Source organism: Acinetobacter bouvetii DSM 14964 = CIP 107468, from assembly GCF_000368865.1.
In the GTDB taxonomy this organism is placed as follows: Bacteria; Pseudomonadota; Gammaproteobacteria; order Pseudomonadales; family Moraxellaceae; genus Acinetobacter; species Acinetobacter bouvetii.
In genome coordinates this window covers 151079-208749 of the sequence record NZ_KB849726.1, presented here as the reverse complement: position 1 = coordinate 208749, position 57671 = coordinate 151079, and the positions used below count along the sequence as shown (strand labels likewise).

Here is a 57671-nt window from a genome sequence, read left to right as displayed (position 1 = left end):
CTGGAATAATATTGCCCATTTTGCGTGAGCCATAGCCCAAATGCGCAGGCACAATCAGTTTGCGCTTGCCGCCGACTTTCATGCCCATAATCCCCTGATCCCAGCCCTTAATGACACGGCCAGTGCCAATGACCGTTTCAAAATAATTGCCGCGGTCAATCGATGAATCGAATTTGGTGCCGTCTTCCAGCCAGCCGGTGTAATGCGTTGTAATTAACGCGCCCTTAACGGCTTCTTTGCCTTCACCGATTTTTAAATCAATAATTTCCAATTCGTTTGACATCTTCATACACCTCAAATAAAGCTTTACCGTGCTGCATTATAAACCGCTGCCGGCGAAAGTCTGCGGTTTTCTGCGCCGTTTGGCTAAAAGCCCCACCTCGTTAAAAGCTGAGTTCCATAATGCTGGCATCATCCAGCAAGTACTCGGTCAGCTTGCGGTGATTTTCTGCGGTGCCGATCAGCACCCAGCGCCCTGTGATTTTATGTTCTGTTTTATGCTGCGTATTGCGGATCACGTGCATATCAAAGGTTTTGAATAATTCTTCGTATTTATCCAGTGTTTCCTGACGGTATGGACAGACTATGCGGTATGTCCGCGCCTGATGCAGCTGCTCTATGCGCTCCTGCACGTAAATCAGCATCACCAGCACAATCATCACAATAAATGCGGCAAACAGGCTCAGCACAATATAGCCGGCGCCTACCGCCATGCCAAGGGCCGCTGTCATCCAAATCGTGGTCGCGGTGGTAATGCCTGAAATGCGGTTTTCGTCTTTAAAAATAACCCCAGCCCCTAGAAAGCCGAGGCCCGTTAAAATATTGGCGGCTAAGCGGTCAGGGTTTTCAACGCCGATTTTCAGCGACAATATCGTAAATAAGCATGAGCTGAGGCTGACCATAATCATAGTGCGAAGGCCCGCTGATTTGCTGCGGTATTCCCGCTCTGCGCCTATTACCGCGCCTATCCCTAACGCAATCAGCAGATGGATGAGATCCAGATAATCCGCGTACATGCCGCTGCACCCTTATAATGATGTTCTGATCCAGATATACCCAGCTTTAGGGCAAAGATGCAAGCCTTGCCTGCATCTTTTTGGGGATCTCATTTTGTTCTCATGCACAGTGGCAGCAGCAAAATTACTGCAGCTGCTCCCACTCAATGACGGCCTGAGCATTATCGCCAATCAGCGTCCACTCACCGTCCATGACATTCAGCTGCAGCTGCATGGTGCGTTCGCATAACGCCTGAATCGCTTCTGTCGTCGCCAGAGACAGTTTCCAAATTTCAAGATTCTTTAACGTTTTCAGCTTGCTGTTGCGCTTATACCATTCATCGACAGCAGTGCCATAAGTCACAATCGCCACTTGGCTACAGCGCGCGCAGGCTTTTTTCACTTTGTCTTCATCTGGGCTGCCGACTTCAATCCACTTCACCAGCTGACCCGTCAGGTCTTTTTCCCACAATGCCGGTTCATCGGTTTCAAATAAGTCCTTGGTAAATTCCAGCGCTTCATCCGCGTAGCGCGCGTACGCTAAAATGCGCACCATCAGGCGTTCAATGGTTTCAGATGGATGCTGCGCCATAGTCAGCTGGTAATCACCGTACTGATGCACGTCCATATTGGCAATGTTCAAATCTGCTTTATAAATTGTCGCTTTCAGCGCCATGATCAAGTCCTCGAATTTGGCGCTTAGCATACCCCATTTAAAACGCCTTGAGGCATTTTGGCGAAGTTTTGAATCAGTGGAAAAGTTAAATAATTACTCGGGATAACAATATGTGGACAACAGCCTGCATCAAAAATATAAGCGCCTCTGGGCATCAATGCGTATTCTTATTTTACTGGGTAGCTAATCCCACAAATAAATGAACAGAGATTCCTATCCCATTTGGACACTTCTATTTGAGACTTACATAGGAATTTTGTATAAGAGATTTTATGTTAAATCAGTGATCAAAAGCCCCATGAATCGGGCCTTTCGTATAACGCGTATTATGTTAATTTTAGAATAACTTAAAGTTCTGCGAGCACTAATTTCGCTTGTGAGTGCCCATTACTAGCGGCTTTTCTATACCACTCAAATGCCTTTTTATCATCTTTTTCTATACCTTGACCATTCTGATACAGTGATCCAAGATTATACTGTGCCTGAACATTACCTTGATTAGCCGCCTTGCTATACCATTCAAATGCTTTTTCATAATTTTGTACAACACCTTGGCCATTGTCATACATCAAGGCAAGGTTAGTCTGTGCTAGATCATCTCCCTGTATAGCTGATTTTTCATACCACTCAAATGCCTTTTTATTATCTTGCGCTACACCCTGGCCGCGATAGTACATAAACCCAAGGGTATTTTGTGCCATCGCAAATCCTTGATTCGCTACTAAACTGTATAGTCCAAATGCTTTTTGATCATCTTTTTTTACACCTTGACCATTCTGATACAGCAGCCCAAGATTATACTGCGCCATTGCAAACCCTTGATTAGCTGCCTTGCTATACCATTCAAATGCTTTTTCATAATTCTGTATAACACCTTCGCCATTGTCATACATCCATCCAAGGTTATATTGTGCCAACACATCACCATTTTCAGCTTCTCTTAATAAATCATCTGAGAACGTTGGATTTGCTAAGATTTCCATGGAAAAGACCAACCCAAAAGTAATAGCGATAAGTTTGAAAAATTTCATTTTCTGCCTTTGAATCGAAATAATATTTAATTCGTTAGATTATTAATAATACTTTATAAGCATGGAAATTTAGATGTATTTAACATAATGGTCGTTATACGAAATGCTTGAAATTTTCCTATAAGCATCAATATTTTAGTCAAAGCCGTTCCAGTAAACAGCGCACTGGAACGGCTTTTTTGTGATTATTCACGTTTCACGCTTATTATTTATACAATGCTCAACTACTTTATGTAGTCTCATTAAAACTCTAACGTAAAAAATTGTGCAAATGAATGATAACGCTATAGCTGCATCATAAATAACCCTTAACTGAAGGTTATTTTGTCTCTTGATCCACACGGCAGTTCATCAGCAAAGTTTCAAACTCCAGCCAAGAACGCTCCTGCTGATAAATAATTTCCAAACGGTTATCAATGCTTTCTTCAGCACTCTGATAGTTAAACTGTTCAGGATTAAAATTGAAGCTTTTCCAGCCTTGGCTGGTCTGGAAAATGCCTTTGATACGCAGCCAATCCTGCTGTTCACACAGCAAATCCAGCAAATCGTAAAAATCAAAGGTCCAGCGCTTCGGCATTTTCCAGCCCGCTACACTGTAGCCCTGCGCGCTTTCGACATAATGATACGGCAGCTGCTTAATTTCCGGCCGCGCCTCATCATCGCGCATCTGCTTTTGCACTTGCAGCAAAGGCTGTATTTTCCGTGCAGCGCCAGCATAGGGCAAATCAATATCGGACAGCGCCAGCTCACCCATTGCGGTTTTCAGCCAAATCTGCTGATAGGGCTGATATTCGGCCTGCAATGCGGCTAAAGCCTGTTCATCGGCTTCAGTCATGCCGTCTGCATGAGACACCGCGACAACTTTCGCGGCTTTCAGCTGATCTGCATACAGGTTTTGCTTGCTCCAGGCCACATCATGTAGCCGGGAACCATCCACGACAGTAACCAGCGCGCGCATCTTCAAGTGCTGCAGCCAATGCGGTTCAGTCAGCTGTTCCAGCAGCTGCGCCGGATGCCCCAGCCCTGTCGGCTCAATGAATAAACGGTCTGGCTTCGCTTCCGACAGTAAGCGCGACAGCGCAATCTGCATCGGCATCTGGCTGCTGCAGCACAGGCATCCGCCCAGCAGCTCCTTGACAGCATAGCCCTGATCCTGAGGCAGCAGCTGCTGATCAACGCCAATTTGGCCAAACTCATTCATCAGCACCGCCCATACCTCATGTTCCGGTTTTTGGCTCAGCAAATGCTTCAGCAGCGTGGTTTTACCTGCGCCTAAAAAGCCGGAAATAATATGAACGGGGATAGCCTGTGATGCTGTAACGAGCTTCAAAAGATCACCTGCAAAAGAATATGTAAGTGGGCACATTGTATAGCCGGATGCCGCCGCCCTTGCAAGTCCATTTGCTAGATTGATCTTTGTCGCATCTCTTGAGCGCCTGAGCCGTGATTGCTTGCTGTTTTTTAGCCTGAAGAGCGGCATCAAGGCCTATGGGATAAAAATCCGAATGGAGATCGGAATGAAACACCAAAACCTGTCATTAATTGACTGAAATGACATATTGCTTTGCGGTTGGGCTTAATCTGCAATGAAGTGTTACATTTATTTTGCGCTTTTTCAGCGCGCTATTTTCTGCAAATCTCCTTCTGTGTAACTGCGCTGTAACGCTAAAAGCCTCTGATGCATATTATTGAAATAATTACATACATTTTAAGCGCTTATTTCAATTTTTATTTTACATAAATCAACAATTTTTTGAGTATTACAGCGTTTTTGTAACGCATATTGCCGTCTTTTGCTGCAATCATTGCCTGCTGCGGTTTCGGCTCTTAGCATGGGCACTCGTTCAAATCGAGCGTGATGCTCAATATGAGCGGATGACTAAAATATACAATTAAGGATGCCATCATGAAATTAACGCAAATTTTACTTGCTACAACTTTCGCTGCAGTCACTGCAACTTCTTTTGCTGCTTCAAATGCTCAATCGTCACCTGTTCAAGAAGAACAAAAAGTTGTGGTCAGTACACAAGAACAGCCCGTTGCCGCTGAAGACGCTGCAGCAAGCTCGAGTGCAGCTCAACCTGCTTCTGAAGCAAATGTGGGCGCTGCGCCGGCACAGCCTGCGCAATAAAATCGCAAGGCCTTATCAATCAGCGGCTATATTTGAGCTGACCGCAGCTCAACATTGTTTTTCAATGTTTTAGCCTAAAAACAGCACCGGAGCCCTTTTCTAAGCGCTTCGGTTTTTTATACTGCAGATTAAGGCAATGATAGTTATTAATGATCGATGAATCATCAAAGCTTATTAAAAGAATTAAACTTAATAATTAATAATCAATATCTTAATAAAACAAATACCGCCCTTCGGTATAATATTCTTCTATCCCATCTACTTAGGCATAGCTTGTCTCATCCCCCTAATTCACCGTTAATAAGCTCAATGCGTAAGAATTGGATGTTTGCACATGAGCAATAAAGCGAATTACACGGCTGAAGTCGCTATTTTGGGCGCTGGCCCAGTCGGCCTAACGATTGCGAACTATTTAAGTAAGCAAGGCGTTCAAGTGACCATCATTGAACAGCTGGACAGTTTAATTGATTACCCGCGTGCAATTGGTATTGATGATGAATCATTGCGCACCATTCAGTCTTTAGGCTTGGTGGATCAGGTTTTACCGCATACCACACCCAACCACGCCATGCGCTTTTTAACCCCTAAAGGCCGCTGCTTTGCAGACATTCAGCCTTTAACCCGCGAATTCGGCTTCTCACGCCGCAACGCGTTTATTCAGCCGCAAGTCGACAATGTGCTGCTTGATGGCTTGAAGCAATACGACAAAACTGAAGTGCTGTTTTCACGCAATCTGACTGAGTTTCATCAGGATGCGTCGGGTGTCACCCTAAGCATTACCGATAAAGCGGGTGAAGCAGAAACAGTCAAAGCGCAGTACTTAATTGCCTGTGATGGCGGCAATTCTATTGTCCGCCGTACCCTAAACATTGCCTTTGACGGCGAAACAGCGCCGAACCAATGGATCGTCATTGACATCGACAATGACCCATTGGCCACACCGCATATTTACTTATGCTGTGACCCTGTGCGTCCATATGTTTCTGCTGCTTTGCCTCACGGCATCCGCCGCTTTGAATTCATGGTGATGCCGGGTGAAACTCAAGAAGAACTCAGCAAGCCGGAAAACATTGCAAAATTACTGTCTAAAGTGATGCCAACGACTGACGGCATTGATGTGATCCGTCAGCGTGTCTATACCCACAATGCGCGTATTGCGGACAAATTCCGTGTCGACCGTATTCTGCTTGCCGGTGATGCGGCCCACATCATGCCAGTATGGCAAGGCCAAGGCTACAACAGCGGCATGCGTGACGCTTTCAACTTGGCATGGAAAGTGGCTTTGGTGGTGCAAGGCAAAGCGGGTACTGAATTGCTGGATTCTTACCAAGTCGAACGTAAAGACCATGCCAAAGCCATGATTGACCTGTCTGTGATGGCTGGCCACGTGCTCGCGCCGCCTAAAAAATGGCAAGGTTTTGTGCGTGACGGTATTGCCTATGCCTTGAACTATATCAAGCCTATCAAGCAGTACCTGCTGGAAATGCGCTTCAAGCCAATGCCGAAATACCATGATGGCGCTTTAGTCACCAATAGCGCTAAAGATTCGCCAGTCGGCAAAATGTTTATTCAGCCGGAAGTAAAATTAGCTACGGGCGAAACTGTGCTTTTGGATGAAGTGATTGGCAATGACTTTGCATTGATTGCTTGGGGTGTAGACCCGCAGTGGGGCTTGTCAGATGCAGCCATCAAACAATGGAAAAAGCTGGGTGTTAAATTCATTCAAGTGATTCCAGCGGTGCAGTTCAACAATGCCAACCGCAAGCAGCCTGAAGGCGTGATCACCATTGGCGACATTGGCACGGACATCCGTACATGGTTCGGAAAAACCTCTGAATCTGTTGTCGTTCTGCGCCCTGACCGTTTTGTGGCAGCGCTCGCCATTCCGCAGACTTTAGACACTGTCAGCCAAAAACTGTTTACTAAACTTCACGTCAAGTAAGAACGTTACACCTATAAAAATTAAAATTTCTGAATATTCAGAGGCCTGACCACGCACTATGCGTGGTCTTTTTTATAGGGTCTGTTTTCCATCCCATAAAGACCAATGACTCATGATGAAAACCGCAATATTGATAAATAAATCTCACTTCGCTTTCTGATTTGGCAAGCACTAAATTCATCATTACAGCTTTTGCAGCCAGTCAACATCCTGTACTGAATCGCGCTTTTTCACCCGCTGAATGAAAGGATCAAACTCGTCCAAATACGGCAGAATTTTAAATTGCACCGCATAGGCAATCCAATAGGCCAAATACAAATCCGCAGCCGTAAATTTTTCACCCGTCAAATAAGGATTGGCCTGCTTCATGCCCTGCTTTAAAAATGCGAAAACAGCATCTTCATTGCCCATACTCAGCGCAGATCGGCATTTTTCGATTTGCGCTTCCGGCACCTGCAGATATTTGATATCCATATATTCAGTCATTGGCCCGTGACAAAAAAACAGCCACTTCAAATATTCGCCGCGCATCGGATCATTCAACGCTGGCGCTAGGCCTTTTTCATGATATTTATCCGCCAAATAGGCATAGATCGCCGCGGTTTCGCTGATGACGGCCGGCCCATCCACCAGACACGGCACTTTGCCCATTGGGTTAATTTTTAAATATTCGGCATCATGAATTTTGGCATAATCCACTTCAACCATTTCAATGTCATTTTCTATGCCCAGCTCTTTAAATAAAGGCAGCAGCGTGTTTCCGCGAGATTGTTTATTGCTGTAGTATTTCATTGAAATATTGTTCCTCTGCCGTTTCTTTTTAGAGTATAAAATGCAGAAAATTTAATCTGTATGAATTTATTATTTTGTCCAGTACAGCATCTTCAAATAAAAAAGCCAGTCTTTCGACTGGCCTCAGTTCATCAATTGCTTGTTAAAAAAATCCCATATAAAACTGCTCTTTCAGCACTTTCAAAATCAGCTCAATTGCTTCATTTTTCTTGTCTTTACGGTAGCTGGCGTACAGCCCAATCATCGGCAGCGGCTCAATAGTGCTTTTCACCACAATTTTATCGCCCAGCAGCGGAATCACATAAGACGGCACCAAACTCCAGCCCACGCCCATGCCCACCAAATTCACATTCAGCAAAATATTGGTCGAATACTGCACCACATTGACATTTAATTTAGACTGCTTGAAAAACTCCTGAATAATGCGGAACAATTCTGGCGATGAATGCTCATCACTGACAATAAACTCCTGCTGATTGAAGCTTTTAATGCTGATATGGCGCAGCGCAGCCTCAGGACAGTCTCTCGGCATAATTAAAGCCAGCGGTTCAGTAAATACCTGCACAGACTCAATATCTGGAGCATCTTCCGCATAGCGGGTAAACGCTATGTCAATTTCCCCTTTATGCAGTGATTTGAGCTGATCCGCATCCGTCAGACTATGAAAATGGATTTTCAATTCAGGAAACTGCGCACGGATATTCGGCATAATGTAAGGAAAGACTTTCATTTCCGCCACAGGCACAAAGCCGATGTTCAGCTGCTCTTTGGTCAGATGCGCAACTTGACGCGCATCCAGTATGGCTTTTTCCGCATGCTCCAGACTCAGGCGCGCCTCTTTCAAAAAGGCTTTGCCCTCTTCCGTCAGTTCAACTTTACGGTTTGAACGCAACAGCAGCTGTACACCCACTTCCTGCTCTAAATCTTTAATCTGCTGGCTTAAAGATGGCTGCACGGTGCACATGCGCTGCGCGGCTTTGGTAAAATTCAGCTCTTCAGCAACAGCTACAAAGTAACGCAAATGTCGTAATTCCACACTGCACCTCTATCAAATGGATGTCTGAACAGGCTTCTTCAATGCCGCAGACGCCTTGTAAATAAACAGCGTTACGATCACGATGACCGCGCAGCTTAAATAGGTAAATTGATAGTCAAAGTAGGCAATGAGCAAGCCCATAATGACGGAACCGATGGCCAGGCCAATATCAAACAAAGCAAAAAACGTCGAAATGGCATGCCCCATGCGCTGCTTAGACACGGACTGTATCGCCAGTGTTTGCATGCAGGGAAATAATGAGCCGTAGCCCATGCCGATAAACACCGCGGACAGCCACAGTACCCATTGATTATCCATAAAACTGACAATGACCAAGCCAAGGGCAAATGAAATAAAGGATGGATAAATAACCGAACTTGGCCCTTTTTGATCATACCATTTGCCCACCCATGGGCGCACAGCAATCATGGATACAGCAAACACAATAAAAAATAAGCTGGCGGCGCTTAATAAATGCCGGCTGTCAGCAAATGCCGTAATAAAGCTGGTGATGCTGGAATAAGCAAAAGCCACCAACAGCGCAATCAGGCTGATTGGCAGAACCTTCACTTCGACAATATCATGCCAGCTTAGTGTCGGTTTTGGCGCATCCGCGTCTTGAACTGCTTTCGGTAATTCCTGCACCTTTAAGGTTAAACAGAATATATATCCAATGCAGGTCACAATGCTCAGCAGCGCAAACAGCGCGGTGAAGCTGGCAAACTGAATGACGGTTAATGCAATGAGCGGCCCAAAGACCACGCCCAAATTGGTCGACATGACAAAATAGCCCATGCCCTCGCCTTTACGATGTTCTGGAATAAAATCATTCACTACGGGCACATTGACTGTAGTCAAAATACTGAACCAGAAGCCATGCAAAAAACGCGCAAGCAGCAAAGACCCTAAACTGTCTATCAGCAAATAGCTGAAAGCAAACAATACAAACAGCAGCCCAGCGCCGCGCAGCGCATTTTTTTTCCCCAGCCGTTCTACAATCAGTCCTGAAAAGGGGCGAATGGCAATAGAAGACACTAAAAACAGCGTCAATGCTAAGCCGGCTTCTTTTACAGTACCGCCTAAGTCCTGCATGATGTAAATCGGCAGTACCGTGAGCATGGCAAAATAATAAATAAACAGAAACAGGTTATTGCACAGGCACAGTATGAATGCACGGTTCCACAGCTGTTCAGCAGGCGTTGGAAATTCAGGCATCCGGCTCATGCGCTGCCGCCTGCCAGTGAAGGCGTAATAAGAATTGGCTGCAGCGCCAGATGCACCAGCTGCTGAATATAGCGCTCATCGGGCATCCAGTTAAAAAAGATAATTTGATAATGGATCGGGCCGTAAAGCATATCCAGCATCAATTCAAAAGGATAATCCGCCTTAATTTCTCCGCGCGCGATGGCCAGTGCAATCAGCTTGCGGGTCTGTTCACGGCGCGGCAGCAGGTATTGTTTAAAAAATTCCCCTGCAGCCTCACGGTGTTCCGCCATTACCACCAGCAGCGCCCGCCCAACATGCTGGTTCAATGCGCTGGACAGCTTAAGCAGCTGCTGATTTAAATTGAATTCCAGAGACTGGTTAAAATCCAAATCAAAAACAGACACGGTATTTTCTTTAAAAGCTTCAAACACCAAATCCGATTTATGCTTCCACCAGCGGTAAATCGTCGACTTGCCGACGCCTGCCCGCGCGGCAATATCTTCGACTGTCAATTTGCTATAGTCACACTCCGCTAAGGCGTCATTCACGGCGCGCAAAATGCATTGCCTGCGCCTTGAGCTTTTTTCAGTTTCATTTTCTCCAGACAGTTCCAGTGCATTATTCACTGCATTCATGTGCAATCCATAGATAAATATAAAACGAAACGTATCGTTTCATATTACGCTGAATTGATGCGGTTCTCTATCCATTTCTTGCCGTCCTGAATCAAACTTTAGTTGAATACCCGGAATTGAGGCTGTTAAAATTGCAGGCGCTGATCTTCAGGCCTCCGCCCAGAAAAATCACAAATACCGAATAAAAATAATCGTGAAAAAAACAATAAATTTCAGGAAATTTCCATGTCCAAATCGGCTTTGCCTGCAGGCTTATGCATTTTACTTTTAACCGCATGCAGCGAACCGCTTCCGCAAGACAAGCGCCACTATGCAGGCACTTGGCAAAACGATGACAGCAGCACCATCTTCGAGATCAGCCCGTCAGGGCAATTGCATTACATCAAGCTTGAAATGCGCAGCAAAAAATCCATCACAGGCAAAATTCAATCCTTTCACCACAATATCATCCAAATTGGCTTTTGGCCTTTCAGTTCTGAATTCAAGGTATCTGCTGCCCCCCATCTCAGCAGCAGCGGGATCTGGAGCATGACGGTAGACGGAGAGTATTTGATCAACCGCCAGCCATAAAAAAGGCCGCCCAATGGCGGCTTTAATTGCATCAGCAGAAAATCAGCTGTGCGATGATTTTTTATAGATGCTGCATGACGGATGATGGTTTTCCTGCAGGCGCGCAATTTTACGCTGTTCAGCCGCCTCAAAACGGCAGCGCTTCCAGTCATTATTCAGATTCAGCTCTGGAATCGGTTTCGGTTTGCCGTTTTCATCCACAGCCACCATCGTGAAGTAGCAGCTGTTGGTATGGCGCACGGTGCGCTTTTGAATATTCTGCGCTTCAACGCGGATGCCGATTTCCATCGACGTGCGGCCCACATGATTTACACTGGCCAGAAATGTCACCAGCTCGCCCACATGAATCGGCTCTTTAAAATTAACCTTATCTACAGATAATGTTACGACATAACTGCCTGAGTAACGGCTGGCGCATGCATACGCTACTTGATCCAGCAGTTTTAAAATTGTTCCGCCATGCACATTGCCTGAAAAATTCGCCATATCTGGGGTCATCAGGACGGACATGTTTAATTCAGATTGGTCTTCTAATATCGGAGCAATTTGATCTAATGGGGACATCGCGTTTCTCTAGACTTTATGAAAGGACATTGATAAGTGTGATTATTATATCGGTTTTACACTCAATAAAATGTTCTATTCGGCAAAAAATTCATCACTATTATTTATAGTGATTTAGACATCATTCAAAAAAATATATAGTATTTAATTAAATGGTTGAGTATTAAGCATATTTATGAATATCTGCGCGTTTCGCGAAATCACCTCATTTTAAAGGCATGACAAAAAAATAAAGCGGCATCCATCATATCGGCCTCGATGTTCCTCATTGACCACTGCATTAAATGACGCGCATGCTAAATTTTAGGCGGGAGAATTTTCAGCATTTCGAAAGCGACGTTGTTATAGCTTAATTTCTGCTGATTGGCCAACTCAGTTTCAATACAAAAAGAGCCATCAACCTGAATGGCAGTGACAATAAAAACCTGCTGTTCCATGGCCGCCAGAGTGACTTTCTGACCAATTTTCAATGTATGCATTTGGTTTTACTCATGCTTTTATTAATTGATTTCAGCTATAAAAAGCTCGCAAAAAGTGTAGCGGGTTTACACACACAGGTAAACGGAAATCTCTGCAGTAAAAAGCTAAATAGAAAATTTATATTATACTTAATGTTTTATGAATTAATTTTAATATTAATAAATTTCAAAAACTTAACATCAATTCAAAAAACACCGCCCTGAATGCCCTGCGCCAGTTCTAAAATCTATAACTATAAAGGCTAACAGATTCATAAAAGGCGGCATTCACCAGCCGATCATATGGAAAATGTTTAAATATGCGTTGAAGTGCAGCCTAAAAAAACTGACCGCTTCAACGGTTTTTAATATCTATGCCTCAAAACAAAAATAGCAGCGCGTTCAATTATTGCTGCGCGCTGTACTGTACAGCGCCGCGTTCCAGCGGATGCTTGTGGTCTGCAAAAGTTTTAATAATGTCATTCAGCTTAAGCTCAGCAGCGGTAACCCCCGCCTGCATGGTCGCTTCACGGCCAGTGACGTCAAAGATATGCGCTTTTTCACGGATATCCGGCTGAATTACGATATCAGCCCGTTTTAATTCTTCTTTGGCCAAGTAGTACTGCATGATATTGATGTTCTGGTTAAACAGCCCCCAGACATTGCTGGTTTCGGTATGAATCGGCTGCGCTAAAATATCCACGGCAATAATAATGTCTGCCCCCAAATCCCGCGCGACATCTACCGGAACGGGGCTGACTAAACCGCCATCCACATATTCCTGATGATTTATCACTGCAGGAATAAACATGCTAGGAATAGATACCGAAGCGCGCACTGCCTGTCCCGTATTGCCAGCATTAAACACCATTTTACGGCCTTGCTGCAGTTCGGTGGCCACCACATACATTGGGGTTTTCAGCAATTCCAGCGGGGTGTTATTCACCTGCTTGTTGACATATTCCTCAACTTTTTTGCCGTCCAGTACGCCTTTTTTAGCCAGGCGGATTTCCCGCACATCATTGGGCTTCATATTCAGCGCAATTTCACGCATTTCTTCTGCATTTAGTCCCGAGGCGTACAACGTACCGACAATACTGCCCGCACTGGTGCCCACAATAAAATCCGGCTTTATGCCATTGGCTTCCAGGACCTGAATCGCGCCAATATGTGCGTAGCCCCGCGCGCCGCCGCTGCCTAAAACCAACGCAACAATTGGCCTTTTTTCTTGCTGTTTCAGTTTTTTAAAGTCAATACGGTCCTTGCCCGCATAGGCTTCAACCATATTCAGGGCAGGCGCGGCGCTTTGCTGCGCTGCCGCCGGAACTTGTTCAGCGGGTTTCGCCGCAACGGTTTGAGAAGCTGCAAGCACGACGCAAGTCAACGCAGCAAAAGCAGATTTCATTTTCACTACATAGATTCCAACATTCATTATTCGTTTTCTTTAAACTCCAACAGTCTAAAGAGATCAGATCATCACCATTGTTATGATTCGTTAAGCGGCGCCGGCACTTTCACATTTTCTGAATTCGCCATAGTCTGAAATTATAATCCAATCCGCTTTGCTTCACAGTGTTTACCAATGCACTCCAAATCACTGCTGTACATATTTGGGAGCTGTCTATTTGATCTTTTTGCATCAGTAGCTTATCTAAAGAAAAATGGCTGACAGATGATGAATATTCGCAGATCATGGCTTTGGCTCAGCATTATGGGCGGCTTTATTATTGCTTATATCCCTTATACCGCGGTATTAAGCGGTATAAGGGTATAAGCGGTATAAGCGGTATAAGCGGTATAAGCGGTATAAGCGGTATAAGCGGTATAAGCGGTCAGCCTGCCATTTAAATTGCATGGATATTCACTGCTGCATAAAAAAATACCCAAGTTTCCTTGGGTATTTTTTGAAAGCTCATTAAATTTCAAACAGTCTTCAGTTAGGCAAAGAATTTTAAAATAAATTGAATGACTGTCGCATTAATCAAGTCAACAAAAAATGCGCCGCAGAGCGGTACAATCAAGAATGCTTTGTGTGAAGGCCCATACATATTAGTAATGGCCTGCATATTGGCAACGGCTGTCGGCGTAGCGCCCATGCCAAAACCGCAATGCCCTGCTGCCAATACCGCCGCATCATAGTTTTTACCCATAACGCGGAAAGTGACAAAGGCGGCATACAGTCCCATAGTTAAGGTTTGCGCGCCCAAAATGACAACCAGCGGGCCAGCCAAGTCAGACAATTGCCACAGTTTTAAAGAAAGCAAAGCCATCGCTAAATACAGTGAAAGCGACGTATTTCCAAAAACATCAATCGCGCGGTCAAAAATTTGAATTTTAAAAATGCCTTCCAGCACATTGCGCAGAATAACGCCGCCGGCCAAAGCCCAAACAAATGTCGGCAATTCAAACATTGTTCCTTTGCTGTAGCCGGTCATAAATTCAGCAAATGCCAAACAGCCTGCAAATAAGCCCAATGTCGTAATGGCATTATCCGCCGTAATTAAGCGGACACGGTGCGGATGTTCAAATGGAACATATTCTGCAGAATTTATATCGGCCAAAGGGGTGCTGTCACTTTTTTCGATCTGTTCATTGGTGCGCGGTGTAGCCAACTTATAACGGTTAATCAGCAATTTTGCTAAAGGGCCGCCAATAATGCCGCCAATAATCAAACCGAAGGTCGCACTCGCCATGCCAAGCGCCAATGCGCCTTGGATGCCGTGCTGGGTTTCTAAAATTTCACCCCAGGCGCCTGCTGTGCCATGTCCCCCAGTCAGCGTGATAGAGCCCGCAATCAAGCCGATTAATGGATCAATACCCATGATTGTCGCCAGGCTAATGCCGACAAAATCCTGCACCACAATAAACGATGCGACAGCCACAAGGAAGATTACTAAGCCCAAGCCGCCTTCTCTCAATTTAGAAAAGTTGGCGCTTAAGCCAATAGAAGCAAAGAAGATCAGCATAAAGCTGGTTTGCAGCTGACTGCTGGTGGTAATGCTGTATCCCCAGAGCTGATGCACAGCCAGCGATAGAACAGCGGCGACTAAGCCGCCCGCAACGGGTTCAGGAATATTATAGCGTTTTAAAAAACCGATTTTATTAACGAGAAACCGCCCAAGCAATAGCACGATCACGGCAGCAATTAAGGTATAAAATGCGTTAAAAGTAAATTCCATAATAATAGTCCATGCAGGTAATGAACCAGAGCAATTAAAAACTTACTAAAATGAATAAAATCTGGCAAGGCTTAACCCAATGCCGAAATTTTATTCCAAATATTTATGCTGTGGCTCATTTGATGCTTCTCATGTAAATGACTTGCAATACCATACTCCCCTAATGGCATATGTATTGCCCAAATATTCCGCCCACTCCTAATGATTTAGACTTTTAACGGATATCCTTGTCAAATCTTTTGATCAACCATCAATATGAATAAAAGTGCGACATTATGCATAGTTTTTGTGTAAAAACTTTATTTTTTTACAATAATTCATATCAGTAGCAGTGATAGCTTTTTTATATTTATTTTCTAAAAAAATGGGGTTTGATTTATAAGCGTTAAATTCAGCCTTCTCAAATGAAAAACAGGAGCATAAAGCTCCTGTTTTTTAAGCAATTTAAAAATCCAGATTAGAAACTGTATTTAGCCATTAAGCCAACACGGTCATCGTGGTATGAGTTGCCGCCAAATGCTTTACGCTTACCATTGATGTATTCCACACCCAGTTCAACTGGTTTTACTGGTGCGTAAATAATATTCAGCCAAGCCTGTTGAACTTCTTCGTTTGCATTGCTGTTTGACACATCTTTCGCATAAGCGCTGCCGTCATCAGCAAATAACGCGCCATACGCTAAAGTTGAACGCAATTTTTCGTTGAACTTATAGGTAGCGCCGACTTGTACAGCTGTAAATTTATTTTGTTCAACACTGCCATTCACTACAGAGTATGCAGAATTTGAACCGTATAAATAGTTGCTGTTGCCTTCCGCGTATGAAACATCGCCATTCAGCTTCAATTGATCCGTCACCGCATATGATGCGCCAGCTGCAACGCCCCAAGCTGTTTCAGTTTCATTGGCAGCGTCTGACTTGTAATTTTCAACCAGTGCGCGCGCAGATGCTGAACCCTTGCCCTCAGCAAAACCTTGAGTCAGTTTAGCGGTCAAGTTCGGAACGCGGTAAGACGTATCTGCCGCAACTGTGCCTTTACTGTCACCTTCTTCAGCAGAAACAAACAATTGAGTTTGCGGCGCAAGTTTAAAATTATAGCGCACTTGCGGTAAACGCTGAGTGCCGCCGCCAATGTTGGTGCTGAAGTCAATCATTTCTGGCGCATGGCTAGACAGGAAGTTCGACGTTGTTTGACCGAATAGCCAGTTGTTGTAAGTCAAGTATGCATGACGGATACGGAAACCTTCGCTTTTCACGCTATCTGAATCAGCAAAATCCGCTTCAATTTTACCGCCGACTTTATTGTCAGCGCCTACAGGAGCGCTGAAGTCTAAGCCAATACGTGTAGTTTTTGCTGTCGCGCGCAATTTGTCTTTGGTTGCGCCAGTTGAAGTATGTACACTGCCGAAATCGTTATCTGCACCTTCAATGATGTAGTTGGCATCACCGCGGACAAAACCATAAACATTTACATCTGCACCAGCCTTAGATTTCAGCCCAGCAAGTGGCGAAACAGGCGCTGCCACAACAGCTACTGGAGCAGGACGTGTTTTGACCTGCTGAATATCAGCCTGCTGCTGTACTTGAACCTGCTGCTGCTGTTTGATCAATGCCTTCAGTTCTGCAACTTCAGCCCGCAACTGCGCAACTTCTTTTTGTTCAGCTGTGGCTGCTTGCGCAGAGTTCAGCATCAGTGCTGAAACGGCAATGGCTAAGCTGTATTGAGCTGCAGGTTTTTTAAGTTGAGCGAAATTCATATATTCTCCAGATGAATTCTAGTTTCACGCAATCATTTTCAATCCAGATGAAAATGTATTTTTTGTGACAATTTTTAAGTTTTTCCTAATTGCACATTTATACAGGAAAAATTAACCACTAGTTTGCTGATTTTACGCATTTGTAATTTATATAATGAATAAGCAATTTTGCTTAGTTTTTCACAGCAATAAATTTCAAAACGCCTAAACAGCACCATGTTCACCATTTTGCAATGGCTGCATTGTCTTGCAATAATTGGTCCTGTTGAACCGCTCCTTTTTATAAATCCATTTCATCTTCAGTATTTTTAAAATTGAGCTGATCTTCCTGACACCTCATGCTGATTATTTGAACGGACAACGCCGCGAATGACTATCTGTGCTTTAGTAGCATGCAATTGACGCTCAGCAATACGTTATTGCACAAAAGCCGGATTTACCGAGCTGTTAATCTTCATGGAAGATATAAGTTCTTGAACACGGTCATAGAATTGCACAAGACATCCATGCCGCCACTCGCCAAATACGCCAATACTATACCTTAAGGGTAAATATTTATACCTTTAGGGTATTAAAACTTTATCGCCTTTTTCACAATTCAGCAGCGAAGCTTGTTCTAAAACGCATATTAATGTTAAACATTTGAATGAAAATTTAAAAATTAAAGCAATCACAGGTAAGCATATGGACCAGCAGCTGCAGCAAGCCGTAGATCAAGTCATCACCTCGCGTCATTCTGTACGTGCGTTTTTGAACACGCCAATTGACCGCAAAACACTCAAAGAGATCCTTCAGGTGGCCAGCCGCGCTCCGTCTGGAACCAACACCCAGCCATGGCGGGTTTATGTTGTGCAGGGCCGGAAACGGGATGCCTTGACTGAAAAAGTCTGCACCGCGCAATCTGCCTTATTTTTGAACCCTGAATTGGCAAAAAAATATACAGAAACCTTTCCCTACTACCCTGAACAATGGCTTTCACCCTATATTGAGCGCCGCCGTGAAAATGGCTGGGGCTTATATGGCTTACTGAAAATTCAGAAAGGTGAAAAAGAAAAAATGGCGCAGCAGCAGCTGCGCAATTTCAAATTGTTTGATGCGCCCGTTGGGCTGTTCTTTACCGTACATAAATCTTTGGGCATTGGCGCAAAAATGGATATCGCCATGATGATTCAGAATGTCATGCTGGCAGCCAAAGCCCGCGGTTTAGATACTTGCCCGCAAGCCGCCTGGAATCACTTCCACAGCATTGTGCTCAGTGAAGTTCATGCCTCCAGCGACGAAGAACTGGTATGCGGCATGGCTTTAGGCTATGCCGATCCTGATCATATCGTAAATACCTTTATTACGCCGCGTGTCCCTGTGGAAGATTTTGCTGTATTTATTGAATAAAGGCTGGCTGACCGCATCGCAGCAAAAGGGGCCAAGCCCCTTTTTTATCTCGGATCTTTCAGCCGTTCATGGCAGGCATTCAGCAATCCTCCTGTTCCGCTTCAGGCCATTTTAAACGGCTCGTGCATTCTGAATGCTGCGAATTGCATACAGCGCCAGCACTATGAACAGCAGCATCACCGCCGCCATATTCAATAATGGGCTCCAAAACAAGAAATTCAAAATCAGTCCGCCTAACAGGCCGCAGGCAAACTGCATGCTGCCCATGACTGCACTGGCCGTTCCTGCCCGCGCACCCTGCTCAGACATTGCCAAAGCCATTGCATTTGGCCCGGTAAAGCCGATGCCGGAAACCGTCAAAAACATGCCCAGCATGACTGAAAGCATGGGCGCGTGCGGCAGCAGTCCGCCAGCGAACAAAATCATCACACCTGAAAGCTGAATATAGGCGCCCATTTTTAAACGCTGCATAACACTGGTTTTTGCCGCCAGATGCTTATTGAATGTCGAAAACAGCATAATGCCAAAGGCGTTCGCACCAAAAGCGTAAGCAAATTGCTGCTGCGTCAGCCCATAGCCATCCATTAAAACCGGCGCAGATGAACTGATATAGCAGAACAGCAAACCGCCCGAGAAGCAGCCAATAATCATCGGCAGGCGGAAGCTGGCATCTTTAAAAATTGTCGCGTACAGCAGCAGTACTTGTTTAAAGCTTAACTTTAGACGCCTGGGTGCAGGCAAAGACTCATGAAAGAAAAAGTGCACGCAGCATAGGCAGACAACACCCATCAAGCTTAATGCTGCAAACACGGCGTGCCAGCTGAAAAATTTTAAAATCCACGAACCCAGTGTTGGCGCAATAATCGGCGCGATCCCCATCACAATCATCATGCTTGAAAACGCCTGCGCAGACGCCTGCATATCCAAACGGTCCCGGATGGCTGCCCGCGCAATCACGACCCCTACGCATCCGCCTAAAGCCTGCAGGATGCGGGCAGCAATCAGGCTCCATTCATTTTGCACCATCAGGCACAGCAAACTTGCCGCAATGTACAGGCACAGTCCAAAATACAGCGGAATTTTACGGCCAATACGGTCACTGAGCGGGCCATAAATCAGCTGCCCCACGGCCAAGCCTAAAAAGTATGCAGGCAGGGTATTGGCAATCCTCTGCGTGCTGACGCCAAAATCATGCGCCATTTGCGGCAAAGCCGGCAGATACATATCAATCGACAGCGGGCCCAGCGAAGTCAGCAGCGCTAGCAGCATAATCCATGCGCTGGAATACTGCGTTTTGCTTTGTTCTGTCTGCATAGAGATATTTTCGTTTCTAAATGATGAGAATGCAGACAAGTTTACACGTGTCATAGTATTATTTCGGCATATTCAAAGTGAAAAATCACACAATTCCAATATCAGCTGACCGCTCCGCTCCAGACAGCAAAGGATAGAAATTGAACTCTTGGCTCGCACGTCTAAAACAAGCGACGTACAACACCACTTTCATGTACAACATTCGCATGATTATCGCGTTTGCGGGTACGGCTTTTGTTCCGTATTTCATCGGGCAGCAGCTGTATACAATCCCCCTCACCTTAGGGGTTGTGGCTGCAGGCTTAAGCGATATCGATGACCGCTTTTCTGTGCGGATCATGAATCTGATCTATACCTATATCGGGTTCTTTGTGACTGCAGTCTCGGTCTATCTGCTGTTCCCCTATCCAATTCTATTTGCCATTGGCTTAATTGTGTCCTGCATTGGCTGGATTTTACTGGGGTCACTGGGGCGGCGCTATGCCACGATCTCCTACGGCTGTTTAGTCATCTCTGTATATTCCATGCTTGGCGTCAGCCTTTTTGACAACTGGTATACGCAGGCAAGCTTGCTGGTCATAGGCGCGGCTTGGTACGGCTTAATTTCCACCATCAGCTTCCTGCTGTTTCCTGTACGCCAAGTGCAGGACAAACTGGCGCAGTGCTATTCGTCTTTAGCCGACTTCTTATTTGCCAAATCGAATCTATTTGATGTAGACATGACACCGGCCAGCTATCAGCAAAGCATGATTGAGCTGTCTTTAGAAAATGGAAAATTAATCACCATTTTCAACGATATGAAAACCGCCTTGCTGACCCGTTTAAAAGGTGACCGCGGCCAGCGCGATACACGGCGCAGCCTGCAGTATTATTTTGTGGCGCAGGATATTCATGAACGCGCCGATTCTGCGCATATTGACTATCAGAAGCTGTCTAAGATTTTCGAACACAGCGATATCCTATTCCGCTTTCAGCGCATTTTGTCTCTTCAGGCCAAAGCCTGCAAAGACTTAAGCAGCAGCATTCTGCAGCGCACCCCCTATAATCACAGCAAACGCTTTAAGCATGCTTTTCAAAATCTGAAATTATCCTTAGAAAAGCTCCGCGCCGAACAGCAGTATGATCAGGTTTGGGTGAATTCGCTGTTTTCACTTTATCAAAATTTAAAAGCCATCGATTCACAGCTGCGCAATGTGGAAACCGAACGCCATATGAATTTTGACAGAGCCAAACACATCGAAAATCAGCTTAAAGATGACGACTTAAAGGGCTGGGACGATATGGTCATTCGCATCAAACAGCATCTGACGCCCGAATCGGTCTTGTTCCGCCATGCCGTTCGGGTCTCTTTGGTGCTGTTTATTGGCTATATTTTTGTGCAGCTGACCGACATTCAATACGGCTACTGGATTCTGCTGACCGCCTTATTTGTCAGCCAGCCGAACTTTAACGCCACCAAGCGCCGCCTATATTTGCGGATTATCGGAACCTTAATCGGCATTATTTTAGGCTATGCGATTTTGTATTTTATCCCTTCGATTGAAGGCCAGCTGCTGCTGCTGATCCTCAGCGGCGTGCTGTTTTTTGAATTGCGAAGCAAACAGTATGCGCAAGCCACAGCCTTCATCACAATCTTGGCGATGATCAACTTCAATTTAGACGGCCTGGGTTTTGCTGCGGCCATGCCGCGCATGATTGATACGCTGATTGGCTGCGCTTTAGCCTGGTTTGGCGTCAGCTTTATTTTCCCGGACTGGAAATTCCGCCGCCTGCCGCGCACCATCAAGCGCTCTTTACAGGCGCAATGCGATTACTTGTCAGAAGTGGTTGAGCAATACAAGCATGGCCGCAACAATGGCTTGAATTACCGCGTAGTGCGCCGCGCAGCGCACAATACCGATGCCGACGTCGCCTCTTTAATTTCCACACTGGCGACCGAGCCGGATTTTGATCCTGCGCAAAAAGCTCAAGCTTTTGAATTCCTCTGTTTGAATCACACCTTTATCAGCTATATTGCCGCCTTGGGCGCGCACCGTGAAAAAATTCAGGATCAGGAAGTTTTAAATCTGCTGGACAAAGCTTTGGATGATATTCAAGGTGCGCTTTTGCGTGATGAAGTGCCGGACTTAACCGCAACCAATATGCTGCAGGCTATCCGCCAGCGCTTATCGCAAAACAATGATGATGATCAGAAATCATTGATCATTTTGCAGCAGCTGTCATTAATGTTCAGTATTTTGGATCAAATCAGCCATTTGAAGCAGAATTTAAGCCATGACCATGACCCGCATGCAACCGAATTGGCTTCTTTATAATTTGGCTGAATTTGGAACAATATACTCACTGGATTGGTACAAATAATGCTAAACTTTTTACAGTTTGAAATTTGTTAGTTTAATCATGACCGCTAAAAACGTTTACGCTTATACCCTGCAGCCTGTGCCTTATGAAGTTTCTGAAGCTGAGCAGCGCAATGCGCAGCTGGTGCTGTCCCGCAGCAACTATAAAATCGGCACAAAAGCCTGGCTGATCATGGGCGCAATCATTGCCCTTTCACTGCTCGGAATTCTGTTAATTAAAAACTATTCAACAGTCTTCTGCTGGGTTGCCATTGCCTGTGTCGTTATTTATTTTCTTGTCCGCAAATTCGGCATCGAATGGTATGTAAAGCGCAAGCTGAATGAAACACCAGTTCAAGAAATTAAAGGCATCCGCTTAGGCGTACAGCCGCACGGCATTTCCATGCAGCAGCAGGTGGGCATGCAAATGGGCAATATGACTGTGGGCTGGAAAGATATTTACGAATGGTACAATACGCCAGAGTTCATTCTGATCAACTTTAAAATTAAAGATCAGCAAGGCGCGTATATTCTGCCTAAGCGCTTAGACAGCAAGAATTTTCCTTTTGCGACGATCCGCAAGCACTTAACTGAAACGGTTGGCGAGCCGAAATCAGTTTAAGCGGCTGAACAGCTTTCCGCTGATCTGAAAAGCCTCCTGCATTGGAGGCTTTTTTAATGCGCAGCGGCCAAGCGAATCAATAATGAGAATGAGAATAAATATTATCTTTAAATACACATTCTCTTCTCAATCTAAGGTTATAATTCGCGGCAACTTGCCACTTGCCTAAACATTGATTGCCATGTTTAAAAAGACCCTCTTCCAAATTCACTGGTTCCTCGGAATCAGCGCCGGTTTAATCCTTTCTATTATGGGGGTGACGGGCGCAATCTATTCTTATGAACAGCCGATTCAAAAATGGCTGAATCAGGAAAGCTATACGGTAAAAGCCGAACAAAAAGAAAAACTGACGCCTGCGCAAATTTATCAGCATTTTCAGCAGACCGATCCTTCTATAAAAATCAACAGCATCACCATAGATCATGACCCTGCAGCCTCTTCTTCCGTCAATATCGTAAAAGAAGGCGCGCGCAAGGGCTATAACATGATGATTAACCCTTACTCAGCTGAAATATTGCCCGAAGTCAAAGGCCGTGAATTTTTCCAATTCATTCAGCAGCTGCACCGCAATTTAACCGTAGGTGAGTTTGGCAAGCAGCTGACAGGCGCATCAACCCTGATCTTAATTTATTTTATTTTGAGCGGGATTTATTTACGCTGGCCTAAAAAGCATTCATTCAAACAATGGCTGATGGTCAAGCCGCAATTAAAAGGCCGCAATTTCCTGTGGGACTTGCATGCCGTGATTGGCACATGGGTCGTCATTTTCTATCTGTTGCTGGCGTTTACAGGACTGTACTGGTCGTATGGCTGGTGGCGGGACGGCATGTTTAAAGTGATGGGAGTGGAGCGTCCGCAGGCCGAAATGCAGGCTAAAAATGGGGCCGGCAAAGGCGGTGATGGGCCGCGTGAAGGCCAAGAGCAGCCGCGCGCCGGACAAAAATCTGCAGGCTCCGCAGAACAGGCTGAAGGCAAACAAGAAGGCCGCGGAGAGAAAAAAGGCTTAAAGCCTGAGCAGATCAGTCTTGCACTTGCCCAAACGTGGACAGGCTTCAATACTCAAGTTGGCCGTGAATATTCAAGCATCACCTTCAATATTCCGAAAAAAGCCAATGGCGAACTGGAAATCCAGTTTACAGATGCAGTGCCGCAGCATGAGCGCGCACGCAATAAAGCCACCTATGATTATTCAGCAGCCAAGATTCAAAAATTAGAGCTGTACGAAGACAAAAAGCTCAACGAAAAAATCATGAGCAGCATGCTGCCTGTGCACCGCGGCAGCTTCTTTGGCCCGGTCTATCAGTTCGCAGCGATGCTGGCTTCTTTGATCATGCCGCTGTTCTTTGTGACTGGCTGGATGCTGTATCTGAAGCGCCGCAAGCAAAAGCGCTTGGCCGTGCAGGCGCGCAGCAGCTTAGCGCCTATATCCGCAGACCCAAATGCCCAGCCTTGGCTGATCGTCTATGCCTCGCAAACAGGCTTAGCCGAACAACTGGCTTGGCGCACAGCCGTTAGCCTGCAGGAAGCGCGCCAGCCCGCCGCGGTTAAAGCAGTTCAGCAGCTGACTATGGATGACCTTAAGCAAGCCACGCAACTCCTGATGATTGCCAGCACCTACGGCACAGGCGAAGCGCCGGATTCAGCTTCTGCTTTTGAGAAAAAACTCATGCCGCAGCAGCAGGACTTCAGCCATCTGAAGTTTGCCGTGCTGGCCCTCGGATCTAAAGAATACCCTGACAGCTATTGCGCTTTTGGCCATAGAGCATTCACTTGGCTGTCTCAAAATGGCGCCAATGCACTCTTTGATGTCATTGAAGTGAATAATGGCGATGCAGCGGCCGTACAGCAATGGAATACTGCTTTAGCAGCAGTGACTAAGCTGGATCTGCAGGCCATGACGATCAATAAGACTTTTGATGTCTGGACACTTAAACAGCGCACGCTGTTGAACCCAGACAGCCTGGGCTCCCCTGCCTTCAATTTGGAATTCACTCCAAAACATGATGTGCATTGGCAGGCCGGCGATATTGCTGAAATCCAGCCAGGCAACAGTGCAGCGCGCATTGAGGCTTTCTTGGCTAAATACAGCATCAGTGCAAATGCAGCGGTTGAATCCACCGCCAAAAGCATTGCAGAAATGCTCTGGAACCGTGATTTGACTGTAAAAGCCGAACCTTTTGCCACTCTGGATCATTTGCTGGAACAGCTTCCTGTTCTGCCTTCCCGCGAGTATTCCATTGCCAGTATTCCTGAACAGCAAGTCTTGCGTTTAGTGGTGCGTCAGCAATCCGATGCTCAAGGGCAGCTTGGCCTAGGTTCTGGCTGGCTGACCCAGCATGCTGCCGTCAACAGTGAAATTGCCATGCGCATCCGCACCAATGAATCCTTCCATCTGATTCATGATAACCGCCCGATTATCCTCATCGGCAACGGCACAGGCATTGCCGGCTTAATGAGCCTGCTCAGTTCACGCATCCGTTCAGGCTATACAGACAACTGGCTGATTTTCGGTGAACGCCAGCGTGAGCATGATTTCTTCTTCCAAAGCACAATCGAAGCTTGGCAAAGTACAGGCATGCTGCAGCATCTAGACTTGGCTTTCTCACGCGATCAGGCTGAAAAAATCTATGTGCACCATAAACTGCGGAAACAGGCTGCTGAACTGCAAAAATGGATCGAAAATGGTGCAGTGATTTATGTTTGCGGCAGCATCAACGGCATGGCCAGCGATGTAGATTCGGCCTTGCGGGAGATTTTAGGCGAAACTGAGGTGGATCAGCTGAAACAGGATGGCCGCTACCGCCGCGATGTCTACTAAGCCGAATCATTGCGCTTTAAGCCAATAAAAAACCGAGCCTCAGCGCTCGGTTTTTTATTGCCATCAAATTGTTTAAACTGCTCAATCTACTCCAGCAAAATACTTGAGCTGTATGAAAAGAGTCCTGCTGTTTGCCTTTGGGTTTCTCTTAATCGTGGATGGCCTGTGGCTGCTGTCTTTGGACAAAATTCACTTAGGCATTGTCCTGCCCATTTTCATTGGCCTGATCTTTATGATGACGGCCATATTTTATGGCGCTATTCAGCGCTTTTTAGCTCAGCATCCAAAAGTTCATTCTTTTTGGCGGGTCAGCTGGGCAGTTTTTTGGCTCTGGTTAATAAGTTTGGCTGGATTCTTTGCCTATCTGCACTACAGTTCACAGCAATCCGCCAGCATTCCCAAAGTCCGCGCCATTATTGTATTGGGCAGCGGCATTGAAAATGGACAGCCTTCACCGACACTCAAAGCCCGCTTGGATGCGGCCGTTCCAGCGGCACAGCAAAATCCTCAGGCAGCCATCATTATGACAGGCGGTTACGGCAGGCATGAAAAAGTGTCTGAAGCCGCAGTCATGCGGCAATATATGCTGCAGGCACATCATTTGCCGGCGCAGCGGATTTATTTAGAAGATCAAAGCACCAGTACCGCATTAAATCTGGCCAACAGCAAAGCGGTTTTAGCTCAGCTGCATATTCGTGCCGATCAGCCGGTTGCTATCGTCAGCAGTGACTTTCATCTGCCGCGTGCGGCGGCTATTGCCAAGCATGAAGGCTACAGCCATATTTACACAATCAGTGCGCCAACACCGCTGTATATCCGCTATAACTCTTGGCTGCGTGAATATTTCGCGTTTCTAAGCGGCTGGCTGCTGAATGAATATTAGTACACGGGCTAATGAAAACTTTTAATTGATTCGGATATTGCGCGGCAATGGAATATTCAGATCTTTAAAAAAATCCGGCTTTTGCACATAGACCTGATATAAATAATTCTTTAAATCCAACAGCAGTTTTTCAGGCGCGACCAAAATATTCTGCCCTTCCGGGGTTAGATCCATAGACACGGCTGTGTTTTGTTCACGCAAGAATGGAATCACTTTTTCAATGAAATCTTTCAGGCTGATTTCCTGCGTTTCGTAATTGGCCCAATTGTCTTTAATTAATAATTTTGCGAGGCTTTTATTTTTCCAGACAGCAAAGGCTTTTTGCCCTGTGGGTGTTGCGCATAATGCCCAGCCGTCCTGATACAATGCAATCAATCCAGCTTGCGCAACCATAGTTTCAATAAATTGTTTATAAATGTCTTGAGGATTGTAAGATGCTGTTTGAGTTTTAGCCGCTGCCTTGCGCTGATATGGATTTCTCATAGATCACATAGATGTATTAAAATTATTATAGACTGTAAATTCTATGAAAAAATAAACTATTAGGCAAGCTTTAGAGGAAATATATGGTGGGCGCTGACGGGATCGAACCGCCGACATTCTGCTTGTAAGGCAGACGCTCTACCAACTGAGCTAAGCGCCCTGAGGAATAAAAACAACAGCGTTGTTTTTATGACGCAAGACAAACGGAGTGCGTAGTCTTGGTATTTGAAATATCTTAAATCTCAGGAATTTAAGACATTTTAAGATAAATGGCGCAGCGGACGGGACTCGAACCCGCGACCCCCGGCGTGACAGGCCGGTATTCTAACCAACTGAACTACCGCTGCATCACGTTACTTCTAGGAAGTACACTTTATATCTTAAAAGATATGGTGGGCGCTGACGGGATCGAACCGCCGACATTCTGCTTGTAAGGCAGACGCTCTACCAACTGAGCTAAGCGCCCTTTAAGGGTTTGGTGCATTTATTCTTAAAATGGCGCAGCGGACGGGACTCGAACCCGCGACCCCCGGCGTGACAGGCCGGTATTCTAACCAACTGAACTACCGCTGCATCACAAAGAATATGGTGGGCGCTGACGGGATCGAACCGCCGACATTCTGCTTGTAAGGCAGACGCTCTACCAACTGAGCTAAGCGCCCTTTAAGGGTTTGGTGCATTTATTCTTAAAATGGCGCAGCGGACGGGACTCGAACCCGCGACCCCCGGCGTGACAGGCCGGTATTCTAACCAACTGAACTACCGCTGCACTTTAATATCTTAACGCTGAAAAAGCTTGGTGGGCGCTGACGGGATCGAACCGCCGACATTCTGCTTGTAAGGCAGACGCTCTACCAACTGAGCTAAGCGCCCTCAAAAGATCAATCATGTAAATGGCGCAGCGGACGGGACTCGAACCCGCGACCCCCGGCGTGACAGGCCGGTATTCTAACCAACTGAACTACCGCTGCATTTACACAATGTCGCTATTGTGGTTCAAACGAATATTAAGACTTAAAGTGGCGCAGCGGACGGGACTCGAACCCGCGACCCCCGGCGTGACAGGCCGGTATTCTAACCAACTGAACTACCGCTGCACTTTAATATCTTAACGCTGAAAAAGCTTGGTGGGCGCTGACGGGATCGAACCGCCGACATTCTGCTTGTAAGGCAGACGCTCTACCAACTGAGCTAAGCGCCCTTTCAAAACGTCTTCATCGTTTGATGAGGTGCATTATAGAGAATCTTGACCGAGTGTCAAACGCTTTTCTGCGAGTTTTCCACTTTTTAAGCCTGAGTGATTAAAAAATAGGTGATATGCTGTAAAAACCTGCATTTTTTGTATAATTTTTAAATGCATATCTAAATTCAGCTACTTTTTAACAGCTGTTCCTCAATAAAAATACTACTTCTTACCGCTTAAATTTCCCATCAATTGACAGCTTGATTGGTTTAGCTTCAATTTAAATCATCATATGCCAAATATGATAAGCCTCATCTCTCAGCCTTGTCTTCTTTAGCGCTCTTCTGATGCAAAAAAGAACTGAAAGGCCTCAGCAGTTGCAGCGCTATGCATATTCTGCACACGCTGCTTTAATGCAGCATTCCCCTTTCTTTATTCTGCAATATAAACCAAAGCCTGCTCTGGAATCAGCTCAAACAATTCTGCAATATCGCTGTTGCGCATGCGGATGCAGCCGTGTGACATTGGAATGCCCATCGGTTCAGAGTCCGGCGTACCGTGAATATAAATATAGCGCTGATAGGTGTCGCAGCCGTCTCCGCAGTTAAACCCATCTTCCAAGCCGCTTAGCCAGAGTATGCGTGATAATATCCAGTCACGTTCAGGATGCTGTGCCGCTAATTCCTGGCTGTAAATCTCCCCTGTCGGCTTGCGGGCAATAAATACTGTGTTTAAAGGCTGTTCGGCTCCAAACTTCTCAGCAATGGCATGCCAGCCGCGCGGTGTTTTGCCGCTGTTTTCTGCTTCCCCAATGCCATTTTTACCTGTAGAAATCACATAAAACTTATTCAGCTTATTTAAGCTTAAAGTCTGATGCTTTAAATCAATGATAATGTCAGCTTGATCCAGCGCGTATTGCGTCATTTGTCTTTCTCAGTCTTTTCACAATTCATATTGATGCTTAACTGCGGAGGCTCTGGGCGCAGCCACAGCCAGACGGCTACCAGCAGCATCGTCACATCCGTAAAAACCTTCACCGCAAAGGGTGCGCTGGTAAACAGCATAATCATGCCGCTGATCAGCATCATGATGCTGGCAATCCACTTGGCTTTGCGCGGCACTGTGCCATTTTCGCGCCATGCGCGCAGGGTTGGGCCATATTTAGGATGGTTCAGAAGCCATTCATCCATTTGCGGCCAGCCTTTGGACGCCGCCCAAGCGGCCAAAATCAAAAACACTGTTGTTGGCATTCCCGGCAATATTGCGCCGATAAAACCCAGTATGACAAAAATCACCACAAGGCTTCGCCAAAACAACGTCTTCATACCACAGCCCAACTTTCAGAATTAAGGTAGTATAAAGTGTTTTTGCAATTTATCCGTTGTTATTCTGCACTTTCCTCAGGCGATACATGCACCTTATTTTTTTAAATACTGATCTGGATGAACGCTGGCTGCAATTGTCACAGCCGCTGGTCCGCCAACTGGCATTTTGCATCGGCAGCGCCAATATTCTTGGCTGCCTGCCTGCTGAACTGCCCATAACGCATTCATTTCAATTTCATGAAAATGCCGTCTGGGTAAAGCATTTGGACAACTATTGGCTGCGCCTGCAGTATTTAGATCAGCATCCTGATGAGCTGATCCGCTTTCTGCAGCAATTAAAAAGCACCCGGCTGGGTTTGCGTTTCGAAATGTTTATTTGGTTCTGGCTGCTTGACCATCAGTATCACCCCTATCAACTGCTGGGCCACAGCATTCAAAAAATTGCCGGCGCGCGCACGCTGGGTGAACTGGATTTTGTATTATTCAACAGTACCACGCATGAAGTTGAACACTGGGAAGTAGCGCTGAAGTATTATTTGGCGGAGCGCGATTTTTCACTGCCCTTTTGGTACGGCCTGAACCGCACTGATACGCTCAGCCGGAAACTGCAGCATTTTACAGCAAAGCAGTTCCAATTTTCCGATGCTTTGGAACAGCCTATTCAGCGCCGCTACTGCATTTTAAAAGGCCAGTTATACCTGCCGGCAGCCAGCGCCGAGGCAGCCCTGCCCGCCTGGATTAATCCTGCGCGCAGAATCGGCTTATGGGGACACCAAATCCCGGAAAAATCTCAAGGCTTTTACCGCCTGCAGCGCCACGAATGGATTTGCGCCAATCCGTCCGCCAGCAGTCTAAGCCCAAAATGGTGGACGGATGGCCTATATAAGTCGGCACGGCATGAGCACTACTATATGTACCGTCAGCCCAGCTTACTGGCGAATCATGTCTGATGCTGCTGTCAGATCGAGGTATTACATTTGCTTACTGAAGCACTATAAAAACTGTATACAGTTTAACCTGTGTATTTTTTAATCTAACTCTCACATCAGAATAATTTAATTATTCATAATTATGGAGATGATGATGAAAAAAATTCTTGCTGCTTCACTGATCGTGGCTTTTGCTTTAACGGGCTGCAACACATTCAAAGGTTTTGGTAAAGATGTATCGAAAGCGGGCGATGCAGTCACCAATACCGCGGAAAAAACCGAAAATAAAATGTAATTTATCCTGTCCATCAAAAACCTTATCGGCTGATAAGGTTTTTTTACGTTTAATTTTTCCCTTATTTTGCTGATTCGCCTATTATATTGCGACATTTTAGACTTTAAGATTCAGCATGACTTCATCATCAGCGACCCTCGATCTCAGCCTAGAGCTTCTGCGTCAGCCTTCAGTAACTCCTGTCGATCATACTTGCCAAACCATTATGGCGGACCGCTTGGAAAAAGCAGGCTTCACTATTGAACATATGCGTTTTGATGACGTTGATAACTTGTGGGCGCGCCGCGGTGCGGAGTCTCCTGTTTTCTGTTTTGCCGGACATACCGATGTGGTTCCGACGGGCAGTCTGGAAGACTGGAATTCAAACCCCTTTTTCCCTGAAATCCGCGACGGCAAGCTTTATGGCCGCGGCAGCGCAGATATGAAAACTGCGCTGGCAGCAATGGTGGTTGCTTCTGAACGCTTCACTGCAAAACATCCAAATCATAAAGGCTCAATCGCTTTTTTAATTACTTCAGATGAAGAAGGCCCATCCATTAACGGCACTGTGAAAGTGGTCGAAACGCTGGAAGCCCGCAATGAAAAAATGGACTGGTGCTTAGTCGGCGAACCATCAAGCACCAATACGCTGGGCGATATTGTTAAAAATGGCCGCCGCGGGTCTTTAAATGCCAAACTCACGGTAAAAGGCAAGCAGGGCCATGTAGCGTATCCGCATCTTGCGGTCAATCCGATTCATACGGCGTCTAAAGCCCTTGCAGAATTGTGTGAAACTGTTTGGGACAACGGCAATGAGTACTTCCCGGCAACCTCTTTCCAAATTTCAAATATCAATTCAGGCACTGGCGCGACCAACGTGGTTCCGGGCACAATGACAGCGCTGTTTAACTTCCGCTACTCGACTGAAGTCACCGCAGAAGAACTCAAATCCCGCACGCTTGAAATTTTAGACCGCCAAAATGTTGATTATGATATTGAATGGACGCTGTCTGGCTTGCCGTTTTTGACCCCAGTCGGTGAGCTGGTAAATGCGGCAAAAACAGCGATCCTGAATGTGACAGGTGTTGAAACTGAGCTTTCCACCAGCGGCGGCACCTCGGATGGGCGCTTTATTGCACCGACTGGCGCTCAAGTGCTGGAGCTGGGTGTGCTGAATGCCACCATTCATCAGGTCAATGAACATGTGAATGTGAATGATTTAGAGCCTTTGGCTGAAATTTATGAGCAAATTTTAGAAGGCTTATTGGCTTAATTTAAATCATGCATAAAAAAAGGAACTCCACTGAGTTCCTTTTTTTATGCTTAACATTCTGTGAGTTTACAAGCCAATAGCTGACTGAATGTGAGTCAAATTCGGTATGTGATAGATCTGATCACCCATGCGCACATACTGGAAAATGGCCGGGTCAGACATAACATGATCTTCATCCACAATTTCTGAAATACGCAAACGGACTGATTTCGGCATTTCATTGCACATCAGCGCAAAGCGCTGACTGACATCTTCACCTTCAATGACCAGCGCCACGCCATTTAGACGTTCAGGTTCATTCACCGCATAAACCGGCAAATTCAATTCATGCCATTGCACGCTTTGCACCTGAGTTTCACTGTCCAGTGCTGACAAGACAATATTTTGCGGCAGCAGCATCGGCTCTTTGCCATGGCAATCAATGATATATGCATCAATAAATCCGGTAGAAACCGTAATTAAATGCTGCAGCTCCTGCTGGCTAATCTCATTGGATACAGTAGTCTGACTCATTGATTACTCCTGTTTCTCTGCAATTAAACTTTCAATATTGGCCAGCAGTTCCGCTTCCTGGAACGGCTTGCCCATATAGTGCGTTACACCCAAGCTGAACGCGCGCTCACGGTGTTTTTCACCAGTACGCGAGGTAATCATGATAATCGGCAAGTCTTGGTGAATGTCATGATGGCGAACCAAGTTCGTCACTTCAAAACCATCCATGCGCGGCATTTCAATATCCAGCAGCATCAAGTCTGGTCTTACATTTTCCAGCTGTTCTATGGCGTCCACACCATCTTTCGCCGTCACAATGTCATAGCCTTGACGTTCCAGCAAGCGAGATGTCACCTTACGCACCGTTACCGAGTCATCCACAATCATGACTAAGCGGCGCGCATTGCCGTGGCGTGACAGATCACGCTGATCTTTACTGCGCTTAACGCGCTGTGTCGCCTGAATCTGACGCGCAATGCTCTGGCCGTCCAAAATTAAGCAAACTTGGCCATCACCCAGAATCGTCGCGCCTGCGATCACGCCAACATTAGAGAACTGCTGGCCAATTGGCTTAACTACAATTTGCGCACGCGAGCCAATCAGCTGATCAACCAGCAGCGCAATGGTTTGGCCGCTGTTGCCTTTAATCAGCAGCACCGGCAAGGAGTGCGCGATTTGGCCTAAACGCGGTGTAGGCAAATTAGAAACGAACTCGGATAAATAGCGCAATTTGTAATGCGTATTGTCAATTTTAAAGGTATCTGCCTTGCTGCTGAAATAGTCTTCCAGCGCTGACGGCGCAATACGCACAATACGGTCAATTTGCGCCAGAGAAATCGCAAACTGCTGATCACCGGCTTTCACCATCAAGGCATCACTGACCGCCACGGTGGTCGGCACACGGATGGTAAAGGACGTGCCTTTGCCCAATTCAGACTCGACCGTTACATGCCCGCCCAGCGCTTTAATTTCACTTTGCACAACATCCAGACCTACCCCGCGTCCGGAAATTTGCGTAACAGCCTGCGCGGTACTGAAGCCCGGATGGAAAATCAGCTGCAGAATTTCCTGCTTATCCAAGAGCTGATCTTCTTTGATCAAACCTTGACTTAAGGCTTTGGCCTTAATCTTCCCTTCATCAATGCCTTTGCCGTCATCACTGAACGTGACCAAAACATCGGTGCCTTGACGGCTGATGTTTAAAACAATGTTGCCCACTTCCGGCTTGTTCAGCGCTATGCGGTCAGCCGTATCTTCCAAGCCATGGTCGATCGCATTACGGAGCATGTGCTCAAATGGCGTCACCAGGCGCTCTAAAATTGTACGGTCCAGCTCACCTTCGGTATTCTGCACAATCAATTCTGCGGGACGGTTCAAGGTAGATGAAGTTTGACGCACAATACGCTGCAAACGCGGCAGCATGCGCGAGAACGGCACCAGACGGGTGCGCATCAGGCTTTCTTGAATTTCGGCCTGAATGCGTGATTGCTGAAGCAGCAAGCCTTCGGTATCGCGGATTTTTTCAGACAGCGTACTCTTAAAGTCAACCAAATCCGATGCTGATTCAGCCAAAGATTTAGACAGCTGGTTCAGCGATGAATACTGGTCCATTTCCAATGGGTCAAAATCGGCATAGCGCGAATTTTCAGAGCCATGCTTCGCAATAATCTGCGACTCCAACTCGCCTTCCATTCGGCGCAGCTGGTCAGCCAAACGCTTGATGGCCAATTCCATCTCGTTCAGGGTATTGCCCAGCTGTCCCAAATCCATCTCAATACGCGAACGGTTGATTGAGTTTTCGCCCGCCAAGTCAATCATTTTCTCAACCAGATCAGCCGAAATTCGGATCATCTCGTTGCTGTTGTCTGACTTAAGCGTATCTGACCATTCACCTTGCATCGATGGCGGCTCTGCGCCATCGCCTTGGATGAATTCAAAACCGCGCGACGCAGGGCTTTGCTCAGACCGCGTGAAGCTGTTCGGCAGCTGTGCTGTTACATTGACAAATTCAATTGAATCCAGACTGAATTTAATGCTGTCAAAATTGCTGTAGTCTTTCTCGAAGATCGCCTGCTTTAACCAGCTGACAGTCGTTTGCAGCAAATCATCATAAACATTAGAGCTGAAATGATGTACAGCAAATTGCTCAAAGGTTGTTTCAAGCTGGTAAGAAATCGCCGCAACAGGCTCATTCTCCACCATACGCGCGCCGCCTTTAATACTGTGGGCTGCACGCTGCAGTTGAAGCAAAATGCTGCGGTCACTGCGCTGTTCAAACCATTTTGCCAGCAGCTGTTCTGTATTTTCCAATACTTCTTCAGCTTCTTCCAAGAAGGTTTCCTCAACAACAGTCCGCAGCGCCTGATCTTCATCCGAGCTAACCCGCTCATCCGCTGCATCTGCGCTTTGCTCAAGCACAGGCTGAGGCATTTCGACCGGTGCTGTTTCTTCTGCAGGCGCGGTACTGCCTTCAGTTTCAACTGCAGCTGGAAATACCTGTTCTGGCTCTTCCGCAACAGCTTCCACCGCATATGCTTGATCCGCCGCCAGCCCTTCCTCAGCGGCATCTACTTTAACAGCGGCAGTTTGCCCTGCAGATAGAGACTGAATGTTTTGAACAATATCAATCACGGCATGCGCAGGATAATCGATATTTTGATCACGGATCGTCTGGATACGGTCAGAAACATCATCCTGAACTAAGCGGATGATTTGAATCAGCGCTGGATTGATGGCAATTTGCTGGCGGATAATGCGTTCATAAACAAATTCCAGCTCATGTGCAATTAAGCCGATATGTGTTGCTGAAATCATATTTGCACCGCCTTTCAAGGTGTGCAAATAACGCATTAAATTGTTCAGGGCGCCAATATTGCTTTGATCTTTTGCCCAAGTGCTTAAATCATCATCAATACCCGACAGCAGTTCATCCGCTTCTTCCAGGAAGATAGCCAGCAAGTCTTCATCAAAGTCTTTATTTGCCTCAGCAGATTGAAGCTGAGCGCGCTCCGCGGCAATCCGCTGACTTAACTGCGCATAGTCCACACCAGCCGGAACAGCTGCTTCTAGCGGAGTCTGCGCTTCTTTTGGCTGTGCATGAACAGCAGCCTGCTCTACATCCTGCTGAACAAAAGCAGACAGTTCACTGAGCAATTTTTGCGCTTCAGCATTCAAAACCACACGCTGACCTGCAGCCAAGGTATCGAACAAATGGATAAACTCTTGATGCGCTTGCGCAAACAGTTCATACGCATAGTTGAGGTTCATCAGTTCTGGCTTCTCGACCAGCACATCATAGCCCTGCTTCAATTCTGCAGTGAATGCATGGATTCCTGCGGAAGCGCGGTTATCCGTGTGATCCAGCAGCAATTTCGCCTGTGAACTCAACACAGTCAGATATTCTGGAAACTCAGCCTTAGCGCGGCTGTCAAATTCAAACTCTGCATCCAGCAGCTGATCAATATTCAATTCGATCAGCTTAGACACTAAGCCTTGCGGGTTAATATCTGCGCTGACGTCTTCAGCGGCAAAACCGTAATCATTCCATGCTGTGCTGAATGTTTCATAGATCGCATCCAGCTGGCTGCTGGAGCCTTGACGCATAGTCAGCAGATAGTCACGGACAAATTCAGCGTACTGAATCAGCAATGCGCTTTCTTTTGAGGTAGAGACAATGTCTTCCTGCAGCAAGGTTTTAAACAGGTTTTCAACTTTTGTGCTGGCTTCAAAAATCTGATCAATTTGCGCCATTGATGAGCTGCCGCGCAGGGTATGCAAGGCGCGGATCAGGCCATTATAATCCTGAGCTTGATCATTTTCTGTTTTCAGGAACTGATCAATGGTATGCAAATGCTCTTCAGCTTCTTCAATAAAGATCGAAACTGTTTCTTCAATATAGTGGTCTTCACTTTCAGCAGCAGAGACTGTTCCTGCTTCCGCATTTTCAGCTGCATCAGCCAGTTCGAGGCCGGTCAACACGCTTGGCGCATTTAAAGCATCGGCCAGGCTTAATAATTCTTGCAGTGCCGGCTCAGGGCTGAGTCCCTGCTGCAGCTGCTGGCCCAATAAAACCAAAGGGCGCAAGTCAATATCCAGCTCTTCTACCGTTTTAAACCGCGGATACAACTTATACTGATAAACATTTAAAACTGTTTGAGCAAATTTCTGGATGACGGGCGTCAGCACAACTGTGCCTGAAAGCACACGGTTAAGCGTATCTTCCACGATCCATGCAGTTTCACCGGCAGATTTGGCGCCCACCATGCGTCCAGAACCTTTTAAAGTATGGAAATGGCGGCGAATCGTAGTCAGCGTTTCTGGATTGTTCGGTTCTTCTAGCCAACCCGTAAATAAAGAATTTAATTCAGCAAAGATTTCTTCTATTTCTTCAACAAAAATTTCTAAAATTTCTGCATCTTGATCTAGATAGCTGTCTTCCGGAAGCGTAGTCGTTTCTACTAAATTTTTTAATATTTCTTTCATAGCTAAGGCTTCTTACGTTTTTGCCACCAAGCAGGGTGCTCAAACTTAATTGTAACCATCACGCGTGACTCAACTTGTTGTCGTTGAATTCATCTTGACGATGCTTTATCTGTGTTTCGTGATGCGCCTCACCCTTAAGCAAGGCGCATTTCCCCAAAGCCTTCTGACTTAGTCTGGAAGTTTAAAGTCAGATACAGATTCACGTAATGATTCGGCCATGTTCGCCAATTCAGATACCGAACGTGCAGTATCAAAGGTTGCAGTTGTGGTTTGAGATGTAATTTCCTGTACAACATTCATCGTTGTCGCAATATGGCCCGCAGAAGCAGACTGAAGTTTTGCAGCATCGGAAATGTTCGCAATCAGTTTTGCCAAGTTGCCAGATACGTTCTGAATTTCATCCAGTGCAACACCGGCATCCTTAGATAAGTTTGCACCGCGGACAACCTCAGAAGTGGTCTGTTCCATGGAAATAACCGCTTCGTTGGTATCGGTCTGAATGGTTTTTACCAAGCCTTCAATCTGTTTGGTTGCAGATGCTGAACGCTCAGCCAGACGCTGTACTTCATCCGCTACCACGGCGAAACCGCGGCCTGCTTCACCCGCCATGGACGCCTGAATCGCAGCGTTCAATGCCAAGATGTTCGTTTGGTCGGCAATATCGTTAATCAGGGCAACAATGTTACCAATCTCTTGCGAAGACTCACCCAAACGCTTAATACGTTTTGAAGTTTCCTGGATCTGTTCACGAATCGTGTCCATCCCCTCAATTGAGCGGTTTACAACTTGCGCGCCATTGGCAGCAATTTGTACTGAACGTTCTGCTACCACAGCAGACTCATCGGCGTTGGCAGATACTTGGTCAATAGACATTGCCATTTCGTTAATCGCCGCAGATGCACCCGCAATCTCTTGCGCCTGATGCTCTGATGCTTCAGCCAGCTGGTTGGTAATGCCCTGCGTATTCGCCGTATACTGCGCAACTTCTTGAGAAGTTTCTGTAATACGTGATACAAGGTCACGCAACTGGTCAATTGCGAAGTTAATCGAGTCGGCGATAGCGCCCGTGAAGTCTTCAGATACCGTTGCATATGAACGCAAGTCACCGTCCGCCAAGTCCGCGATCTCATCCAGTAAACGCAAAATCGCATTCTGGTTACGGTCGTATTCTTCCTGTAAGCGGCTTACACGCTGTTTATCTGATTGACCACGCAAAGCCAGCAGGCGGAATACACAAATTAAGAAGCCGACTAAGCACAGCAGCAGGAACAGTGCAGGAATCGCAATTTCCAAGTTAGAGCCGCTTGACAGTTTATTTAAGTTTGTCAGCAGTTCATCAGACTGAGCAAAAATAGAAGCAGAAGCCTGACGCACTTTTACAATTTGTGTTGAGTTTTTAAGAATGGTTGCCGCAGCGGATTTCAGTACATCATCATACTCTGCTTTAATGCCCGCTAAAGACTCACGTAAAGACTCATCAGAAATACGTTCTACACCCAGTTCCGCGCTGCCGTTCAGCTGCGCATTCAAGTATGACCCGAATGTTTCTGTATCGGCACTGAAGTCATCCGCAGATTCACGCGAACTTTCACTGCCCGTTAATACCGAACTGATCGAACGCAGAATACGTTCTGCAATAAATACCTGGTTCTTCGCAATCACCACCTGGTTGGACGGCATATTTTGACGCGCCATTTGGTCAACCATCAGGTTGTATTCAGCCTGAATACCAGGGATGGTTTCACCAATGGCAATGTTCGTGTCATACAATTTGTTAATGATTTTCTGCTGCGAAGAAATCAGCGTAATGCTGTCAGAAACTTTCTGCCACTGCGCTTCAACCGTTTTCAACGCTTGCGTTGCTGGATGTGTATCTTTCACCGTCTCTAAGTTGGCTTCGAAAGCAGCTTGAGATTCGGTCAGCTTTTTGATTGATTCCGGCGTGCCTGATGCCGTCGCTTCCGTCGCTTGACGCGAAATGGTTTGCGACAATAGGCGCAATTCACCCAAGCTTCGCGTCAACTCATTATTACGAGGAACACTGTAGAAAAGATACAGCAGCAAGAAAATTGCCACAAATAAACAGAAGGCTGCGCCCAAGATTAAAGGCTTAGACTTTTCACTATCACCAAATACGCGCGATAACTGCTCTGTTTGTGATTGAAACTTGGCTAATAAAGCATTACCGCTTTTACGGCCAGTGCTTTCGCCCGTATTTTTCTTCTTAAGTTTAAAGCCCATGCAGCCTCTCCCCGTTTTCGACCTAGATGTTTAGGTGCGACAATTAATTTATAAATTTTATTGATGCGTTCATATATTTAGGATTTTGCATCAAGCTGCTGAATAAGAAGACATGCCACTGCTGGTTATGCTGGTGAAAATATCCTTTGCAATATTCTGTTAAATTGCTGTCTAACTCAGTGCCCGCAGAAAAGTAACTTTTCTTATTGAAATGCTGAATCCCCAAAACCTGATCCACGATTAAACCGACATAATGGTCATTATGAGTGATGCACAGTACTTTTTGAGTCGGCGAGTAACTGCTTCGATGGCCCGAAAGGTAGTGCGCTAAATCAGACACTGACAGTAAACGGCCCCGAATATTCGCCAACCCCTGCACCCAAGACTGCGTATTCGGCACTGGGGTGCATTTTGGCGGATAGATTACTTCAGATACTTCACCCAAAGGAGCAACAAAATATTGCCCCATCATCTCAAAAGCAATGCCTGACCATCGGTTTACTTCATTTTCGGTAGAAACGTAGTTTTTATTGCCACGCTTTGCTATTCGAAGTAATTCGATAAATCCATTTGCTGCCATAGAGCTTTATCCTGCATTGAGGTGTTGCTTAATCACATCAATTAATTGTTTTTCATCAACAGGCTTAGTCAAATAGTCAGCTGCGCCTTGACGCTTGCCCCAAACGCGGTCAGTGGCCTGATCCTTGGTGCTGACAATGACAATAGGAATGTGCTTAGTGGTTGCGCCGCGTGCAATCTGACGAGTCGCCTGAAAGCCGTTCACACCTGGCATTACCACATCCATCAAAACCAAATCCGGCAATTCAGCTTGCGCCATGGTCACACCGTCCGCACCGTTTGAAGCCTCAATCACTTCAAAACCATGCTTCCCTAAAATCTCTTTGAAACGGAAAGTTTCTGTCGGTGAATCGTCCACGATTAAAATACGCGCCATTCCATTACCCCAAAAATAAATCTTTATTAAACAGTTACGTGATTACGGATAGCATTCAGCAATTCATCTTTGCTGAATGGCTTGGTTAAATATTCGTCCGAACCTACGACACGCCCCTTCGCCTGGTCAAACAAGCCGTCTTTACTTGAAAGCATGACAACTGGAATATTTTGATAATTTTGTGAATTTTTGATGAGCGCGCAAGTTTGATAACCGTCCAGGCGCGGCATCATGATATCAACAAAAACAATATCTGGATTTGCTTCAGCAATTTTAGACAGCGCTTCGAAACCATCTACTGCTGTGACCACTTCACATCCTTCACGCTGAAGCAGTGTTTCTGCTGTACGGCGGATGGTTTTTGAATCATCAATCACCATGACTTTTAGATTTTGGAATTTATCGTCCATTTAATGACCCTACCATTTTTAGATGTACAAACAAATTTTGTGAGCAGCTATATTTTTACAAGTTATTAACATTTTTAACATATATTTACTTGCTTTTTCAATGAGCATTTTCTGCTCGACCGCACATTAAACAATAATAACAACAACCGCTTCACACTTCCTAATGACCAACGATTTTTTTTTGTCTGGGAAAGGTTTTTAATTCTATCTTTTAGGACTAATATAACATTTTTATTACTTTAAAATAAGTAATTTAGTCAACTTTAAACTGGGGAGTCCAATGCTGAGTCAGTTTAGAAAAAAACTTACTTTCATTGAAGATCAAAGCATGTCTAAAAAAATTATTTTTATTGCTTGTCTATTGTCAAAGATGGCCTTTGCCGCGGCTCCAGCTTCCCAGCAGCCTAAAAGCGCCTGGTACCGCTACTATGACAGCAAAGGTGTGGCCAATATCAGCACCAGCGTGACTCCCAACCATATCCGCTATGGCTACGAAGCGCTTGATCAGAATATGCAGGTGATTAAGCGCAATAAGCCTTATAATGCAGAAGCAGACATTAAGCAAGCGCCTCAGCGCGCAGCCCAGGCCCAGCAAATAGCGAATGACAGCAAGCTCAAACGGGCCTATGGAAACAGCAGCACAGCGCTGCTGAAGAAAAAAGACGCGCTGACCCAAATCAACAAGCAGCTGGTTTTTCAGCAGGAACAATTGAAACAGCTGCAAAATGACCGTATTGTATTCGTCCGTCAAGAGCGTGAACATTTCCGCAAAGGCGAAACTGTGCCTGCGCAGTTAAAAACGATGCTTACAAATAATCAAAAAAATATCGTAATAAAAAAAGAATACATTCAATCTTTACAAACAAGCTATCGAAATACAGCAGCGGAATACGACAGAATTATTTCACGTTTAAAAGCAATGGAATAGTTTTATTTATTCGATTGCAGCGGTTCACAGCTGAATAAAAAGGACGATCATGCGATCAGCACAGCACTTTACTTTTTTTAATGGGAACCGCACTGCCCATTTTTTAAAATCCGGCGTTCTTTGCCTGAGCATAGCGCTCAGCGCATGCCAAAAAAATGAAACAGCGCAGCCCGTTGAAAGTGTAAAAACCATTGAACTCATTCAGCAGGATCTGGTTGCGGTACAGCATGGCGCATCCGTCAGCAGAACTGATTTTACCGGCACCGTCCGCGCAGTCAACCAAAGCAGCATTCAAGCGCAAGTCACCGCAACCGCAGCCGCTGTCAATGCGCAAATCGGACAGTCTGTCGTCAAGGGTCAGGTGCTTATCCGTTTAAACAATCAGGACAATGCGGCCCGCTTGGCGCAAGCCAAAGCCAATCTCGCTTCGGCTCAAGCGCAGGCCAATCAGGCCAAACTGATGATGCAGCGCAAACAGCGCTTATTGAATCAGGGATTTATTTCTAAAGTGGATTTTGAACAAAGCAAAGTCGACTATCAGGCGCAGCTGGAAAATGTCAATGCTCAGCAGTCAAATGTGGATATAGCCCGCAAAGCGGATCAGGATGGCACTATTTACAGCCCTATCAGCGGAGTCATCACTAAGCGTCAGGTTGAACCGGGGCAAACGGTTGCTGCAGGCGCAACCCTGTTTGAAATTGTCGATCCCAGCCATTTGGAAATACAAGCGCAGCTGCCGAGCGATATGCAGTCTGCATTAAAAATTGGACAGGCCATTGAATACAGCATTCAAGGCAACCCGAATAAGCTGACCGCAACATTATCCCGCATTTCGCCGATTGCAGATCAAGCCAGCCGCCAAATTGAATTTTTTGCAGAGCCATCTGAACGCATCAATTCGCGCAGCATCGGCGCTTTTGTTGAAGGTTCTATTTTAGGCTCAAATCAGGTTTCAGGACAGCTGATTCCGCTGGATACGGTGCATGACATCCAAGCCAAACCCTATGTTTGGGCAGTGCGCCAGCATAAAATCGCCCGATTGAATGTCACGGTGTTAGAGCAGCGCTACAGCACTAATACCGCTGTGGTCAGCGGCCTTGAAAGCAGCGATTTAATCAGCCGCGTTAAATTTTCAGAAGATGATATTCACAAAGAAGTCAGCGTCAATAAAGAATAAATAAAAAAAGCAGGATAGCTGTTATGTGGTTTACCCGAATTAGCGTCAAGTACCCCGTTTTCACCATTATGATGATGTTCTGCCTGATGGTGCTTGGCTTGGCCTCTTGGCAGCGCATGGGCGTTGAAGAATTTCCAGATGTCGATTTCCCGTTCGTGGTGATTTACACCAATTATCCTGGCGCATCGCCTGAATCCGTTGAATCTGAAATTACCAAAAAAATGGAAGATCAGATCAATACCATTTCCGGCCTTAAGCAGGTGATTTCACAGTCCAGTGAAGGCCTGTCGACCATTATCGCTGAATTCAACCTAGATGTGCCTTCATCTGTCGCTGCGCAGGATATCCGCGATAAAATTTCGCCTGTCAGCGCGCAGTTCCGCGATGAAATTGATGATCCGATTGTTGAGCGCTACGACCCAACAGCCAGCGCGGTGATGTCCATTGTATTTGAATCAAAAAATATGGACTTGCGTGATTTAAGCTCTTATTTGGAACAGCGCATTGTGCCCCAGCTAAGAACCGTTTCCGGTGTCGGCACAGTCAACCTGCTAGGCGATGCGCAGCGCCAAATCCGCATTCAAGTCGATCCGCAAAAGCTGCAAAGCTTTGGACTGGGCATTGATCAAGTCTTAAACACCCTCAAGGCGGAAAACATTGAAGTTCCGGGCGGCACGCTCAAGCAGCCAACGTCTGAATTGGTGGTTGAAATCAAGTCCCGCGTCATTCACCCGCAGGCTTTTGGCGATTTAGTGGTGGCGAATAAAAATGGCGCCCCTATTTTCCTCCGGCAAGTGGCCCGTATTGAAGACAGTCAGGCGGAGATGGAATCCAGCGCATTCCTCAACGGCAAAACTGCGGTAGCCATTGATATTTTGCGCAGCTCAGACTCCAATGTCATTGAAGTCACGGACAACACCCGCAAAACGCTGGAAGAAATTAAAGCCCAGCTGCCAAAAGGCACAACGGCTGAAATTGTCGTGGATTCCTCCAAAGGCATCCGCGGCAGCATTAAAGACGTTGCCCGCACTATTATCGAAGGCGCTGTTTTAGCCATTCTGATTGTGCTTTTGTTCTTGGGCTCTTTCCGCTCCACCGCCATTACCGGCATGACTTTGCCGATTGCTTTGCTGGGCACCCTCACCTTCATTTGGGCCTTCGGCTTTACGATTAACATGATGACTCTGCTGGCGCTCTCCCTCAGTATCGGCCTGTTGATTGATGATGCGATTGTGGTGCGTGAAAATATTGTCCGGCATGCAGACATGGGCAAAGACCATGTCACCGCCGCGCTGGACGGCACCAAAGAAATTGGCCTCGCCGTATTGGCCACGACACTGACCATTGTTGCAGTATTTCTTCCCGTCGCTTTCATGGGCGGCATTATTGGGCGTTTTTTCTATCAGTTTGGCGTCACCGTCAGTACCGCAGTGCTGATTTCAATGTTTGTCAGCTTTACGCTTGACCCAATGCTGTCCGCGCATTGGGCTGAAAAAAAGCATCCAGATAAAAAACCAGGCGCTGTCAAACGCTTCCTGAATTGGATCTCCAACAAATTAGACAATTTGAGCCATCATTATGAAAAATTGCTGAAACTGGCTTTGCGCTTCCGCCTGATCACGATTTTAATCGCCATCGCCTCGCTGTTTGGCGCGCTGGGCCTTTCTAAGCTGATTGGGACAGAGTTTGTCCCCGTACCGGACAAAAGCGAAATCCGTATCAAGTTTGAAACGCCTGTTGATGCAACGCTGGCGTACTCGCAAGCAAAGCTTAAGCAGGTTGATTCAATTATCCGCCAGCATCCTGAAGTCCGTGCCACTTACGGCGCCATCAACAGCGTATCTGACCGTGGTAAAAACCACATCAGCATCCGCGTGGCTGTCACCCCGCGCACGGAGCGCCAGCAAAGCTTAACCGATTTAAATAACGAATTCCGCAGCCGCCTGCAGTCCGTTGCCGGCATTACGGTCACGTCTGTCGCCTCGGCGGATGAAACGGTATCCGGCGGTCAAAAACCGGTCATGATTTCCATTAAAGGGCCTGACCTGAATGAGCTGCAGAAGATTTCCGACCGCTTTATGGCTCAAGTATCGCAGGTCAAAGGCATTGTCGATTTAGAAAGCTCACTGAAAGAGCCAAAACCGACCTTAGGCGTTCATATCAGCCGTGTCTTAGCCAGTGATTTGGGCCTTTCGGTCAATCAGATCGCCAATGTGGTGCGCCCACTGATTGCAGGCGACAACATCACCACATGGAAAGATGAAAAGGGCGAAACTTATGATGTCAATCTGCGCCTGAATGAAGACCGCCGCAGGCTGCCAAGCGATGTGCAAAGCATGTACATCACCTCGCAAAAAACCGATGCAGCCGGCTTGCCAATTCTGGTGCCGCTTGCATCTGTCGCCAGTTTTGAAGAAACATTGGGGGCATCACAGATTAACCGCCGTGACCTTGCCCGTGAAGTATTGGTCGAAGCCAACACTGCAGGCCGTCCTGCCGGCGATATCGGTGCAGACATTAAAAAGATTGAAGACAGCTTTGACCTGCCGCCGGGTTATTATTTTGCGACCCAAGGCGCCAATAAAGACATGGCCGAATCAGCAGGCTACGCCATGACCGCCATCACCCTGTCCATTGTGTTTATTTATATTGTACTCGGCTCGCAATTCAACAGCTTTATTCATCCGGCAGCCATTATGGCCTCACTGCCGCTGTCCTTAATTGGCGTATTTCTTGCACTGTTCCTGTTCAACTCCACCCTGAATTTATTTTCCATTATCGGCATTATTATGCTGATGGGCTTGGTGACGAAAAATGCGATTCTGCTGATCGATTTCATCAAAAAATCCATGGATAAAGGCAATTCAAGGTATGATTCAATCATTGCCGCAGGCAAGACCCGTTTGCGGCCTATCCTCATGACCACAAGCGCCATGGTGATGGGCATGGTGCCTTTAGCGCTGGGCTTGGGTGAAGGCGGTGAGCAAAGTGCGCCGATGGCGCATGCCGTGATTGGCGGGGTGATTACCTCTACCCTGCTGACACTGGTGGTGGTTCCCGTGATTTTCACTTATTTGGATGATTTAAAGAATTTTATGATGCGTCAGGTCAAAAAATTCACGTCTTGATTTCCGCTTAGATGAATTCCTGCGATTAAATGCCAATGAGATGACATTGAGAAATGCTCATCTCATTTTTTATTGTATAATCTCTGCTTTAACGCTTAATTTTTTAGGACAGTTTCCATGCGCGCGAGTCGCTTTTTATTTGCAACGTTGAGAGAAACCCCGAACGATGCTGAAGTTATTTCACATCAGCTGATGCTTCGTGCAGGGATGATTCGTAAATTGGCTTCAGGTTTATACACTTGGCTGCCGATGGGCGTTCGCGTATTAAATAAAGTTGAAGCGATTGTCCGTGAAGAAATGGACCGTGCCGGCTCACTGCAAGTGCTGATGCCTGTAACGCAGCCAGCATCTCTATGGGAAGAATCCGGCCGCTATGTCCAGTACGGCCCTGAACTTTTGCGTTTTAAAGACCGCCATGCCAACGATTTTGTACTTGGCCCGACGCATGAAGAAGTCATCACTGACCTTGCGCGCAACGAACTAAAAAGCTATAAGCAATTGCCAGCCAATTTCTACCAGGTGCAGACGAAATTCCGTGACGAAATCCGTCCGCGCTTTGGGGTAATGCGTTCACGCGAATTCATCATGAAAGATGCCTATTCTTTCCATGCTGATCAAGCATCACTGCAAGAAACCTATGACCATATGTACGAAGCATATTGCAAAATCTTCACGCGCCTTGGCCTCAACTTCCGCCCAGTGCAAGCCGACACAGGTTCGATTGGCGGTTCAGGCTCTCACGAATTCCACGTATTGGCTTCCAGCGGTGAAGATGACATTGCCTTCTCTACCGAATCAGATTATGCAGCCAACGTAGAAATGGCTGAAGCTGTTTTAACCGGTGAACGCGCGGCTCCTGCCCAAGCCTTAGAAATTGTAGACACGCCAAATCAAAAAACAATTGAAGATGTCTCCGCTTTCTTAAAAACAGATCCTGCCCAATCCGTTAAAGCGCTGCTTGTGCAAGGCGTGGCTGAAGAAGGCAAAACAGCGCCTATCGTTGCGCTGTTCCTGCGCGGCGACCATCAGCTGAATGAAATTAAAGCTGAAAAACACCCGTTGATTGCAGCGCCGCTTGCTTTTGCAACTGAAGCGCAATTGGCTGAACTTGGCTTAACAGCAGGCTTCTGCGGTCCGCAGGGCCTTGCTGAAAAAGGCATTACGGTGATTGCTGACCGCGCAGCATCTGTGCTTTCTGACTTTGTCGCTGGCGCGAATGAAGTTGATAAGCATGCTGTCGGCGTAAACTGGGAACGCGATGCCAAATTCACAGAAGTCTTTGACTTGCGCAATGTTGTTGAAGGCGATCCATCTCCAGATGGCAAAGGCACCTTGCAGATTAAACGCGGCATTGAAGTTGGCCATATTTTCCAGCTGGGCAAAAAATACTCTGAAGCTTTAGGCTGCAAAGTACTCGGTGAAGACGGCAAGCCAATGGTCGTGACTATGGGCTGTTACGGCATTGGCGTAACACGCGTTGTTGCGTCTGCCATCGAACAGAACTTTGATGAGAAAGGCATTATCTGGCCTGCAAACATTGCGCCGTTTGAAGTTGCCATTGTGCCGATGAATGCGCATAAGTCACCAAAAACGCTGGAAGCAGCGGAAGCGCTGTATGCAGAACTGTCTGCTGCCGGCTATGACGTCTTGCTGGATGACCGCAATGAGCGCCCAGGGGTTAAATTCTCTGACCTTGAATTAACCGGCATTCCGCACCGTATCGTCATTGGTGAAAAAGGTTTAGATGCAGGAACGTTTGAATATAAAGGGCGCCGCGATGCGGAGTCTGTGAATCTGTCTAAAGAAGAATTATGGGCTAAAATTGCAAAATAAATTTTAGCTGATATTAAAAATCCCGCTTGATGCGGGATTTTTTATGACTGGCCAAACAGCGTCATCAGCAGAAACGTGAAGAGCCAAAACAATTGCGGTATGCAGGCGCAAGCGTTGTAATATTACCGGCAGCGGCATTGCCGTTTTGAACCATATTTGACATCAAATTCGTCAATGAATCCGTAATATTTAACGTAAACGCATCTTGCAAATACATCGACCAGCCTTTGCCAACAGCAGAGTCATACCCCGGATACTGAATGCTTGCCAGCGATGTTAAAGCAATGCCAAATTTATCTGAATTTACATCCAGTTGATGTACATTATTTAGATTATAAGGAAGCTGATAATTATTCAGCAATGTCGTTAATTTTGTACCATAGTTATCAGCAGTTTCAAGTGCACCCTTTGTTGGAACAGCCTGCCCTAAGCCTATCAGCGTTTGCTGCTTCATATAATTTTTAATGCCTGTTTTTAACAGCGGCATTAGTGTTCCAGCGACTTGAGCAGTTCCCAATACATTACATCTGCCTCCTGGGTCCCCAGCACATAACTGATTGATTGCCAATCCTTCAACGACTTCGTTGACAATGTCTCCCAAACCTAAGTTTAGAATCTTTACTTGGGTCAAACGGGTACCATTCGCAGTCACATTCGCTGATTTTGAAGCGGCTGCCGTATTTACCGTTAAATCTCTATATCGCACTGCAATAAGGCCTAAATTAACAATTTCTTCATCATTTACACCTAAATAACCATCAGCGGCATATTGCTGCTTATAATCATTAAAAGGCCATAATCCATAGTTTCCAACAAAATCTGTAGAGTACTTAGACTGATTATCCGTACTGCAGCCAGCAGTCCCCGCCTTACAGGTCACCGCAATATTCGTCTGGGCCAAAATATTCAGATTGGTTTTACCCGTTAAATAACCGCTGAAACTATTCATTGAGCCAATGCTCATTGGACCTTCAGCTTTTTCAGCACCGACACGGACCCCGACGATTTGCCGTGTAGATGCCTGGCTTCCGCCTTTAATTGCAAACTGATAAAACGGATTGGTTAATACAAAATCTTTTAAAGCGGCTTGATTCGATACCGCATTATTATTATCGGTTCCCGTTGGCTGGCCAGCGGCGCCAGTCAAAGTGATGCAGGTTCCAGAAGCATTTGTAACACAGCCGAAAGAAAGCTGTGAAATATCAATATCACAGCCTCCATTGCCATTATCACCGCCGCAGCCTAATTGCAATGATTTGATATTCGTATTCAGCGACAGTTCTGCATCAAATCCTAATTTAAAGAAATCAAGCCCTTGGCTGGAATCAGAAACTTTAGACAATGAAAATAAGGCCTGACCTGTCACATTTGAGAGCGCTGCATCATCTAAACTGGTCATTGCATAGGTCATCGTCGACAGACTGAATGTTGATGCAATGATGCTTCCTAAAATCGTTTTTTTCATTATCTTTCCCTGTCTATAATGATTATTTAATTTATCGGGGAGTTATTCCTAAAGTACTGCGCATATTTCCGCCAGGAATGACTATATCTGCAATTTTTTGAATGGTTCCTGAAGGCGCTAAAGCGATTTCGGCACGGAAAGCGCTGCCATACTGACCCGCCTGAATTTGTGCAGAGGTCAGTTTTTGAGAGGGATAGTTAAATTGGATTTGATTATCTAAGACAACTTGATCCGACTTCACATAAAGCCTAGCGTCCAGGCCTAAATTACCCTGCAATTTATTCAAGTTAACGCTGGACGCGACAACACTGCCGTCACTTTTAACATCTTCATTCATAACACTGATATAGCTGCCCAGTGCGGTTTGATTTGCGGCTGTGGCCGAATCTAAATCATTAAAAGCAAAATTGGCTTTAAACGATAAAAAGTTGGTATCGGGTGTGCTATTTGCGGCATCCATTCCCGGAATAATAAACAACTCGCCTTTGCCGTCTATTTTAAATGCGATAGATGAAAGCACATCATCCTTTTTAGAAAAGTTGTCCGCTGGAACTAAAGTCCCGCAATTCGTCACGGCGCTCACGCCAGCACAGTTATAAACAGAACCAGGAAGCTGTCCAATGGCAACCTCTGCTTTGGCCGCGAATAATAAATTATCCGCTTTTACATAGATGCCGTCATCTTCAAAACCAATCACGCCATCGGCTTTCATAAATGCATCGATATTGCGCAAACCTGCATAATAGTTCCGCTCTACACCATGTACACCTTTTGCGCCATCGACAATAATAATTGAGGTTGTGCTTGGCGCATTCGTCTTCTTATCAATTCCATAGCCTTCTGTACTAAAGATCAGGTTATACCCCAAACCCTGCTTTACTGTCGCATCGCCATAGCTATAGGTTTTTGAAAATAAAGCGAGGTTTGCATTCAAATTAAAAATAGGGATGCCAAGCCCCCACGTTGCACTGCTTTGACCCAATTCAGCTTGAGAATTATCTGAAATAAACTTTGCTGTACGCGCAATCGCCTGAAAATCCATGCCGCGGACAGCAATAAATGCCACATCCCTTTCCTGAGACAGGCTGCTGTTCGTTTGCGGATCTAAGTAATAATTGAATATCGGCGAACTTGCGCCCAGCGTTTTTTGAATATTGTCATTGATAATGAAATTGAGCGTTTTTGCCTGTAAAGCATTAATATAAATATCGCCAAAATCAATATATGCGTTATGCGTATTGCCTGCTTCATCACTGGCAGACGGCACGACAAGCGGAGACAGATTTGAGAACTCAATTGCATAACTGCCGCGCCCAGTATGGCCCAACTCAAACGTCGTCGGCGCTTGCGTACTGGATAATAATGAATTTTTCGCCCGCGTAAATTCCGCCGACATCCCTAAATGCAAACCGCCTTTATCTGTTTCATACCCCTGTGCCGTCGTAGCCTGCTCAATCATGCTGCTGCCGGCGCTATGATTGACGGTATTGAATGTCGCCAAGCCAGCCTGATTCGCATTAATTTGAATCCGCCCCTTTGTTAAGGCGCCGGAAGCGCCTAAGCGGATCACATTCTTTTGATTCTGCAGGTCCGAACCATAACGCAAATCAATATTCACCCCTGGGTTGGTGGCATTCGCGCGCCCTGAAGCATAAGAATTGTCCGCAACCCGCCCAAGATTCACAATATGATCTGTCCCATCCGCTGCTTTAGTGGTCAGAACAATACCCTCATCACGGTCAATATACAGATACCCGTCTGCGGAAATATTGAAGTTAAAATCATTTAAAGTCAGATATTTACTATTTAATCCATAACTAATATCGGCATTCTTGATCTCTAAATCCATATGCGCTAAAGCATTGCGGTTAAATAATCCATTCGAGGTGATTAAATTAAAAACCAAAGGAGACGAGGTCGAAATATTGAGCGAGCCTAAACTTTGCTGGGCAGTTTTACATGCGGCATTGCTGCAAATCAGCATTAAATTTGCAATTGTTGCCTGAAAAGGCGAAATGCTCGCATTTAAATGCACACCTGCACCGTTTGGCGTTGTACCGACATCCAAATTCAGCTTGCTGATGATATTTTGATTATTCTCTCCCTGAATGGTCACATTATGCAGACCCAGCTTCATGTTTCCATTGGCCGTTTGATCTACCCAGTTCGCTTGATTAATAGTGACCTTGGAAACTTCTTGGGAAATTGAAATACCATCTTGCCCTCGAACGGAGCTTAGGTTCTCATCCGACAGCTGTTCAAAAGCATTCGCATGCTGCGCCGCTAAAATACAGACTGTAAGAAGTTTTAATTTGGTTATTTTTCTCATCTCAACATCCTTGTTTTTATTTTTAATTAACAGCGGCTTGTAGAAGTTCCAGCACAGTTATAACTAAAAATTTTCAAGTCTCCTGATAGATGCAAATTGCCATGCATATTCAGCCCCATGAATCCTGTCTCAGCGCCTTTATCAAAATCCGGCACACTTTGATTTGAGTTAAATGTTGTGTACGTCGCTGAGTTCTGATATGCCGTTGCGCCAGTCTCTACAGACAAATTCGCGAAACCAAAGTTCCTTATTTTGAGCGGCTTGTCATCATAAAAGCTCAGCTGCATGGCAGTTTGAGCTTTATTGTCCTTATTTAGAATGGTTGATCCATCCAATGAAAACTTATCAATTTGAAGAGTGCCTTGAATTTGCTTAAATACCAGCCATTTCTTGTTTCCAGAACTGTCCACATGATTATTCGGCGCAATCGCCAGACGGCACATAATATTATTTACGCACGAATACCCATAATTGGCGGCTGTCGTTTTGCCAGTGGCATCTACAGTGGAAATGGTTTTTAAGCTCATATCATTGGCATATTTATGATTCAAAGACAAAGTCCAGCTCAAGTCTGCGCCGCCTTGACCGGCAATGGATTGCATATCTTCATTATTTAAATTGACTAATCCCGCCTGAGCGGCGCCTGAAGATATCAGCAAAATAGAAGCCATTATTTTTTTTAGCATGCTTTAGCTCCTATAAGCCTGTAGTTTTAATTTTAAGATGCTGAATTAATACGCCATCTATCGCCGCAGATCCTAAATTAACCGCTGCTGCCCCTGCCGCAGCACTTTTAAACATAATGCCTGTAGCCGTACTGTCCCGGTTTGCAATTAAAGTATTTGCAGAGGCATCACGCGCTACCGTACCCATTGAAATACTGCTATGTGTTGCATTGGTACCTTGATAGCTTGTGCCATTCACTTGTGCGCCATTTGTTCCGCAAACAGCGACATTACAGGTGCTGCCTTTATATTGATTTGCCAGCGCATCTAAAGCTGACTGGTTGCTGATTGCATATTTAGTGGGCGCACTGATGCTGCTGGTATATCCCAATTCAACAAAACCGCCGCTCACATTGTCTTTTACATAGGTGCCCGCACTGTCTGCAACATAGCTAGTGACGTTGTTGGCTGTATCGACTATCTTTTTATAAAAAGTGGATACACTGCTGAAATTCTGAACGCTGTAATAAGCGCCGGATTTAGATTTATAATATCCGCCAGAAGCATTTACAGCATACGTTGCTTCTGCATCTTTATAATGCGTATAAATTTTATTATAAATACTCGCAACATTCGGAATTGCGGTCACTTCTAAAATAATATTTTTCCCTTCCGACCCGACAATAAATGGCTGGTACATATTCCCTAAGACCAAGTTGATATTGGGGCTATATATATACAGGCCTTCCGTACTATTGAAGGTTGGCGCAGAAGAACCATTTAATGCCGGCGTAGAATAACTGCCGTCATCTATAGCAGCCGTACTGATCCGTATCGCTTTTGCATTTAAATCAGTGTCTGTCGATTTTATGCTCTGGGGATTATCATTTGTGTTCAGCCGCAGGATACTGGCCATACCCAGTGTCTGATTCTGCTGTGTCACACTTGAACTTTGCGTCTGAAACAGCCTGACTTGAGAACCGTTCAAGCTCAAGCCATTGGCAACAAATTGAAAACGTAAACGTTGATTTTTATCTAAGTTCTGATCATTCGTTGCATCTGATGTCATTGGCACTGCCACAGGCGCGCCAGTAATAACATTTACTGCATTGCTTGAGCCCCATTTTCGGGAGAACGCATCCGCCCAGTAGCCTAATTTAATATTATTGTCACTTTCATCCGCCGCTACGGTCGCCAGCGGCGCTTCCAATGCCAAATACCCGACATTTGCCGCCGCATTGGATGCTTGAAATTGCTGAACCTGACTTTCTGTTCCCGCTCTGAATAACCACGGGTTCGCTGACGTTCCCCAGGTAAACCCTTGGTTGCTGTAACGCAGGTTTAACTGATCGTCGCTTTTTGACAAGGCTAAGCCATAAATAAAGACATCCGCCTTGGTCTGCTTTGCTGCGGCATCCGCAGCAGTGACTGTAGATGCTAAACCGCTATAATTTTCCCCTGTCGGAATAATCCGGATAAAGCCGGTATCATTTTTAGAGGCTGCCAATAAAGATGCAGCATCTGTCGCTGCGCCATAGGTCGAAGAGGATGAAATATCTTTAGCGCCCTGAAACACCATTTTAAAATTTTCAGGTAAAAGTGCGATCCCCTCTCCCGTTGTATCGGAAAGAGATTGATCTGACAAAGTTTCAAGTGCATGAACTGATGCCGCGCTGCACAGCGCAATCATACTGGCAAGACAAGATCGAGCAAACCTTGTCTTCTTTATAATATAAGTCATCTCGACCTTCCTTTTTATCAGATGCTCCGCATCTTTATTTTTGCTTCATCCTATACTTGGCATTTATATTTTTGTGAAATCTTAAAACAGCATTTACCCAAGTTATGCTTTTTTATTATGCTGAATAATTCATCAAATGCAAAAACAAACTATCTCAACCGCAACATTTCCGATGAATGATGCCCCGGCCTGAAAGAAATTGACGGTATTCTTTATCAATCCCCATGCTGCTGCTGGCTGAATGCCGCGGTTTCACATTTTGGTTTTCAATTTCTTCTCTTTTAATAAAAAAAATTTTAACAACAATGAGATAAAATCATCAAAACCCAGCATTTGGCTGTTCCAGCTTCGCCATTGCATTGCATCTTGCTGTTTAAGAAGCCGGCTTATATTCTCTTGGCTGTTTGATTCTGCAAGCCCTGCTGAGCACAGCCATCTTCATCCGCCGGTAAAATCGGCTGGGGCTGATAGTTACAGAATAAAGCCATGCTTTGATCCGCTGGCCACATGCTGAATCGGCATCTCAGTGCAATTTTTCACATAGCGCAGTGCCATTTGAAATGCATCCACTAAATGCTCAGAACATATCTCAGCTGACCGCCTGATCCATTTCTTTGCAATCCTTCCGCCTCTGCCGCCTGAGCAGATTGCATAAAATTGCTGCCTCTGAAAAATTTATTTCAGGACAGGACGTAAAGCATATATAAAAAAGGCAGATCAAATGACCTGCCTTTTTTATATGCTTTGCCTGCGCATCTTATGCTTTCGGCAAAGTCACACCCGTTTGGCCTTGATACTTGCCGCCGCGGTCTTTATAAGAGGTTTCACACACTTCATCAGATTCAAAGAACAGCATTTGCGCCACACCTTCGCCCGCGTAGATGCGCGCCGGCAAATTGGTCGTGTTTGAGAATTCTAATGTGACGTGGCCTTCCCATTCAGGTTCAAGCGGTGTGACATTCACAATAATGCCGCAGCGCGCATAGGTCGACTTGCCTAGGCAGACGGTCAGCACATTACGCGGAATGCGGAAATACTCCACTGTACGCGCCAAAGCGAATGAATTTGGCGGAATAATGCAGACATCGGACTCGATATCAATAAAGCTTTTATCATCAAAGTTTTTTGGATCCACAATTGCAGAATGCACATTGGTGAAAACTTTAAATTCACGCGCGCAGCGCACATCATAGCCGTAGCTGGATACGCCGTATGAAATCAGTTTTTCACCATTTTCATCATAACGGACTTGGTTCTCTGCATACGGTTCAATCATGCCGTGCTTTTCGCTCATTTCGCGAATCCAACGATCAGACTTAATAGCCATGTATCTCTATCCAAAAAGCGTTAATTCAATTATTGCGTGGTACTTTAACTGAAATTGGCTGTAATGAAAACAAACCAATCCTACTGCAGATATATTAGCAAAAAAACCGTCTGCCTTAATGATTAAAACAGACGGTCTATATGAAAATTTAAGGTTATGCGGTTAATGCGGTATAGCTCATTAATACCGAGAAGCACATCAACACCAGCGATGCAGTTTTTTGCAATGTGCTTTGGTTAAGCCAGCTGATTTTATTTGAATTTAATACTGAGCCAATAACGGTCCAAACAAATGCAATTGGAATCAGCATCAACAAAAATGCCAGCATATGCGCTACATAATAGCGGGGATCCACCCAAGCAATCGCAGGGAAAATCGCAGATGCAAATAACAGCGCTTTCGGGTTGAGCAAGGTTGCCGCAAACAAATGTACTGGGCCAATCGACACTTGATTGTAGTCTTCAGTGACGTTGGACATTTTCCATGCGCGTATAGCCAGATAAAGAATATAGGCTGCGCTGAATAATTTTAGAATCATTGGCAGCAACGGCATTTGCGCTGTCACTTTTCCAATCAGGCATCCCCATAAGCTTATAGAGATAAGATAACCGAATGCTTCTGCGGGAATGAGGCGGAAAGATTTACGTACACCTACCTGTATGCCTGATGATGCCAGCAAGGTATTGGTCGGGCCTGGAGTCAGTAAAATTGTGACGACTAAGCCAATGAAAAACCATGTAATCATACGAAAAACTCACCTTTGAGTGAGCGCAGATTAAATCACTTCAAGTGCGCTGGCAAAACAAGATTTGTAAGCCAATATATAATTTTCAAGCAACTTAAACTAAAACAATATTATTCAATAACTTAAAAAAAGCATATTGCTGTAACCAAAGAGTCACATATGATTAAATTTCACACAAAATAAGCATTTAACGTTATTTAATGCGCACAAAACCCTTAATAACAAAAAGAATATTACATTTTAATTTGCGCTCACAGATTCAAAAAACCAGCCTGAGCTGGTTTAGGAATCAAGCCATAATTAGAAAATACGGCTTTGATCTTTCTCTGCTTTTGGCAGTTTTTCAGCAATACGCTCAGCAATGGCCATGTAGCCCTCGGCAGCACTGTCTTCCGCCAGGACTGAAGGCTTACCTGCATCGGCATTTTCACGGATCTGCACATTCAGCGGCAATCGACCCAGTAACGGAATATGGTACTGTTCAGCTAATTTATCGCCGCCGCCTGTACCAAAAATCTGTTCTTCAAATCCGCAATTTGAGCAGATATGGGTCGACATATTTTCCACCACGCCCATGACAGGAATCTGTACGCGGTTAAACAGCTCAATGCCTTTGGTGGCATCCATCAGCGCCACATTTTGCGGTGTTGTCACAATCACCGCGCCCGTTACTGGAATGCGCTGCGCCAGCGTCAGCTGAATATCGCCTGTACCCGGCGGCATATCAATCATCAGCACGTCTAAATCAGGCCATAGAGTTTGATTGAACAGCTGCATCAGCGCGCCAGTCGCTTTCGGGCCGCGCCATGCCACTGGGGTATTGTGATCGCCCGTTAAATGGCCGATGGACAGCACAGCAAGTCCATAAGCATCCAGCGGCACAAAATGCTCTGCTTCAATCATTGGCGTTCTGCCGGCATTTCCCAGCATGGTCGGAATGCTTGGGCCATAGATATCGGCATCTAACACCCCCACTTTTAAACCCAGTTTTTGCAGCGCCAAAGCCAGATTGACGGTCGTTGTCGATTTGCCGACACCGCCTTTGCCTGATGACACTAAAATCACATTTTGAATGCGCGGATGCTTTGGCACATCGCGCTGCTGCGGCGCCGCTTTTTGAATGGGCGGATTGTTTGGATCAGCTTCTGCAGGCTGTTCAGGCGCTGAAGCCGAAGCATCGACGACTGGCGGCAGATTGTTTTTGGGCGCTGTATTTTCTGCTTTTGGCTGGCTGGAACAGCTTTCGCCTTCTGCATGGTTATGCCCGCAGCCGCCTGAGCTATGCCCCGTTTTTTGCTGAATCACATGCATGTTTAATTCAGTAATCCCGCATTTTTCCAAAGCATCGGCTAAATCATCATGAATTTTTTGCAGGTCATCCGCTTCAGAGGGAAAGGTATTAATCGTGATTTGCAAGACCTGCCCCTGCACATTGATTTGGGTAATGCGGTCTTTTAGCGCATGCGCTGAATTGGGCAGCAGATAGCTTTGCAGCACGTGCTGAATTTCATCTTCCTTGACTTCCTGCGAGGGTGAAAAGACCGATTTAAGCGAAGAAAGCCAAGACATAAAGTTACTCCAAAAAAGCGAAAATACAGCAGATTACTGATAGTTTAACGGCAAATAGAGTCTAGGTTAAGCACCGGATTTAAGAAGATGCAGGATAAAGCTAAAAATCCAATCAAAATGCTTGGTTTTATTTCTCTTTCAGATACATTTCAACAATACAGTTCGAATGTTTTTTTGATATAAATTTCAGCATTGGCCGCTAGACGCTTTTATTTGCCGCAAGCCTGGCCTTACTGTCAATAGATTAACGCTTGCGCACAGCATTAAACGTATAAAAGACTGTGATAGTCCAGCAACGTCCGGAAAATATGGACTGAATCTGCCTGCTGTAGGCCGAATTGATGTGTGGAAATGCATTTTATGTATTATTGGGGGAATTAA

The 57671-nt window shown here is 45.7% G+C and carries 46 protein-coding genes and 10 tRNA genes (1 of these 56 cut by a window edge); 15 read left to right on the top strand and 41 right to left on the bottom strand.

Translation table 11 applies throughout. The annotated features are described in order from the left end of the window. The 5 genes from F941_RS03975 to F941_RS03955 all read right to left on the bottom strand — a co-directional run. Window positions 1-283 carry the 5' portion of an FKBP-type peptidyl-prolyl cis-trans isomerase gene (locus F941_RS03975; RefSeq protein WP_005008114.1) on the bottom strand. 56 nt of this gene lie to the left of the window's left edge, so only the first 283 of its 339 coding nucleotides appear in the window; the start codon lies at window positions 281-283; its stop codon lies off the left edge, out of view. Window positions 284-383: 100 nt separating this feature from the next. After that, the gene (locus F941_RS03970; RefSeq protein ID WP_005008113.1) at window positions 384-1016 is read right to left on the bottom strand and encodes an MgtC/SapB family protein; all 633 of its coding nucleotides are present in this window, start codon (window positions 1014-1016) and stop codon (window positions 384-386) included. Between the two features lie 124 nt (window positions 1017-1140). Continuing rightward, window positions 1141-1671 carry a YaeQ family protein gene (locus tag F941_RS03965; protein WP_005008112.1) on the bottom strand — a complete coding sequence of 177 codons (531 nt, stop codon included), beginning with the start codon at window positions 1669-1671 and terminating at the stop codon, window positions 1141-1143. Between the two features lie 347 nt (window positions 1672-2018). After that, window positions 2019-2702, bottom strand: coding sequence for a tetratricopeptide repeat protein (locus F941_RS03960; protein ID WP_005008110.1), 684 nt, complete (start codon window positions 2700-2702; stop codon window positions 2019-2021). Window positions 2703-3021: 319 nt separating this feature from the next. Then, window positions 3022-4032 (bottom strand): CobW family GTP-binding protein, encoded by a 1011-nt coding sequence (locus tag F941_RS03955; RefSeq protein ID WP_026253291.1) that lies wholly within the window; start codon window positions 4030-4032, stop codon window positions 3022-3024. 576 nt (window positions 4033-4608) lie between these two features. Between F941_RS03955 and F941_RS03950 the strand changes: the two genes are divergently transcribed. Continuing rightward, entirely contained in the window at window positions 4609-4833 is a 225-nt protein-coding gene (locus tag F941_RS03950; protein ID WP_005008107.1) for a hypothetical protein, read from the top strand. Window positions 4834-5167: 334 nt separating this feature from the next. Next, complete coding sequence (locus F941_RS03945) at window positions 5168-6775, top strand: bifunctional 3-(3-hydroxy-phenyl)propionate/3-hydroxycinnamic acid hydroxylase (RefSeq protein ID WP_005008105.1); 1608 nt, start codon at window positions 5168-5170, stop codon at window positions 6773-6775. A 183-nt stretch (window positions 6776-6958) separates the two neighbouring features. Here F941_RS03945 and F941_RS03940 read toward each other — a convergent pair whose 3' ends face one another. The 4 genes from F941_RS03940 to F941_RS03925 form a co-directional block, all read right to left on the bottom strand. After that, entirely contained in the window at window positions 6959-7567 is a 609-nt protein-coding gene (locus F941_RS03940; protein ID WP_005008103.1) for a glutathione S-transferase family protein, read from the bottom strand. 142 nt (window positions 7568-7709) lie between these two features. Beyond that, complete coding sequence (locus tag F941_RS03935; protein ID WP_005008101.1) at window positions 7710-8603, bottom strand: LysR substrate-binding domain-containing protein; 894 nt, start codon at window positions 8601-8603, stop codon at window positions 7710-7712. Between the two features lie 12 nt (window positions 8604-8615). Continuing rightward, window positions 8616-9827 (bottom strand): MFS transporter, encoded by a 1212-nt coding sequence (locus tag F941_RS03930; RefSeq protein ID WP_005008100.1) that lies wholly within the window; start codon window positions 9825-9827, stop codon window positions 8616-8618. Then, complete coding sequence (locus F941_RS03925) at window positions 9824-10444, bottom strand: TetR/AcrR family transcriptional regulator (protein WP_005008099.1); 621 nt, start codon at window positions 10442-10444, stop codon at window positions 9824-9826. The genes F941_RS03930 and F941_RS03925 overlap by 4 nt, the downstream gene beginning before the upstream one ends. 225 nt (window positions 10445-10669) lie before the next feature. On the opposite strand from F941_RS03925, the gene F941_RS03920 reads away from it, so the two are divergent. Beyond that, window positions 10670-11014, top strand: coding sequence for a hypothetical protein (locus F941_RS03920; protein WP_005008098.1), 345 nt, complete (start codon window positions 10670-10672; stop codon window positions 11012-11014). 42 nt (window positions 11015-11056) lie between these two features. On the opposite strand, the gene F941_RS03915 is transcribed toward F941_RS03920, so the two are convergent. The 5 genes from F941_RS03915 to F941_RS03890 all read right to left on the bottom strand — a co-directional run bounded on the left by F941_RS03915 (window position 11057) and on the right by F941_RS03890 (window position 16971). Beyond that, entirely contained in the window at window positions 11057-11578 is a 522-nt protein-coding gene (locus tag F941_RS03915; protein WP_005008097.1) for an acyl-CoA thioesterase, read from the bottom strand. A gap of 296 nt (window positions 11579-11874) precedes the next feature. Next, window positions 11875-12057, bottom strand: a complete 183-nt coding sequence (locus F941_RS03910) for a hypothetical protein (RefSeq protein ID WP_005008096.1) — start codon at window positions 12055-12057, stop codon at window positions 11875-11877. 385 nt (window positions 12058-12442) lie between these two features. Next, on the bottom strand, window positions 12443-13468 hold the full coding sequence (locus F941_RS03900; protein ID WP_005008095.1) for a patatin-like phospholipase family protein: 1026 nt from the start codon (window positions 13466-13468) through the stop codon (window positions 12443-12445). A 505-nt stretch (window positions 13469-13973) separates the two neighbouring features. Beyond that, window positions 13974-15215 (bottom strand): sodium/glutamate symporter, encoded by a 1242-nt coding sequence (gene gltS, locus F941_RS03895; RefSeq protein ID WP_005008092.1) that lies wholly within the window; start codon window positions 15213-15215, stop codon window positions 13974-13976. Between the two features lie 457 nt (window positions 15216-15672). After that, window positions 15673-16971, bottom strand: a complete 1299-nt coding sequence (locus tag F941_RS03890) for a DcaP family trimeric outer membrane transporter (RefSeq protein WP_005008090.1) — start codon at window positions 16969-16971, stop codon at window positions 15673-15675. 684 nt (window positions 16972-17655) lie between these two features. On the opposite strand from F941_RS03890, the gene F941_RS03885 reads away from it, so the two are divergent. After that, window positions 17656-18360 (top strand): nitroreductase, encoded by a 705-nt coding sequence (locus F941_RS03885; RefSeq protein WP_005008088.1) that lies wholly within the window; start codon window positions 17656-17658, stop codon window positions 18358-18360. A gap of 111 nt (window positions 18361-18471) precedes the next feature. Here the strand turns inward: F941_RS03885 and F941_RS03880 are convergent, their stop codons facing one another. Continuing rightward, on the bottom strand, window positions 18472-19674 hold the full coding sequence (locus F941_RS03880) for a multidrug effflux MFS transporter (protein WP_018572381.1): 1203 nt from the start codon (window positions 19672-19674) through the stop codon (window positions 18472-18474). A 140-nt stretch (window positions 19675-19814) separates the two neighbouring features. Here F941_RS03880 and yccS point away from each other — a divergent pair, with 140 nt between their 5' ends. The 4 genes from yccS to F941_RS03860 all read left to right on the top strand — a co-directional run bounded on the left by yccS (window position 19815) and on the right by F941_RS03860 (window position 26336). Next, the gene (yccS, locus tag F941_RS03875; protein WP_005008083.1) at window positions 19815-21989 is read left to right on the top strand and encodes a YccS family putative transporter; all 2175 of its coding nucleotides are present in this window, start codon (window positions 19815-19817) and stop codon (window positions 21987-21989) included. An 85-nt stretch (window positions 21990-22074) separates the two neighbouring features. Further along, window positions 22075-22635 carry a YcxB family protein gene (locus F941_RS03870; RefSeq protein ID WP_005008081.1) on the top strand — a complete coding sequence of 187 codons (561 nt, stop codon included), beginning with the start codon at window positions 22075-22077 and terminating at the stop codon, window positions 22633-22635. 181 nt (window positions 22636-22816) lie between these two features. Continuing rightward, a complete protein-coding gene (locus F941_RS03865) occupies window positions 22817-25453 on the top strand; it encodes a PepSY domain-containing protein (protein ID WP_005008079.1) in 2637 nt (878 codons plus the stop codon). Between the two features lie 112 nt (window positions 25454-25565). After that, window positions 25566-26336, top strand: a complete 771-nt coding sequence (locus F941_RS03860) for a YdcF family protein (RefSeq protein WP_005008078.1) — start codon at window positions 25566-25568, stop codon at window positions 26334-26336. A gap of 21 nt (window positions 26337-26357) precedes the next feature. Here F941_RS03860 and F941_RS03855 read toward each other — a convergent pair whose 3' ends face one another. From F941_RS03855 to F941_RS03795, 13 genes are all read right to left on the bottom strand, one after another. Further along, the gene (locus F941_RS03855; protein WP_005008074.1) at window positions 26358-26819 is read right to left on the bottom strand and encodes a DUF2750 domain-containing protein; all 462 of its coding nucleotides are present in this window, start codon (window positions 26817-26819) and stop codon (window positions 26358-26360) included. A gap of 84 nt (window positions 26820-26903) precedes the next feature. Continuing rightward, window positions 26904-26979: transfer RNA gene (locus tag F941_RS03850), tRNA-Val, on the bottom strand. 110 nt (window positions 26980-27089) lie between these two features. Beyond that, window positions 27090-27166: transfer RNA gene (locus F941_RS03845), tRNA-Asp, on the bottom strand. Window positions 27167-27209: 43 nt separating this feature from the next. Next, window positions 27210-27285, bottom strand: a tRNA-Val gene (locus F941_RS03840). A 30-nt stretch (window positions 27286-27315) separates the two neighbouring features. Further along, window positions 27316-27392, bottom strand: a tRNA-Asp gene (locus F941_RS03835). Window positions 27393-27405: 13 nt separating this feature from the next. Beyond that, window positions 27406-27481: transfer RNA gene (locus F941_RS03830), tRNA-Val, on the bottom strand. Between the two features lie 30 nt (window positions 27482-27511). Then, a tRNA-Asp gene (locus F941_RS03825) sits at window positions 27512-27588 on the bottom strand. A 28-nt stretch (window positions 27589-27616) separates the two neighbouring features. Next, window positions 27617-27692, bottom strand: a tRNA-Val gene (locus tag F941_RS03820). Window positions 27693-27713: 21 nt separating this feature from the next. Further along, window positions 27714-27790: transfer RNA gene (locus F941_RS03815), tRNA-Asp, on the bottom strand. Between the two features lie 49 nt (window positions 27791-27839). Continuing rightward, a tRNA-Asp gene (locus F941_RS03810) sits at window positions 27840-27916 on the bottom strand. Window positions 27917-27944: 28 nt separating this feature from the next. Continuing rightward, a tRNA-Val gene (locus F941_RS03805) sits at window positions 27945-28020 on the bottom strand. A gap of 414 nt (window positions 28021-28434) precedes the next feature. Then, complete coding sequence (elsL, locus tag F941_RS03800) at window positions 28435-28926, bottom strand: cell wall-recycling L,D-carboxypeptidase ElsL (RefSeq protein ID WP_005008072.1); 492 nt, start codon at window positions 28924-28926, stop codon at window positions 28435-28437. Beyond that, on the bottom strand, window positions 28923-29327 hold the full coding sequence (locus F941_RS03795; RefSeq protein WP_005008071.1) for a YbaN family protein: 405 nt from the start codon (window positions 29325-29327) through the stop codon (window positions 28923-28925). The genes elsL and F941_RS03795 overlap by 4 nt, the downstream gene beginning before the upstream one ends. 86 nt (window positions 29328-29413) lie before the next feature. On the opposite strand from F941_RS03795, the gene F941_RS03790 reads away from it, so the two are divergent. The 3 genes from F941_RS03790 (at window position 29414) to dapE (ending at window position 31803) form a co-directional block, all read left to right on the top strand. After that, a complete protein-coding gene (locus tag F941_RS03790) occupies window positions 29414-30277 on the top strand; it encodes a DUF1853 family protein (RefSeq protein WP_005008070.1) in 864 nt (287 codons plus the stop codon). 130 nt (window positions 30278-30407) lie between these two features. After that, a complete protein-coding gene (locus tag F941_RS03785) occupies window positions 30408-30551 on the top strand; it encodes an entericidin A/B family lipoprotein (protein WP_099048129.1) in 144 nt (47 codons plus the stop codon). 115 nt (window positions 30552-30666) lie between these two features. Continuing rightward, complete coding sequence (dapE, locus tag F941_RS03780; RefSeq protein WP_005008066.1) at window positions 30667-31803, top strand: succinyl-diaminopimelate desuccinylase; 1137 nt, start codon at window positions 30667-30669, stop codon at window positions 31801-31803. 66 nt (window positions 31804-31869) lie between these two features. Here dapE and F941_RS03775 read toward each other — a convergent pair whose 3' ends face one another. From F941_RS03775 to pilG, 6 genes are all read right to left on the bottom strand, one after another. After that, on the bottom strand, window positions 31870-32316 hold the full coding sequence (locus F941_RS03775) for a hypothetical protein (protein WP_005008064.1): 447 nt from the start codon (window positions 32314-32316) through the stop codon (window positions 31870-31872). 3 nt (window positions 32317-32319) lie between these two features. Next, window positions 32320-36777, bottom strand: coding sequence for a hybrid sensor histidine kinase/response regulator (locus tag F941_RS03770; protein ID WP_005008061.1), 4458 nt, complete (start codon window positions 36775-36777; stop codon window positions 32320-32322). Window positions 36778-36945: 168 nt separating this feature from the next. Beyond that, the gene (locus F941_RS03765; RefSeq protein WP_005008060.1) at window positions 36946-39018 is read right to left on the bottom strand and encodes a methyl-accepting chemotaxis protein; all 2073 of its coding nucleotides are present in this window, start codon (window positions 39016-39018) and stop codon (window positions 36946-36948) included. Between the two features lie 43 nt (window positions 39019-39061). Continuing rightward, window positions 39062-39598: a chemotaxis protein CheW gene (locus F941_RS03760; protein WP_005008059.1), complete on the bottom strand. Its 537-nt coding sequence runs from the start codon at window positions 39596-39598 to the stop codon at window positions 39062-39064. 6 nt (window positions 39599-39604) lie between these two features. Further along, complete coding sequence (locus F941_RS03755) at window positions 39605-39973, bottom strand: response regulator (RefSeq protein ID WP_005008058.1); 369 nt, start codon at window positions 39971-39973, stop codon at window positions 39605-39607. 26 nt (window positions 39974-39999) lie between these two features. Further along, complete coding sequence (pilG, locus tag F941_RS03750) at window positions 40000-40383, bottom strand: twitching motility response regulator PilG (protein ID WP_005008057.1); 384 nt, start codon at window positions 40381-40383, stop codon at window positions 40000-40002. Window positions 40384-40663: 280 nt separating this feature from the next. On the opposite strand from pilG, the gene F941_RS03745 reads away from it, so the two are divergent. The 4 genes from F941_RS03745 (at window position 40664) to F941_RS03730 (ending at window position 47449) form a co-directional block, all read left to right on the top strand. Continuing rightward, on the top strand, window positions 40664-41311 hold the full coding sequence (locus F941_RS03745; protein WP_005008056.1) for a hypothetical protein: 648 nt from the start codon (window positions 40664-40666) through the stop codon (window positions 41309-41311). A gap of 49 nt (window positions 41312-41360) precedes the next feature. Continuing rightward, window positions 41361-42488 (top strand): efflux RND transporter periplasmic adaptor subunit, encoded by a 1128-nt coding sequence (locus tag F941_RS03740; protein ID WP_005008055.1) that lies wholly within the window; start codon window positions 41361-41363, stop codon window positions 42486-42488. Window positions 42489-42511: 23 nt separating this feature from the next. Next, on the top strand, window positions 42512-45616 hold the full coding sequence (locus F941_RS03735) for an efflux RND transporter permease subunit (RefSeq protein WP_005008052.1): 3105 nt from the start codon (window positions 42512-42514) through the stop codon (window positions 45614-45616). Between the two features lie 117 nt (window positions 45617-45733). After that, window positions 45734-47449 (top strand): proline--tRNA ligase, encoded by a 1716-nt coding sequence (locus F941_RS03730; RefSeq protein ID WP_005008049.1) that lies wholly within the window; start codon window positions 45734-45736, stop codon window positions 47447-47449. A 64-nt stretch (window positions 47450-47513) separates the two neighbouring features. Here the strand turns inward: F941_RS03730 and F941_RS03725 are convergent, their stop codons facing one another. From F941_RS03725 to apbC, 7 genes are all read right to left on the bottom strand, one after another. Beyond that, entirely contained in the window at window positions 47514-48914 is a 1401-nt protein-coding gene (locus F941_RS03725; protein ID WP_005008047.1) for a hypothetical protein, read from the bottom strand. A gap of 31 nt (window positions 48915-48945) precedes the next feature. Continuing rightward, entirely contained in the window at window positions 48946-51243 is a 2298-nt protein-coding gene (locus F941_RS03720; RefSeq protein ID WP_005008045.1) for a DUF6160 family protein, read from the bottom strand. A gap of 26 nt (window positions 51244-51269) precedes the next feature. Continuing rightward, entirely contained in the window at window positions 51270-51929 is a 660-nt protein-coding gene (locus F941_RS03715; protein ID WP_005008043.1) for a hypothetical protein, read from the bottom strand. Window positions 51930-51939: 10 nt separating this feature from the next. Further along, the gene (locus F941_RS03710; protein WP_005008041.1) at window positions 51940-53649 is read right to left on the bottom strand and encodes a hypothetical protein; all 1710 of its coding nucleotides are present in this window, start codon (window positions 53647-53649) and stop codon (window positions 51940-51942) included. 757 nt (window positions 53650-54406) lie between these two features. Then, window positions 54407-54976, bottom strand: coding sequence for a dCTP deaminase (gene dcd, locus F941_RS03705; RefSeq protein WP_005008040.1), 570 nt, complete (start codon window positions 54974-54976; stop codon window positions 54407-54409). A gap of 154 nt (window positions 54977-55130) precedes the next feature. Then, a complete protein-coding gene (locus F941_RS03700) occupies window positions 55131-55721 on the bottom strand; it encodes a LysE family translocator (protein WP_005008037.1) in 591 nt (196 codons plus the stop codon). Window positions 55722-56021: 300 nt separating this feature from the next. Further along, window positions 56022-57290, bottom strand: a complete 1269-nt coding sequence (gene apbC / locus F941_RS03695) for an iron-sulfur cluster carrier protein ApbC (protein ID WP_005008036.1) — start codon at window positions 57288-57290, stop codon at window positions 56022-56024. Window positions 57291-57671: the final 381 nt, after the last annotated feature.

Coding starts and splice junctions, on each gene's coding strand:
- F941_RS03745 (WP_005008056.1), top strand. CDS start 40,664: ATGCTGAGTCAGTTTAGAAAAAAACTTACTTTCATTGAAGATCAAAGC.
- pilG (WP_005008057.1), bottom strand. CDS start 40,383: ATGGACGATAAATTCCAAAATCTAAAAGTCATGGTGATTGATGATTCA.
- F941_RS03960 (WP_005008110.1), bottom strand. CDS start 2,702: ATGAAATTTTTCAAACTTATCGCTATTACTTTTGGGTTGGTCTTTTCC.
- F941_RS03885 (WP_005008088.1), top strand. CDS start 17,656: ATGGACCAGCAGCTGCAGCAAGCCGTAGATCAAGTCATCACCTCGCGT.
- F941_RS03900 (WP_005008095.1), bottom strand. CDS start 13,468: ATGAATGTTGGAATCTATGTAGTGAAAATGAAATCTGCTTTTGCTGCG.
- F941_RS03865 (WP_005008079.1), top strand. CDS start 22,817: ATGTTTAAAAAGACCCTCTTCCAAATTCACTGGTTCCTCGGAATCAGC.
- F941_RS03795 (WP_005008071.1), bottom strand. CDS start 29,327: ATGAAGACGTTGTTTTGGCGAAGCCTTGTGGTGATTTTTGTCATACTG.
- F941_RS03860 (WP_005008078.1), top strand. CDS start 25,566: ATGAAAAGAGTCCTGCTGTTTGCCTTTGGGTTTCTCTTAATCGTGGAT.
- F941_RS03785 (WP_099048129.1), top strand. CDS start 30,408: ATGATGAAAAAAATTCTTGCTGCTTCACTGATCGTGGCTTTTGCTTTA.
- F941_RS03760 (WP_005008059.1), bottom strand. CDS start 39,598: ATGGCAGCAAATGGATTTATCGAATTACTTCGAATAGCAAAGCGTGGC.
- F941_RS03770 (WP_005008061.1), bottom strand. CDS start 36,777: ATGAAAGAAATATTAAAAAATTTAGTAGAAACGACTACGCTTCCGGAA.
- gltS (WP_005008092.1), bottom strand. CDS start 15,215: ATGGAATTTACTTTTAACGCATTTTATACCTTAATTGCTGCCGTGATC.
- F941_RS03730 (WP_005008049.1), top strand. CDS start 45,734: ATGCGCGCGAGTCGCTTTTTATTTGCAACGTTGAGAGAAACCCCGAAC.
- F941_RS03965 (WP_005008112.1), bottom strand. CDS start 1,671: ATGGCGCTGAAAGCGACAATTTATAAAGCAGATTTGAACATTGCCAAT.
- F941_RS03725 (WP_005008047.1), bottom strand. CDS start 48,914: ATGAAAAAAACGATTTTAGGAAGCATCATTGCATCAACATTCAGTCTG.
- F941_RS03710 (WP_005008041.1), bottom strand. CDS start 53,649: ATGACTTATATTATAAAGAAGACAAGGTTTGCTCGATCTTGTCTTGCC.
- F941_RS03880 (WP_018572381.1), bottom strand. CDS start 19,674: ATGCAGACAGAACAAAGCAAAACGCAGTATTCCAGCGCATGGATTATG.
- F941_RS03920 (WP_005008098.1), top strand. CDS start 10,670: ATGTCCAAATCGGCTTTGCCTGCAGGCTTATGCATTTTACTTTTAACC.
- F941_RS03740 (WP_005008055.1), top strand. CDS start 41,361: ATGCGATCAGCACAGCACTTTACTTTTTTTAATGGGAACCGCACTGCC.
- F941_RS03890 (WP_005008090.1), bottom strand. CDS start 16,971: ATGAATTTCGCTCAACTTAAAAAACCTGCAGCTCAATACAGCTTAGCC.
- F941_RS03870 (WP_005008081.1), top strand. CDS start 22,075: ATGACCGCTAAAAACGTTTACGCTTATACCCTGCAGCCTGTGCCTTAT.
- F941_RS03720 (WP_005008045.1), bottom strand. CDS start 51,243: ATGAGAAAAATAACCAAATTAAAACTTCTTACAGTCTGTATTTTAGCG.
- F941_RS03940 (WP_005008103.1), bottom strand. CDS start 7,567: ATGAAATACTACAGCAATAAACAATCTCGCGGAAACACGCTGCTGCCT.
- dcd (WP_005008040.1), bottom strand. CDS start 54,976: ATGGCTATTAAGTCTGATCGTTGGATTCGCGAAATGAGCGAAAAGCAC.
- F941_RS03915 (WP_005008097.1), bottom strand. CDS start 11,578: ATGTCCCCATTAGATCAAATTGCTCCGATATTAGAAGACCAATCTGAA.
- elsL (WP_005008072.1), bottom strand. CDS start 28,926: ATGACGCAATACGCGCTGGATCAAGCTGACATTATCATTGATTTAAAG.
- F941_RS03945 (WP_005008105.1), top strand. CDS start 5,168: ATGAGCAATAAAGCGAATTACACGGCTGAAGTCGCTATTTTGGGCGCT.
- F941_RS03735 (WP_005008052.1), top strand. CDS start 42,512: ATGTGGTTTACCCGAATTAGCGTCAAGTACCCCGTTTTCACCATTATG.
- apbC (WP_005008036.1), bottom strand. CDS start 57,290: ATGTCTTGGCTTTCTTCGCTTAAATCGGTCTTTTCACCCTCGCAGGAA.
- F941_RS03930 (WP_005008100.1), bottom strand. CDS start 9,827: ATGAGCCGGATGCCTGAATTTCCAACGCCTGCTGAACAGCTGTGGAAC.
- F941_RS03775 (WP_005008064.1), bottom strand. CDS start 32,316: ATGAGTCAGACTACTGTATCCAATGAGATTAGCCAGCAGGAGCTGCAG.
- dapE (WP_005008066.1), top strand. CDS start 30,667: ATGACTTCATCATCAGCGACCCTCGATCTCAGCCTAGAGCTTCTGCGT.
- F941_RS03970 (WP_005008113.1), bottom strand. CDS start 1,016: ATGTACGCGGATTATCTGGATCTCATCCATCTGCTGATTGCGTTAGGG.
- F941_RS03700 (WP_005008037.1), bottom strand. CDS start 55,721: ATGATTACATGGTTTTTCATTGGCTTAGTCGTCACAATTTTACTGACT.
- F941_RS03715 (WP_005008043.1), bottom strand. CDS start 51,929: ATGCTAAAAAAAATAATGGCTTCTATTTTGCTGATATCTTCAGGCGCC.
- F941_RS03790 (WP_005008070.1), top strand. CDS start 29,414: ATGCACCTTATTTTTTTAAATACTGATCTGGATGAACGCTGGCTGCAA.
- F941_RS03765 (WP_005008060.1), bottom strand. CDS start 39,018: ATGGGCTTTAAACTTAAGAAGAAAAATACGGGCGAAAGCACTGGCCGT.
- F941_RS03910 (WP_005008096.1), bottom strand. CDS start 12,057: ATGCATACATTGAAAATTGGTCAGAAAGTCACTCTGGCGGCCATGGAA.
- F941_RS03755 (WP_005008058.1), bottom strand. CDS start 39,973: ATGGCGCGTATTTTAATCGTGGACGATTCACCGACAGAAACTTTCCGT.
- F941_RS03855 (WP_005008074.1), bottom strand. CDS start 26,819: ATGAGAAATCCATATCAGCGCAAGGCAGCGGCTAAAACTCAAACAGCA.
- F941_RS03950 (WP_005008107.1), top strand. CDS start 4,609: ATGAAATTAACGCAAATTTTACTTGCTACAACTTTCGCTGCAGTCACT.
- F941_RS03925 (WP_005008099.1), bottom strand. CDS start 10,444: ATGAATGCAGTGAATAATGCACTGGAACTGTCTGGAGAAAATGAAACT.